The sequence below is a fragment of the Mesorhizobium sp. M0227 genome (assembly GCF_040321855.1).
Classification (GTDB): domain Bacteria; phylum Pseudomonadota; class Alphaproteobacteria; order Rhizobiales; family Rhizobiaceae; genus Mesorhizobium.
This window is the reverse complement of record NZ_JAMYSJ010000002.1, coordinates 224,957-281,613: the sequence shown is the minus strand read 5'-3', so window position 1 is coordinate 281,613 and position 56,657 is coordinate 224,957. Positions and strand designations below refer to the sequence as shown.

The following is a 56,657-nucleotide window of genomic DNA, read 5'->3' as shown; positions in this document are numbered from 1 at the left end:
GCCGCACCGTGCCTTCATCGAGGCGCGTATACGTGAGACGCCGCATCTGACGCTGTACGGTCTGAAGGATGAGTTGGCCGGGCGCGGGGTCAAAGTCTCGCACAATGCGGTGTGGCTGTTCCTGCGCCGCGAGGGCCTGAGCTTCAAAAAAAACGCTGTTCGCCCTTGAGCAGGCGCGCGCTGATATCGCCCGCAGGCGCCAGCGATGGCGATCCTGGCAGACCGGCCTCGATCCGCAGCGCCTGGTCTTCATCGATGAGACCTGGATCAAGACCAACATGGCTCCGCTGCGAGGTTGGGGGCCGAAGGGCAAACGGCTGCGCGGCCTGGCTCCGCACGGCCACTGGCGCACGTTGACCTTCCTTGGCGCGCTGCGCTGGGATCGGCTCGCGGCTCCTTGCGTCTTCGACGGCCCGATCAACGGCCAATGCTTCCGTGCCTATGTCGAGCAGCAGCTCGTCACCGTTCTGAAGCCTGGCGACATCGTCGTCATGGATAATCTGGGAAGTCATAAGTCGGCAGCCATCAGGCAGATGATCAAGGCTGCCGGCGCCAGGCTTTGGTATCTGCCGCCCTACTCTCCAGACCTCAATCCGATCGAGCAGGCCTTCGCCAAGATCAAACACTGGATGCGCCAGGCTCAGAAACGAACCGTCGAGGATACGTGGCGCCACATCGGCCACCTCGTCGAAACAATCGAGGCAGCCGAATGCAAGAACTACTTCGAAAACGCCGGATACGCTTCCGTCAAAACGTGAAAGGCTCTAAGGTGTGTTGAGATTCAGGTCAGGCCGAGCCGAAAACGGTGGCTTTCGAGAACCGGAGCGGAGCGGACATTCGGGTCCGTGAGCACCGGAAGCGCAGAAAGCCATCGTTTGCAGGCCGGCATCACCTGAATATCGACATAGCTTAGCCGCCATTGGCGGCAAGCACGATGGCGGCCTGCAATTCCTGAAGGCCCTCGCCTTTTTCCGAAGACGTCGCCAGCACGAACGGAAACGCCGCCGGCCGCTTCTTGATCTTTGCCAGCGTCTCCTCGATCAGCCGCGGCACGCCGGCAGTCTTGATCTTGTCGGTCTTGGTCAGGACGATCTGGTAGGACACCGCCGCCTTGTCGAGCAGCGACAGCACTTCATCGTCCTTGGCCTTGATGCCGTGGCGGGCGTCGATCAGCACATAGACACGCTTCAGCGTGACGCGGCCCTTGAGATAGTCGAAGACCAGCTTGGTCCACTCGTCGACTTTCTCCTTCGGCGCGGTGGCGTAGCCATAGCCGGGCATGTCGACCAGCGCCAAGGGCGGCAGGTCGGCGCCCTCACCCGAAAATCCGTCCGGCACGAAATAGTTGAGTTCCTGCGTGCGCCCCGGCGTGTTGGAAGTGCGCGCCAGCCCCTTCTGGTTGACAAGTGCGTTGATCAGCGACGACTTGCCGACATTCGAGCGGCCGGCAAAGGCGATTTCCGGCGGCCCTTCCGGCGGCAGGAACTTCATGGCCGGAACGCCGCGAATGAAGATCCATCCTCGCGTAAACAGTTCGGTGCCGATTGTGCTGCTGTTCAGAGCGTTCAAGCTGCTGCCTCCAGAAGAGAAATATTGGCACCCCGGATAGCATCGAGGTTGCGGCTGACCTTGTCCACCGGCCAGTCCCACCACGCCACCGCCAGCAGCCGCCTGATTGTCCGGTCGTCGAAACGCATCTTTACCACCTTGGCCGCGTTGCCGGCGACGATCGCATAGGGCGGCACGTCATGTGTCACCACCGATTTCGCGGCAACGATGGCGCCGTGGCCGATTTCCACCCCGGGCAAGATCACCGCCTCCATGCCGATCCAGACGTCGCTGCCGACAATGGTGTCGCCGCGCACTTCCCTAGACCAGGTCGCCGGGTCAAAACCCTTTTCCCAGCCATGGCCGAAAATATTGAACGGATAGGTCGAAAAGCCGGACATAGCGTGGTTGGCGCCGTTCATGATGAAGCGCGCGCCCTCGGCGATGGCGCAGAACCTGCCGATGATCAGCTTGTCGCCAATGAACGGATAATGGTGCAGGACGCATTTTTCGGCGAATTTGTCCGGACCGTCGGGCTCGTCATAATAGGTGAAGTCGCCGACCTCGATGTTCGGCGCGTTCACCAGCCCCTTGAGGAAGCCGACGCGGGTATGCATCGGGATCGGGTGCTTGATGTCTGGGTTGGGTCCGTCCATGTCGAAATCCGTCAGAGAAATGGCCGCCAGGCGCATCCGAAACTCGAATGCGCCCGTTCAAAATAGCGTGATCCGCCCTATAGCACCAATCGGGCGACGAGCGAGCTTTCCTTGACGGTCTTGCTCATTTGCTGCCGCGGCAGATCACGATCGGATCGGACAGCGCGCTGTCGAAACCGCTGCCCTGATAGACGGTGACGTTCGCCGCGCCGGGCGGCAGCATGAAGCTGCCTTCGACGATTTTCTGGTCGCCGGCCGGTATGTGGAGAGCCCAGCTATAGGTGCAAAACTGAGGCGGCGCCTGGGGTTCGACGTGGCTGCAGTTCAATTGCGCGCCACCCAGCATGGCGGCGCCACCGCAGCTGACGGCGTCCTTTGCGAACGCAATGCCCGGCCATCCCGCGATGGCCGATACGGTCAATATCTTCAGCCACTTCATCGTCTCATCCCTGCGCGGCAACAGCCTGCTACCGGAGCCTTTTTGTGGCGTCGCAGCCCATGCGTCATTTTTTCCAGGCGGGCTTAGTCCGTCTTGCGCACCGCGTCCAGCGGGATTATGTGCATGATGATAATAAGCATGCTCACTAAAAGTCGCGCCGAAAAACTCCAGTGCCTCCCATGCCATCGTCACCCAACATCAGCTTCGTGCTGCACGATGTCGCGCGCCTGCTTCGAAAGCGGTTCGAGCAGAGGTCGCGGGCATCGGGGCTGACCCGCGCCCAGTGGCAGGTGCTGGCCTATCTCTGCCTGCATGAAGGCATCCACCAGAGCAAACTGGCCGATCTTATCGAGATCACGCCGATCACGCTCGCCCGGCTGCTCGACAGGATGGAGGCACGCAGCTTCATCGAGCGCCGGCCCAATCCCGCCGACCGCCTGGCATGGCTGCTTTACCTGAAGCCGCAAGCCCATCCGCTTATCGAAATCATGCGCAGCAATGGGCAGAAGACGCGTGACGAGGCCTTCGTCGGCCTTTCCGCGGATGCGCAACTGCATCTGCTGCAAACCCTATCCCTCATCAAATCCAATCTGCTCGCGGCTTGCGCCCAGCCTGCCGCCGACCGGGAGAAAACACATGGCTGAATCAACCTCACCAAAGAAGCCTGTCGAAGAAGATGGATCCGCCGCCGACCGGGCGCGCGATCAGGTCATCCGACTGGACAGCGAACGCGAGCAAAGGCGAGCCGGCACCCTCATCGACAATGACGAGCTCGAAGCACCGGTCGCCCTGGAGCCGGCGGCGCTCGAGGCTCCGTCCAAGGAGCCACGCCAGGCCGGGGTTGCGGTGGCGCCTCCAGCGACGGTCAAGCCCAGGCGCAGCCTGACGCGGCCGATCCTGTTTGCCCTGCTTCCGGTCGCCCTGGTCGTCGGCGGCTACTACTACGTCATCGGCGGCCAGGTCATGACAACGGACAATGCCTACATCCAGGCGCAATCGCTCGGCGTGTCCACCGATGTCTCCGGCACCGTGCTCGAGATCGACGTGCACGAGAACGAGGCGGTGAAGAAGGACCAGGTGCTTTTCCGGCTGCGGCCGGCCTCTTTCGAAACCGCTCTTGCCGCCGCCCAGGCGCAGCTCGGCACGGTGCGCAACCAGGTGCTGACCCTGCAGGCGAGCTACCAGCAATCGCAGGCGCTGATCGAGCAGGCGCAGGCCGACATCCCTTATTACGAGGCGGCTTTCCAGCGCCAGCAGGATCTGCTCAAGACCTCCACCTCCTCCAAGGCGACCTTCGACAGCGCCCAGCACGACCTCGTTGCCGCTCGCCAGAAAGTGTCCGTCGCCGAGGCGCAGGCACAGGCGACGCTTGCCCAGCTTGGCGGCGACGCCAGCCAGCCTGTCGAGAAGAACCCGTTCTATCTTCAGGCCCAGTCCGCCGTGGACGACGCCCAGCGCAATCTCGCCGATTCCGTCGTCAAGGCGCCGTTCGACGGCATCGTCACCAATGTTGACGCGCTTCAGGTCGGCAAGTACCTGCCGGCTTCGCAGCCGGCGTTCAGCCTGATTTCGGCAACCGATTTGTGGATCGCGGCGGAGCCGAAGGAAACCGAACTGACCTATGTGCGGCCGGGACAGACCGCGACGATCAGCGTCGACAGCTACCCGGGTGCCGTCTGGCACGGTACGGTCGCCTCGATCAGCCCGGCGTCGTCGTCGAGCTTCTCCTTGCTTCCGGCGCAGAACACCACGGGCAACTGGGTCAAGGTCGTACAACGCATTCCGATGCGCGTGACGTTGGACGATCTCCAGGGCAAGCCGCCGTTGCGTGGCGGGATGAGCGTCGTGGTCGGCATCGATACCGGCCATGCGCGCGGCCTGCCGGACTTCGTGACGGACCTCCTCGGCCGGTTCGGACAAAAGTCATGACCGGCGCGTCCGCGACAGGTGGCGTGGTCGCCAATCGCGGCGCCATCACCGCCTGCGTGATCCTGGCCGTGATCATGCAGGCGCTGGACACGACCATCGCCAATGTGGCGCTGCCCTATATCCAGGGCAGCGTTTCGGCGAGCGCCGACCAGATAAACTGGGTGCTGACGTCCTACATCGTGGCGGCCGCCGTCATGACTCCGCCTTCAGGCTACCTTGCCAATCGTTTCGGCCGCAAGCGCATCCTGCTGATATCCATCACCGGCTTCGTCGTCGCGTCGGTGCTGTGCGGCTTCGCGCAGTCGCTGCCGCAGATCGTCGGCTTCCGCCTGCTGCAAGGCCTGTTCGGTGCCGCCCTGGTGCCGCTGGCGCAGAGCATCCTGCTCGACATCTACAGCGTCGAGGAGCGCGGCTCGGCGATGGCGCTGTTCGGCGTTTCGGTGATGGTCGGGCCGGTGCTCGGGCCGGTCATCGGCGGCTGGCTGACCGAGAATGTCAGCTGGCGCTGGGTGTTCTACATCAACGTCCCGATCGGCGCCCTGGCCTTCGCCGGCGTGTCGATGTTCGTCCAGGAAACCAAGACGGACCTCAAGGCGAGGCTGGACTGGCTGGGCTTCGGCATGCTCAGCGTCACCATCGCATCGCTGCAGATGTTTCTCGATCGCGGCGAGCAGCTCAACTGGTTCTCGTCGTCCGAAATCATCGTCGAGGCACTGATCTGCGCGTCGGCCTTCTACATCTTCCTCGTCCACACCTTCACCGCGAAAAACACCTTCGTGAACCCCCGGCTGTTCCTCGACAGGAATTTCGCCGTCGGCATGGTCTTCATCTTCATCATCGGCATTACCTATCTGGCCTCGCTGGCCCTGATGACGCCCTATCTGCAGACGCTGATGGGCTATCCGGTGGTGACGGCCGGCATCGTCATGGGGCCGCGCGGGCTTGGGACCATGGCTTGCATGTTCCTGGTCGGCAGGCTGATCGGCAAGGTGGACACGCGCTGGCTGCTGCTGACCGGCCTGCTGGTCACCGCCTGGGCGATGTACGACATGACCGGCTGGACCCCTGATGTGTCGCAGTGGACGATCATCAGCACCGGCTTCATCCAGGGAGCGGGCCTCGGCTTCCTGTTCGTGCCGCTGACCACCATCACCTTCGCCACGCTGGCGCCGGAGCGGCGCGCGGAAGGCACAGGCCTTTACAATCTGTCGCGAAACATCGGCTCCAGCGTCGGCATATCGGTGGTCACCGCGCTGTTAACGCAGAACGTGCAGATCAACCACGCCAACATCGCCACCTATGTGACGCCCTACAATCAGGCGTTCAGCAATCCGGCGATCTTCCAGGCGATGAACCCTTACAGCGCCGCCGGCAGGGCGGCGCTCGACGGCGTGGTGACGCTGCAGGCGACCATCATCAGCTACATGAACGACTTCAAGCTGATGATGATCCTGTCGCTTGCCGCCATTCCGCTGGTTCTGTTGCTGCGCAAGCCGGCGACTCCGGCCAAGATCGACCACAGCGCCGTGATGGAGTGATGACGGTCGAGGCTCATCTGGCTGGACAAGTAACAGTCAAAAAGAAACCGGGGTCCTGTGAGGGACTACAGGACCCCGGCCGATGCCGATACGACTTCCAGGAAACATGGCACCTCGTCATGAGGCGGGACGGCAGGCCGAGAAAGCCCCAACGAACCTGCCTTGATCCCCTTTGCCGAAAGCCGTTACTTCGGCAACAGCACCTTGTTGACGACATGGATGACGCCGTTCGACTGGTTGACGTCGGCGATCGTCACCCGCGCCTCGCCGCCTGACTCATCCATGATGTAGAGCTTGCCCTTCTTGACTTCGGCGGTCAGCGTGTCACCGGAGACGGTTTTCATCTCGTACTTGCCGCCCATCGCCCTGGCCTTCTTCATCATTTCGGCGCCCGAAATCTTGCCGGCCACGACATGCGCGGTCAGCACCTTGGTGAGCTTGCCCTTGTTCTCCGGCTTCAGCAGCGTGTCGACGGTGCCCTTGGGCAATTTCGCAAACGCTGCATTGGTCGGGGCAAAGACTGTGAACGGGCCAGCGCCCTGCAGCGTGTCGACCAGGCCGGCGGCCTTGACGGCGGCGACCAGCGTCGTGTGGTCCTTCGAATTGACGGCGTTCTCGACGATGTTCTTGGTGGTGTACATCGGTGCGCCGCCGACATTCGGGTTTTTGGCGTAGGCGGGCGCGGCAATCGCCACGCCGGCGATGAGCGCGGAAAGGGCGATGGTCCTGAATGACGGCAAGCGCATGTGGTCTTCCTCCGGGTGAGGGCTGATCGGAATTGATAGCCTTTGGAAACGCACAGGCAGTCACGCCCCCGGCGAGGCGCAAGTTTCGCCGATCACGGGAACGTGATCCCGGAGTTGCTTAAACGGAAAAAGCCCCGCGCGAGCGGGGCTTTGAGGCTGGAGAAAGCGCTGCGCTTCTATTCGGCCGGCGATGGTTTCTTTCGGAACAGCGCGACCAGATTGTCCCACAGCTCGATCTTGGCGCCCTGGCGCTTCATGATGATGCCCTGCTGGAGGATCGACAGCGTGTTGTTCCAGGCCCAGTAGATGACCAGGCCGGCCGGGAAACCCGCCATCATGAAGGTGAAGATGACAGGCATCCAGGTGAAGATCGCCGCCTGCGTCGGGTCCGGCGGCGTCGGGTTCATGCGCATCTGCAGGAACATGGTGACGCCCATGATCAGCGGCCAGACGCCGATCATCAGCATGTGCGGCAGGGTGACCGGGATCAGGCCGAACAGGTTGAACAGCGACGTCGGGTCGGGTGCGGCCAGATCCTGGATCCAGCCGAAGAACGGCGCGTGCCGCATCTCGATGGTGATGTAGAGCACCTTGTAGAGCGAGAAGAAGACCGGGATCTGCAGCGCCACCGGCCAGCAGCCGGCAAGCGGGTTGATCTTCTCGGTCTTGTACAGCTCCATCATCGCCTGCTGCTGCTTCATCTTATCGTCCGCGTATTTCTCGCGGATCTCGAGCATTTTCGGCTGCACCTTCTTCATGTTCGCCATCGACGCGTAGGACTTGTTGGCGAGCGGATAGAAGATGGCCTTGACGATGACGGTGGTGGCGAGGATGGCCAGGCCGAAATTGCCGAAGAATTTGTAGAGCGTGTCGATCAGCCAGAACATCGGCTTGGTGATGAAGTGGAACCAGCCCCAGTCGATCAGGAGATCGAACCGCTTGATATGACGGTCTTCCGCATAGGCGTTGATCTTGCCGACTTCCTTGGCGCCGGCGAAGATTTCGCTCTCCACCGTCGCCGACTGGCCGGCATCGACGGTGATCGGGTCGGTGAGGAAGTCGGACTGGTAGCGATGGCGGCCGTCCTCGAAATAGGCGTAGCGCGGCTGGAACGGCTGCTTCTCCGTCGGCACCAGCGTCACCGCCCAGTATTTGTCGGTGATGCCGAGCCACCCGTCGGTCGACTTGCCCGGCGTGAACTGCTTGTCCTTCTCGATGGACGCGTATTTGTGCTCCTGCAGGCCTTCGGTGCCGGTGAAGCCGATCAGGCCCTCATGCAGCACATAGGTGCTGGCAACGAGCGGCTTGTCGAAGCGGGTGACGCGGCCGTAATTGGACAGCGAGACAGCGGCCGTGCCCGCATTCTGCACCGTATCGGACACCGTGAACATGTAGTTGGTGTCGACGGAAAAGGTGCGCTTGAAGGTCAGGCCCTTGTCGTTCGAATAGGTCAGCGTGACCGGGGTGGTCGGCGTCAGCGTCGCATTGCCGTCGACGGCCCACACAGTCTCGGGACCAGGCACCGCGCCGGTCTTGTCGTTGCCGACGAAGCCGATCTCGGCATAGTAGCCATTGGGCAGTGCCGCCGGGTTGAGCAGGCTGATCTCGGGCGAGTTCTTGTCGACCGTCTCAGTGTAGTGCTTGAGCTTGAGGTCGTCGAGACGGGCGCCGGTCAGGTTGATTGAACCCTCGAGGCTCGGCGTGTCGATCCTGGCGCGGGTGGTCGTGGCGAGTGCCTGTTCGCGGCCGGCCGGCGTGACGGCGTCTGTTCCCGGTGCGTTGGGAATGGCGCCAGGGGCGACGGGCGTTCCGGTGTCGGTACCGGGATTTGTGCCGGCGGCCTTCTTCTGCTCCTCGACGCGCTGCTGTTCGACGCGGGCTGCCTCGCGCTGCGCTTCGCTGCGCGGCAACACGTAAAAATATTGCCATACCGCCAGGATCAGCACCGACAGCGCGATGGTGATGAAGAAGTTCCGGTTGTTTTCCATCGAAAGCCCTTGGCCTATCGTGTTCCGCGCAGTCGGCGGGAGAGTTCGGCCTTCAACTGGCCGAACGGAGTGGTAAGCACGTCTTCGCGCCCGACGATGACATAGTCATTGCCAGGCGCCATGTCACTTGCAGCATGCGTGCGGACGGCTTCTCGCAGCCGCCGCCGGACACGGTTGCGGACAACCGCATTGCCGACCTTCTTGGTGACGGTGTAGCCGACGCGCGGCGACAGGCCGTCGCCGCGGTCGAGAACCTCAACGAGAAAAAGCCGCCCGCGTCGCTTTTCACCACGACGGACGGCCAGGAATTCCGCGCGCTTCAGAAGCCGCTTGGGATTTGGTCCCACTGGCTTGCCGGATGCGGGCAACGATCTCGTCTTCCGTTCAGGCGCTGAGCCGCTTGCGACCGCGGTTGCGGCGAGCTGCGACGACGCCGCGACCACCCTTGGTGGCCATGCGGGCACGGAAGCCGTGCCGACGTTTGCGGACGAGTTTAGACGGTTGGTAGGTACGCTTCATTTGTTTTAATACCGCGGGGTGCGGCCCTTCTTGATTCTGTCACTGTGTAACAGGAGCTTTGCCGGGCCGGCTTTGGCGCGATCGAAACCGCGCCGGGACGAATGGCCCGAGCGTGTGCGGGCTTATAGAAAGAAGGCTTTTGGAAGTCAATCCGGAGTCGTCGGGCGCAATCCGGCTCCGTTCAGGCCGGTTTATGTTTGCGACCAAGGATGAAATTGGCAAGAAAGCCGTAATCGCCTAATCTGCGTTGATCAAGTGATCGTGAAGACATTAGCCGCATGAGCGAAACCATACAGGCACAGGAAGGGATCGGCACGGCGGGGTCCACCGAGGCGCCAGCCACCGTGCGCACGGTTCCGCTGTCGCGCGGCCTGTCGACCAAGCTGCTGCTGCTGACCATCGTCTTCGTGCTGTTGGCCGAAGTGCTGATCTTCCTGCCCTGGATCGCCAGCTACCGGCTGAACTGGCTGAAGGAGCGGCTGAGCACGGCGGCGGCGGTGTCGATCGTGCTGGTGCAAGGCGAATCCACCTCGCTGTCGCGCACGGCCCAGAACGACGTGCTGATGGCGATCGGCGCCAAGGCGATCGCGGTGCGCGACGGCGGCGTCTCGCGGCTGCTGGTGGTGGCCGAAATGCCGCCGAAGGTCGACGAACACATCGATATCGCTTCGATCGGCATGATCAAGGGCATGACCGGCGCGCTCGACACGCTGTTTTTCGGCGGCGACCGGATGCTGCGCGTCTTCGGCCCGGTCGGCGAGTCCGACAAGGAGTTCGAGCTGATCATGCCGGACAACAGCCTGCGCAATGCGATGCTGCGCTATTCGCGCAACGTCGCCTTCGTCTCGCTGCTGATCTCGCTGTTCACCGCCATGCTGGTCTACGCCGCCATCGACCTGATCATGATCGGGCCGATCCGGACCATGACGCGCTCGATGCTGTCCTTCTCCGAAGCGCCCGACGATCCCGGACGGATCATCCATCCGGCTGCCCGCGCCGACGAGATCGGCGTTGCCGAGCGCGAGCTGTCGCAGATGCAGGAGCGGCTGCAAAAAATGCTCTCCGAGCAGAAGCATCTTGCCGACCTCGGCCTCGCGGTCTCCAAGATCAACCATGACATGCGCAACATCCTGGCCTCGGCGCAGCTGATGTCGGACCGCCTGCGCCAGGTCAAGGATCCGACCGTGCAGGCCTTCGCGCCGAAACTGCTGCGCGCACTCGACCGCGCCGTGTCTTATTCCGAAGGCGTGCTTCACTACGGCCGCACGCAGGAGCCGCCGCCCGCGCGGCGCCGGCTCCGGCTCCGGCAGCTGGTCGAGGACGTGCAAGGCTTGCTCGACATCGAGCAAGGCATCGAGTTCGTCAATTCGGTCGAGCCGACCTTCGAGGTCGATGCCGATTCCGACCAGTTGTTCAGGGTGCTGACCAATCTGTGCCGGAATTCCGTGCAGGCGATGGCGGCCGACAGCGAAAACGCCCTGGTGCGCCGCCTGGCGGTGTCGGCCGTGCGCCTGGGCAGCGTCAGCCGCATTGCCGTCAGCGACACCGGCCCCGGCCTGCCGCCGAAGGCGCGGGAAAACCTGTTCGCGGCGTTCCGCGGCTCGGCCCGCAGCGGCGGCACCGGCCTTGGCCTGGCGATCGCGCATGAATTGATCCGCGCCCATGGCGGCACGGTGGAGCTGGTCGAGAGCATCGGCGGACGCACCACATTCGCGGTCACCATTCCCGACCAGCCGGTCCGGCTCGACCAGGCCCGCAACGGCCTGCGCCGCCCGGCATGATGTTTCGGGCGCGTTTTGCTCCGATGCTCGTGCCTCCGGGTCCGGCGCTCCTTTTCTCAGGGATCGGCGCTCTTCCCTTCAAGGATTGAGTTCGGGCTCAACTCCGGAGCCATTTCAAGCGCCGGGATCCGGGCCGTCATCGTCAACAAAGGCACTTGTGACAAAACTTTTGCCGGATCGACTTGCTTTTCGGAAATTCAGTCGCTAGGGAACACGTCTCGTCGCGACCGGTCGTTTACGATCGGATTGCGGGGTCATGGAAAGCATGGCCTGTTGCGCGCCCGTAGCTCAGCTGGATAGAGCACCAGACTACGAATCTGGGGGTCAGGAGTTCGAATCTCTTCGGGCGCGCCATTCCATCCAATTGAAATCTTTGGCATTTTGCCTCAGCCGGCTGCGGCACTGGCTTAATTCCGAAATTCAGCCGATTTGGATGAACGATTCCTTTGAAACATGTCGCAGCCAGCAGACAAGTTGGTCGCCAGGAATTTGGCTCCGCTTCTATGCCTTCCGCTCAACCAGCATGTAGCCGACCCCGCGGACAGTCTGAATGCCGGCTGACGCACTTGGTCCCAGCTTGGCCCGGAGATAGCGAATGTACACCTCCACGATCTTAGTCCCGGGTTCGGAGCTGTATGACCAGACATTGTTGAGGATGCGCTGGCGGCTAACCACTTTTCCCGCATTAAGCATCAGGAAGTGCAGAAGGTCGAATTCACGTCGGGTGAGGCGGATTTCCCGGTCGCCATCCGTTAGACGGCGAGCGCTCGTGTCGAGGTTGAGGCCGCCGATTCGAAGCGACTGCTCCTCCCCTGTTCCCGGACGGCGTCGGCGCAGGGCATCAATCCTGGCCACCAGTTCATCAAAGGCAAACGGTTTGGTCAGGTAATCGTCGGCACCCCCCTTGAGCCCATCCACGCGATCCTGGATTGTCTCTTTGGCCGTCAGCATCAGGATGAGAACCGGCCACTGCTCTGATCGAACGATCCGGCACAGTTCAAGACCATCCAGGTAGGGGAGCAGGCGGTCCAGGATCACCAGATCGAACGGATCCGTGCGAATGGCGGCCAATCCCTCTCGACCGTCCTCCGCGACACTCACGTGAAAGCCTTCTGCCTCCAGCCCTCGGCGGAGGAAATCGGAAACACGCCGGTCGTCTTCAACGATCAGGATTCGAATCATCGGTGTGTTGTACCAGCGGGAGTTTAATTCTGAGGAGGGTTCCCGAAGGCTCAATCCGTTCAAGGCCGATCGTGCCGTCATGCCTGTCTATGATCTTCTTGGCGATCGCAAGGCCAACACCGAGCCCATCGGCAACAGATCTCTCGCCAGCATGTCCGCGATAATAGCGGTCAAACACGAACGGAAGATCACTGGCACCGATGCCTGAACCGCTATCGCGGACGACAATCTCAAGCGCGCCGTCGCGCCCGGTCATCTCAACCGAGATCGTCTGGTGTGGTTTTGAATACTTTATGGCGTTGTCGAAGCCGATCAGCAGCGCCTGCTTGAGGCGCTGGGCGTCCCCTCGAATGAGGCTATGGTCTGCGTTAAGTGAGAGATCAACGGATATTTGCTTGGGGGTAGCGAGTACGGACGCTTCCTGAACGGCCGCCTTCACAACCTCGCCGACATCGATGATTTGCGACGAGAAGCTCATATCTTCCGCTTCAGAGCGGGCGACGGCGAGAAGGTCCTCCAGGTTGCGAGCCATATCCTCGGCGTAGTTGCGGATTCGGTTCAAGGCCTCCCCGTAAGGTCGAACACGCGGTTGGCCGCGAAGGGCAACATCCGCCTCTCCACGGAGAATCGTCAGCGGCGTGCGTAGCTCATGGCTTGCCTCCGCAAAAAATTGGATTCGCCGGCTGTTGAGAGCCCTGAGTTGTTTATTCGCTTCACGAAGCTCGCGCGTGCGCAGCTGAACTTCAGCCTCCAGCCGACCCTGGACCGAAATCAGAGCGGCACGTTCGATCTCAAGTGCCTCGGCCATGCTGTTGAAACTTCGCGACAAGGAAGCGAACTCGTCGCGCCCGGCTGCGGGGATGCGATGGTGAAGCTTACCCGCGGCGATGGCTTTGGCACTTTCATTCAGCTCACGCACAGGTGCGGCGATCGACCGCCGCAGAACGAGGCCGAAGCCCAGGCTGCCCAGCATGAGCAAGGTGGAGGAGCCGCCGGTCATGAGCAGCAGATGCCATTGCGCACCACGAACCCGTTCGAGTTCCGCTCCAACTTCGCTGCGCTCCTCGTGCAAGGCAGCCTCGATCATTCCTTCGAAATCGCTCTCCAGTCGATGCTCTACATCATTTCGGAAGCTTTCCACGATGCCTGCCGGCTCGCCTCTTGATCGCTGGCTGAACAGCCGTTGGGCAGCTCGATCGATAGCTTCAAACAGCGCCTTGATGCGGCCGACGAACTCGAGTTCGCCCTCCTCCTGGCTTCTGTCGCTCCAAAAGCCGAGCGCACCAAGTTCCTCGCGCGTTGCGCCTTCCAACTTATGGAATCCAAAATACAATTCTCTTCGTGCCGCCTCGAAATCCGGCATCTGCTCAGGCCCGAGCAGCAGGACCTCGGCCACTTGCTCGGTGTAGTTGTTGGCCTGGCCATTGAGTTCCGCAAGAGCCTCAAACCGTCCGTGGACGCTGTCTACGCGGCGGACGAATTCTTCCGTCAGGTGCAGTGTGGCGAGTGCCAATCCGGAAATCAGCCCGACGAGGGCGAGGATGAGAATTTGAAAAAGGAGGATGCGACCTCGAACAGTCATGCGGGTGATCCCTGCTGGCGATCGACTAGCGTCTCTCACCAAATTCTAACCGGAGCTCTCCCGCCCGTCTAACCAGAAGCCCCTAAATTCGAACGCTGGGACGTGCGACGACCGTGCGCCTGTCCGATCGCCGGAGCGGCGACAAGCTCGAAGAGGTTCGGTTGGTACAAGTAGAGTTCCAGGCTGAGATCGGCTCCCTTGTCGGGAAAAAGATGACGGCGGTCTGGCCGGTGTGGCGCGCCGCGCTGATCGGAATCGGTGCATGTCTCGTCGTTGTCAGTATCGAATTCGGCCTCCCCGCTCTCCCATCGGACGCTCGGCGAGCGCTCGAGATCCTGCTTGTCGCGATCATAGGCTGGACCTTGACGCCGTTCGACGACACCTTCGTTGCTATCGTCGCCGGACTGGCAATGGCGCTGCTCGTCAATCGTGATCCCGGGGCGCTGTTTCACGCGCTTGGGGATGAGTTGATCTGGCTGTTGCTCGCCTCTTTCATCCTTGCGGCCGCCGTCAAGGCAAGTGGGATCGCGGATCGCATCCTCGGCCTCGTGACAGGGCGCATGCGGTCGGTTCGCGCGGTCGCGTATGCTTTGGCGGCGGTCATGGTCGCCACAGCCTTCATTATTCCGTCAACGTCGGGTCGGGCAGCCTTAATGATCCCGGCTTATCAAGCGGTTGCGGGGCGCTGTGGAAATGCTCGGTTGCGAAGGGCATTCGCGCTGTTGTTTCCCACTGCTATTCTCCTCTCGGCCTTTGCGTCGCCCGTGGGGGCCGGTGCCCATCTCCTGGCGATCGAAATGGTCGACCGCCTCTCAGGGGTGAAGGTGAGCTACCTGGAATGGATCGCCCTCGGTCTGCCGTTTGCGGCCGTGAGCACCTTTGTTTCAGTTGAGTGTCTTCTCCGGCTTTTCCTGTCACCCGCAGAACGGCGGGCAGCGCTTTTGCTGCCGACGGTAAGCAATGATGGGGTCGGGTTGGCACGGCAGCCGATACTCTGGATCGCCGCGGGCGTTGTCATCGCGTGGCTGACCGAATCTTTGCACGGGCTCAATGCCACCGTCATCGCACTCAGCGGCGCTCTCGCCGCATCGCTTCCGGGGCTCGGCGCGGTGAGGTTTGACGATGCCATTAGGAGTACCGAGTGGAAGCTGCTCCTGTTCCTTGCGGCGACCATCTGCCTGGCAGACGGCCTGGTGGCGTCGGGTCTTCATCAATGGTTGATCGAGACGACGGTGAACCCACTGCGGGTCGTCGGCTTGGGGCCGCTGGCCCTCCTCTCGTTGCTCGCTTTGCTGGGCCTTTTCAGCCATCTCCTTATTCACAGTCGCACGGCGCGCGTATCGGTGCTGCTGCCTCCGGTTCTGATGATTGCGTCGACAGCGCGGCTCGACCCCCTCCTTGCGATGCTTGTGCTCGTCTCAGCGACCGGCTTTTGCCAAACGCTCATGATCTGCGCGAAGCCGGTCGCGCTTTTCGGGGGACTCGACGACGAAGGCTACGGCCCGAGGGACTTGGCCCTCCTGAGCGCCGTCCTGCTGCCGGTGCAATTCCTTTTGATCGTCGTGTTCGCGGTGGGCGCGTGGCCAATGATCCAAGGTCTGCTCATCACGCTCGGTCTGCAAGTTTCCGGAGGGTCATAGCATGTCGAAAAAGAAAGAGCCGAAGAAGAGAAAACGGCTTCGAGTGCTGGTCGCACCGTCTGGTTTTAAGGAGAGCCTCGGCGTTCGTGATGTTATCGATGCATTGGCGCGCGGCGTCCGCAATGCGGTTCCGACAGCAAAAGTGTTTAGCCTTCCGATGGTGGATGGAGGCGAGGATTTTACGCGTACGCTTGTTGAGCTGTCCCATGGTGAGTTGCATTCCGTCACCGTCACGGGGCCAGTCGGGCAACCTGTGGAGGCGACCGTCGGTTTTCTCGGCCGAGGAAAGAAGCGGACGGCTGTTCTGGAGATTGCGGCGGCTGCCGGGCTGCGGCTCGTTCCCACGGACATGCGCGACCCGACCCGTACTACAAGTTATGGGGTGGGGGAGTTGATTCATGTGGCACTCGATCTTGGCGCCGAAAGGATTCTGATCGGCTGCGGTGACTCGGGCGTCAACGATGCGGGAATGGGGATGGCCCAAGCTCTAGGCGTGCGCTTGCTCGACGGGGACGGCCACTCTATTTCGGGGAGCGGCTCGGCGCTTTCGTCACTCGCTCGCGTCGATCTTTCCGATCGTGACCGCCGCCTTTCGAATGTTCGTATCGACGTCGCCGTGAACCCCTACAATATGCTGCTCGGCGAGAGAGGCGTCGCTCGGGTATTTGGTCCGCAAAAGGGTGCAACCCCTGACCAGGTGGCGTTGCTCGATCAGGGCATGGAAAATCTCGCTCATATCGTCCGCCGCGACCTCGGCATCGACGTAGCGCCGCTTGTCGGCGGAGGAGCTTCCGGTGGACTTGGCGCCGGGCTTCACGCCTTTGTTGGAGCGCGGCTGCAGCCACGCTTTGATCTTATCCGGCGGTATATTGATCTTGATCGCCGACTGGCAGATGCCGACATGGTCATGACGGCCGAGGGCGGTCTGGACGGACAGACTGGCTTTGGCAAGGTGCCGGCGGAGATTGCACGGCGCGCGAAACGTTACAATCTGCCTGTGATTGCCTTGGCCGGCACGGTCGGACTGGGCGCCGAGGCGACCCACGAAATTGGCATTGATGCGTTCTTTAGCATTCTTCGCCGGCCATGTTCCCTCGAAGATGCGATCCGTGACGCCGACATGCTGCTGGCGAACGCCGCCGAACAGGCGATGCGGCTGATGTGGGCCGCGCGCGCTTTTAAGTTCAGATAATGGGTCTTGTCTCGCCCAAGGCCGCGAGGCGTGCGGCTTCGGCCCGAAATTTCCTGGGCCATGTGAAGGCTCACATCAACAGCGGTTTACGTCGTCGCATTGCTTTCGCGACTTGCCCGGACCTACGCAAGTATACGGCTCAGGGCGAGCCCGCATCGACGAACTCCCGTATCAGCTCTGCAGCCCTGGGCCCCTGCGTCTCCAGAAGGAGATGGCCTGCGTCGAAGATGTGAGCCTCCATCCGAGGAAGGTCGATGAGCCAGGACTGAACCTCCGCAATGTCGAAAAAGACATCGTGGCGACCCCAAAGAAGCATGGCTCGAGGTTGATGCTTCGCCAGATAGTCAGCCACCTCCCCAAACCGGTCGACATATCGGCCGTAGTCGGCCAGCAGCGCCTTCTGCAGATCAAGCCGTCCCGGTAGACACATGACCCGCCAGTCCTCAATCCAACGCTCTGCATCGATCCGCGCCGCGATCTCGGGTGGCAGGCCGGCGACGTACTGGTCGCGGGTTCCCTCAAGGGTCAAATGGGCGGTGGCGGCCTCCTCGTTGCCGGCATTCGGCGCAGCCCAGAAGTCCAATGTGGCTGCCCACTGCGGACCAAAGCCGGAGCGGTGGGCATTGGCATTCTGAATGATGAGGCCTTCGACAAGTTCCGGAGCGCGCATGGCGAGCTGAAAAGCCACCGGAGCGCCGAAATCATGCAAATAGAGTAACCTGCGGCCCACGTTGAGACTCGCAAGCAGCTCTTCAATCGCGTTGGCCAGCATGTCGAACGATGGCTCGGATGGGAGATCGGATGCGCCGAAGCCCGGAAGGTCAGGCGCAACGACATAGACGGTGCCGGAGAGCCTGGCGGTCACGTCGCTGAACATCCGAGAGGAATTGGGGAAGCCGTGCAACAGGACTAGCGCGGGCTTGGAAACATCGCCGGCCGTCCGGACGGCCACCTCGCCGCCAGAGGACAAGGATATTTTCTGGATCTCCGGCACGTCCTTTCCTCCACGCCCACGCGATCGCCAAGCTGCACGCTTCGTTCGGTTCGACTTTCGGATTTTCAGAGAACTCAAAGCGGCGTGGAATGTTGCAAAGCCAAATCCTCGCGGGCTGTTGCCCAAAGCGCGTGGTAAGACCGGGAGCGGAAACCAGCGGAGCCTGATTTGACCATCTCCTCTACCAACACCAAGCGCGCACTTATCACCGGGGCCGGTGCGGCCGACGGGATCGGCTTTGCCATTGCCCGGCAGCTCGGCCGTGGCGGCCATGCGGTCTTCCTCACGGGAGCCAGTACGCGCGTGCTCGATCGCGCCGCCGAGCTTTGCCGCGAAGGCATCGATGCCAAAGCCGTGGTCGCCGATCTCACCATCGCTGCCGATGTCGCGCGGCTGCGGGCCGATGTCGGGGCGGTCGGTATCCTGGTCAACAATGCCGGCATGGGCTCGCTGGCATCGCCCTCGGTCGACAAGGCGTTTCTCGCCATGACCGAGGCCGACTGGGACCAGGGGATCGACGTCAGCCTGAAGACCGCATTCCTCGTCACGAAGGCCTTTCTGCCGGCGATGGTCGAAGCGGGCTACGGGCGCATCGTCAATGTGGCGTCCGTCACCGGACCGCTGGTATCCTTCGAAGGCACATCAGCCTATTCCGCCGCCAAGGCCGGCATGGTCGGCCTGACGCGCACGCTGGCGCTGGAAGTGGCGAAAAGCGGCGTAACAGTCAATGCCGTGGCGCCCGGCTGGATCGAAACGGGTTCGTCGAGCGAGATGGAGCGGCAAGCCGCCCTGCATACGCCGCCGGCGCGGGCCGGGCGGCCGGATGAGGTGGCCGCAGCGGTGGTGTTCCTGGCCTCGGAAGGTGCCAGCTATGTCAATGGCGCCCTGCTGGTGGTCGACGGCGGCAACCGCCTTCAGGAGCGCAAGGGCTAAGCTCAAAGGCGCTTGTCGTCAGGGTCGGTCGGCGGGCAGGCCTCGCCCAAGTTCCTCACCCCTCAAGACGCCTTGGCCAGAAAGTTCCGATAATCCGACTTGGCCTGCAGCAGGCGCAGCACATTGTCGCGCGAGCCCCGCACATGGGCGCGCGCCAGCGTGCCGGCTCTGGCGGCGTCGCCAGCGCAGATGGCATCGACGATTTCGGCATGCTCGTCGCGGGCGATCTTCCATTCGTCCAGCCACAAAAGTTCGGTCCAGACATAGTGCTGGCACTTGTCGAGGATGCCGCACAGCATGCCGTGCAGCATCACATTGCCGCTGATTTCGGCGATGACGCGGTGCAGGTCAATGCCGACCTCAAGCTCCTGGAATTTTTCCCTGTTGGTGCGCTCCGGAATGGCGGCCAGCCGCTCGCATTCGGCCAGCATGGCGCGCAGCCGTGCCTTGTCCTGGTCCGTCGCCGCCGCTGCCGCCAGTTCCGTCGCGTGGCCGTCGAGCAGCTCGCGGATCTCGAAGGCCTCGCGGAACATGTTGATGTCGAACTCGGTGACGACATAGCCCTGGCGCGGCCGGCCGGTGACCAGCCCGTCGCGCTCGAGACGGTTGAAGGCCTCGCGCACCGGGGTGCGGCTGACAGTCAGCTTCGCCGCGATGTCGTTTTCGGTGACGCGCGAGCCCGGCGGAATCTGGCCGGTCACGATCATCGCCTTGAGCGCGGAGTAGACCGAGTCGCGCAACGTATTTTTGGTTTTCTTGGCCAAGCTTCCCTTCCCACTTCTCCGGCCTTTCAGCCGGAACACGCATAGCTGTAGCCGCAGTCGGCATAATTTGCCACGCCCCCGGCGACGCCGTTCCTCGCCACCTTGTCCGGCTCGAAACCCGTGAATTCGATCGAGCCGGCGGTGTTGACAACATCGATCGCTAGGCTACACTCAAAATTGTATACAAAACAGCATGCCAAGTCAAAAACAATGGGAACACCGGTTGGAGAGCCGAAAAAATGAACAGGACCAGAAGCGTTAGTATCGTTGCGATGGCGGGCCTCATGGCTTCGCTCGCGGCCCCCGCCATAGCGGGCGACACCATCACCGTCGCCTCATGGGGCGGCACCTACCAGGAGGCGCAGACCAAGGCGTTTTTCAAGCCTACCGCCGACGCGCTCGGCATCACCATCAAGGAAGACACCACCAACGGCCTCGACGACGTCCGGCTGCAGGTGACCGGCAATGCGGTGAAGTGGGACATCACCGAACTTGGCGCCGACGAATGTGCGCGCGGCTCGAAGGAAGGGCTGTTCGAGAAGCTCGACTACGGCATCATCGACAAGAGCGGCATCAACCCGAAGCTGGTCCACGACGACTGGGTCGGCATTTCCTACACATCCGTCGTGCTGATCTACCGGACCGACGTGTTCGGCGACAAAGGCCCGAAGACCTGGGCCGACTTCTGGAACGCGGAAAAGTTTCCGGGACGGCGCGCGCTGAGCGGCAGCCAGGCGACCGAAACGCTGAGCGTCGCGGCACTGGCCGAAGGCATTCCGATCGACAAGGTCTATCCGGTCAATATCGACGGCGCGTTGAAATCCGTCGACAAGATCCGTGGCCATATCGACGCCTGGTGGACCTCCGGCGCGCAGGCCATGCAGCTGGTGAAGGACGGTGAAGTCGACATGGCGAGCATCTGGAACGGCCGTGCCGGCACCTTGAAGAAGGAAGGCGCGCCGGTCAGCTTCTCCTTCGACCAGGGCGTGCTGACCGCCGACTGCATGGTCATCCCCAAGGGCTCCAAGAACAAGGAAGCCGCGATGAAGGCGCTGGCGATGTTCGTCAGCCCGCAATTGCAGGCCAATCTGCCGCTCTATGTCGACAATGGCCCGGTCAATGAGAAGGCTTTCGAGACCGGCAAGATCCCGCAGGACAGGATCAAGGATATCAATTCGGCGCCCGAAAACGTCAAGAAGCAGGTGTTGCAGGATGCAGAATTCTGGCGCGACAATTTGGTCGAGGCGACGGAAAAGTTCAACAATCTGATCCAGCAATAGGCTGCGGCCGCAATCCAAACCACGGCAGGGCGACGCCTCGCCCTGCTTTCGCCGCCTCAGCCCCTGGGAGAGAAAAATCTTGTCCATTGCGCCATCCGCGTTGCCGATCGGCATGCGCGGGATCGAGAAACGATTTGGCAGCGTGCCTGTGCTGCGCGACCTCAACCTCGACGTCGAGGCTGGTGAATTCCTGACGCTGCTGGGGCCTTCCGGTTCCGGCAAGACGACGCTGCTGATGATCCTGGCCGGTTTCGTGCGGGCCAATGCCGGCTCGATCAGGGTCGGCGGCGACGAGATCATCACCACGCCGCCGCACAAGCGCAACATCGGCATGGTGTTCCAGAACTACGCGCTGTTTCCGCATATGGACGTCTTTCACAACATCGCCTTTCCGCTGAAGCAGCGCGGCGTCGCCGCCGCCGAGACGGCCGAGCGTGTCGAGAAGGCGCTCGATCTGGTGAAATTGCAGGGGCTGGGCGAGCGCCGGGTCGACCAGCTCTCCGGCGGCCAGCGCCAGCGCGTGGCGCTAGCGCGCGCCATCGTCTTCGAGCCGCGCATCGTTTTGATGGACGAGCCCCTGTCGGCGCTCGACAAGGGCCTGCGCGAGCATATGCAGATCGAACTGCGCAGCCTGCACCGGCGGCTTGGCATGACCACGGTCTATGTCACGCACGACCAGCGTGAAGCCATCACCATGTCGGACCGCATCGCGGTGATGAACGCCGGGCGCATCGAACAGCTCGACAAGCCCGAAAGTCTCTACGCCAGGCCGCAAACGCAATTTGTAGCCGGCTTCATCGGCGAATCGAATTTCATTCCGGTCGAGTGCCGCAACGGCTCCGTCTGGTACGAGGAGCGAAGAATCCATACGGCGGCGGCGACGCCGGCGGCAGGCCAGTACCTGATGGTGGTGCGGCCGGAAAAGCTGCGGCTCTTGGCAAACGCCGAACCGACGAGCGGCGTCAACGTGCTCAACGCGACGCTCAGCGACATCATCTATCAGGGCGACAGCTTCGTCTGCTATGCCGTGCTGCGCGACGGCCGGCAGCTGACTTTGCGCGACTATTGCCGCAGCGATGTGCTGGCGAAAATGCCCGCACCCGGCCAGCCAGTCTCGTTCGGTCTCGATGCGCAGGACACGATCCTGGTGGCGGCAGACTGATGAGCGCGCAGACCGCCCTCATGCAGGAGAAAGCCGGCCGCTCGGGCCCGGATCTGAACACGCAGGCGCTGCATATGGACGCTCGGCGCGAGTCGTTGCGGCTGCTGGCGCTGCTGTCGCCGAGCCTGTTGCTGGTCTTCGCCATCATCATCGTGCCCATCGGCTGGCTGTTCTGGCTGTCGCTGTTCGACGAAGCCGGCGCCTTCAGTCCCGCCAATTATGCGCGCTTCTTCGAACAGGCCTCCTACATCAAGACCTTTATCACCACCTTCAAGGTCGCCTTCATCGTCACCGGCGCCTGCGTGCTGCTCGGCTATCCCTTGGCCTACATGCTGTCGCAACTGCCGCGCCGGGCGGCGTCGATCTGCCTGATCTTCGTCATCCTGCCGTTCTGGACATCGGTTCTGGTGCGCACCTATGCCTGGCTGGTGATCCTGCAGCGCAAGGGCCTGATCAACAGCTGGCTGATCGACCTCGGCGTGATCAGCCAGCCGCTGTCGCTCGCCAACAATTTTTCGGGCGTCGTCATCGGCATGACGCATATCCTGCTGCCGTTCCTGGTGCTGCCGCTTTACGCCTCGATGAAGACAATCGACACCGACTGCCTGCGCGCCGGCATGAATCTCGGTGCCGGCCCGGCCGCTACCTTCCGGCAGATCTTCTTTCCGCTGTCGCTGCCCGGCCTCGCCTCGGGCGTGGTCATCGTCTTCGTGCTGTGCCTGGGCTTCTTCGTCACGCCTGCGCTGATGGGCGGCGGCAAGGTGATCATGTGGGCGATGCGCATGGAACAGACCACCAGCCTCTATTCCAACTGGGGTGCGGGGGCGGCGCTTGGCGTGGTGCTGCTGGTGGTCACGCTGGCGCTTCTCGGACTGTTCCAGTGGCTGCTCGGCGCGCGCGCCACAGGTGTGTGGAGTTCACGATGAGCGAAGACGTCGGCCTGCCGATCTCGCACCGGCAACGTCTGTGGCTCTACGGCCACGGCGGCCTCGTGCTGTTGTTCCTGATCGCGCCGTCGATCATCATCGTCATCATGTCGTTTTCGGATTCGACGCTGCTGCAATTCCCGCCGCAGCAATGGTCGCTGCGCTGGTACCAGACCTATTTCGGCTCACTGGAATGGCGCGACGCCACGATCGTCTCGGTCAAGCTGGCTGTTATGACCGTACTCGTGGCGACGCCGCTCGGCACCGCGGCCGCCTATGCGATCAACAGGGGTACGCTGCGCTTCAACGGCACCATCAACGCGCTGCTGACCGCGTCGCTGATTGTCCCGGTGATCCTGATCGGCATCGGCACCTTCTTCCTCTATGCGCGCATCGGGCTCAACAACACGCTGACCGGGCTGGTCATCGCGCATACGGTGCAGGCCTTGCCGCTGGTGGTGCTGACGGTGCTGTCGGGCTTGCGCTCCTACGACATGAACCAGGAGCGCGTGGCGCGCAGCCTTGGCGCCGGCCGCGTCGCCGCCTTCTGGCAGGTGACGATGCCGCAGATCCGCTTCTCGATCGTCTCGGGCGCGCTGTTTGCCTTCATCACCTCCTTCGACGAAGTGGTGGTTTCGCTGTTCATATCGGGCGGCGAGACCACGACATTGACACGCCGCATGTTCAACGCGCTGCGCGACCAGATCGACCCGACGATCGCTGCCATCTCGACCTGCCTGATCGTTCTCTCGGTCGTGCTGTTGTCGGTTGCGCAGATCTTCGGCCGGCGGCATTGATTTCACCAGACCAATTCGCAGACGTGACCAACTTGCAGACGTGACCAACTTGCAGACGTGACCAACTTGCAGACGTGACCAGGGGATATCCAGACAGAATGCGTGATTTCCAGTTTCCCGGCCGCTCGCCGGTTCGTGCCACCGAGGCGGTTGCCGCGACCTCGCATCCGCTTGCAACCCTTGCGGCCATCGACATGCTGCGCTCCGGCGGCAATGCCATGGATGCCGCCGTCTGCGCCGCCGCCGTGCAGGGCGTCGTCGAGCCGCAATCGACGGGCATCGGCGGCGATTGCTTCGTGCTCTATAGCCCGGCGGGACAGGGCAATGTGCTGGCCTTCAATGGTTCGGGTCGGGCGCCAGCCAAAGCGACGGTCGACTGGTACCGCGGAAAAGGCTTCGATCGCATCCCGCTGCAGGGTCCGCATGCGGTCACCGTGCCGGGCGCTGTCGACGCCTGGGGCCGCCTGCTCGAAGACCATGGCCGCAAGGGCCTTGCCGAGGTGATGGCGCCGGCCATCCACTATGCCGAGAACGGCTATGTCGTGCACGACCGCGTCGCCTTCGACTGGGCCGAACCGGAAACCGACCTGTCGGCCGACGAGCATGCCGCGCGCATCTTCCTGCCCGGCGGCAAGGCGCCGAAGGCGGGTGACATCCACAGGCAGCCGGAACTAGCGGCGACGTTGCGCATCATCGCCAAACACGGCCGAGCCGGTTTCTATGAAGGCGCTGTCGCCGACGATATGGTTAGTCGGCTTAACGAATTGGGCGGACTTCATTCGGCCGAGGATTTCGCCTCGACCCGAGGCGATTATGTGACGCCGGTCAGCACCTCTTATGGCGGCCACGAGATCCACCAGATGCCGCCCAACAATCAGGGGCTGACGGCGCTTTTGATGCTGAATTTGCTGTCGGGCTTCAAGCTTGGCGGACTTGACCCCAATGGCGCCGAGCGCCTGCATCTGGAGATCGAGGCCGGGCGCCTGGCCTATCGCGACCGCGACCGCTATGTCGGCGACCAGGATCATGTCCCGGTGCCGGTCAAACAGCTCCTGTCCGGCGCCTATGCCGACCGGCTGCGCGCCGAGATCGACCGCGACCGCGCCATGACGCACCTGCCGCGCGTGGAGCTGCCCGGCAGCGACACGGTCTACATCTCCATCGTCGACCGCGACCGCAACGCTGTCTCCTTCATCAACTCGACGTACTATTCGTTCGGCAGCGGCGTCGTCGGCCCGAAGACCGGTGTCGTGCTGCAGAATCGCGGTTCCAGCTTCCGCCTTGAGCCTGCGCATCCGAACGCGATCGCGCCGGGCAAGCGGCCGATGCACACGATCATGCCGGGCATGGCGACGAAGAACGGCCGCGTCGTGATGCCGTTCGGCGTCATGGGCGGCGGCTACCAGCCGTTCGGCCATGTCCATCTGCTGACCAACATGATCGACTTCGGCATGGACCCGCAGCAGGCGCTGGATGCGCCGAGGGTGTTCTACAATGACGATACGGTGGAGGCCGAGCGTGGCGTTCCCAGCGAAGCGATCGAGGGCCTGCGCCGGCGTGGCCATCGCATAGCCGAGCCGCATCATCCGCTGGGCGGCGGACAGGTGGTGCTGATCGACTGGGAGAAGGGCACGCTGACCGGCGCCTCCGATCCGCGCAAGGATGGTTTGGCGCTTGGATATTGAGGTGATCCGTTGTCCAATGGCGTACCCATGTCGAGGGAAGCCCGTCAGAAGGGCTCCCGCCAATAGTCGTTCGAAATCCAGCCGGTGATCATGACCCAAACTGAAACCCACGCAGATCTCTCCCGCCGTCTCGCCGCCGGCGTCGACGATGCGCCCGCCATTCTGGCACCCGACAGGGCGACGCTCAGCCATGGCGGATTGCGCAGCCTGATCGCCGACACCGCAAAACAGCTGCATGCGCGCGGCATTGGCCGGGGCGACAGGGTGGCCATCGTGCTGCCGAACGGGCCCGAGATGGCCACTGCCTTCGTCGCCGTAGCGGCCGCCGCTTCGACGGCACCGCTCAACCCCGCCTACCGGGCCGACGAGCTCGATTTCTACCTCACCGACATCGGCGCCAAGGCGATCCTCGTTGCGGAGGGCGAGACCGGACCGGCGGTGACGGTGGCCGAACGCCTCGGCATCGGCGTGCTGCGGCTTGTCGTGCAGCCCGGCACACCCGCCGGCAGCTTCACGATCGAGGGCGCAGCGATCGGACCGCAGGCCGCGCCCGACATGGCGCAGGACGGTGACATCGCGCTGTTGCTGCACACTTCGGGCACGACGTCGCGGCCAAAACTGGTGCCGCTCAGCCATGCCAACATCGCGGCCTCATCAGCCCACATCGGCGCGACGCTTGGCCTGACGGCCGATGACCGCTGCCTCAACATCATGCCGCTGTTCCACATTCACGGCCTGATCGCGGCCGTGCTATCGTCGCTGGCATCGGGCGGCAGCATCTACTGCACGCCCGGCTTCAACGCGCTGCGCTTCTTCCAGTGGCTGAGCGAGGCACAACCAAGCTGGTACACGGCGGTGCCGACCATGCATCAGGCGATCCTGCCGCGCGCGGCGCGCAACACCGAGGCCCTGGCGGCTGCGCGGCTGCGCTTCATTCGCTCGTCCTCGGCGTCGCTGCCGGCACAAGTGATGGCTGAGCTCGAGGCGACCTTCGGCTGCCCGGTGATCGAATCCTACGGGATGACCGAGGCCGCGCACCAGATGGCGTCGAACCGGCTGCCGCCGGGCCAGCGCAAGCCCGGCAGCGTCGGTGCCTCCGGCGGTCCGGACGTGGCTGTGATGGCACCCGACGGTCGGCTGCTCGAACCCGGAGAGACCGGCGAGATCGTCATTCGCGGACCCAATGTGACCGCGGGTTACGAGAAGAACCCGGACGCCAACGCCACGGCTTTCGCGCATGGCTGGTTCCACACCGGCGACCAGGGCGTGCTCGACGAGGACTTCTATCTCAGGGTCACCGGACGGCTCAAGGAGATCATCAACCGCGGCGGCGAAAAGATCTCGCCGCTCGAGGTCGACGATGTGCTGATGGACCATCCGGCTGTGGCGCAGGTCGTCACCTTCGCCATGCCGCATGACAAACTTGGCGAGGAGGTGGCTGCGGCGGTTGTGCTACGCGAAGGCATCAGCGCCACCGAGGGCGACATTCGCACCTATGCCGCGACGCGGCTTGCCGACTTCAAAGTGCCGCGCAAGATCCTGATCCTGGACGAGATCCCCAAGGGCGCGACCGGCAAATTGCAGCGCATCGGCCTTGCGGCCAAACTCGGGCTTTGACGATGAAGATCACCATCTTCGGCGCCGGCGCGATCGGCGGCTATCTCGCGGCCAAGCTCGCCATCACTGGGCGGACCGATCTTTCGATCGTCGCGCGCGGGGCGCATCTGGAAGCGATCAAGGCAAATGGCCTGCGCCTGATCGAGGACGGCCAGGAGACGTCCGTCCCCGTCCGGGCCGCCGCGAAAGCCGAGGAACTTGGCGTCCAGGATTATGTGGTTCTGGCGCTAAAAGCCCATTCCCTCACCTCGGCCCTTGACCAGATCGCCCCGCTACTCGGGCAAGACACCGCCGTCGTCACCATGCAGAACGGCGTGCCCTGGTGGTATTTCCACGGCGTCGGCGGTCCGCTCGAAGGCACCAGGCTGAACGCGGTCGATCCGGGCGGCGCGATCTGGCAGCGGATCGGACCGCAGCGCATCATCGGCTCGGTTGTCTATCCCGCGGTCGAGGTCGATGCGCCGGGCCTCATCCGCCATGTCGAGGGCAAGCGTTTCTCGCTCGGCGAGCCCTCGGGCGAGCGCAGCGAACGGGTCACGCTTCTGGCCGAGGAGATGGTCAAGGCCGGGCTGCAGGTGCCGGTGCGCGACGACATACGCAGCGAGATCTGGGTGAAGCTGTGGGGCAATCTCTCCTTCAATCCGATCTCGGCGCTGACCGGCAGCACGCTGGCGGCGATCGTCGCCGACGAAGGCACCCGCACGCTCGCCCGCACCATGATGCTGGAGGCGCAGGCGATCGGCGAAAGCCTCGGCGTGCGTTTTCCCATAGCGGTCGACCGGCGCATCAAGGGCGCCGGCGATGTCGGCGAACACAAGACCTCGATGCTGCAGGACCTGGAGCGCGGCCGGCCGATGGAAATCGACGCGCTGGTGAGCGCGGTGCAGGAACTTGGCCGGCTAACGGACAAGCCGACCCCGACCATCGATGCCGTGCTGGCGCTGGTGCGGCGGCTGGCGGTGGAACGCGGGTGTTATGGGTGAGGTGGAAGGACAGGGCAAATCGGAGCCGTGGCGCGCGACGATCCAGGCCTTGAAGCACCTTGGCCTCATATCCCAGCTTGACCAAGGTTAGCAGCATGCTGAACGCCATTCACCACGTCGCGCTCATCTGCACCGACTATGACCGGTCGCGACGGTTCTACGTCGAACTCCTCGGCCTCGATCTGATCCGGGAGGTTTATCGGGAGGAGCGGCAGTCATGGAAGGCAGATCTGCGGATCGGGTCGGCCCAACTGGAATTGTTCTCCTTCCCTGCACCGGCGATGCGGCCGTCCCACCCAGAGGCTACAGGCCTGAGACATCTGGCATTTGCTGTGGCTAATCTTGAGCCCGTAATTATCCACCTGGAAGCCGCAGGCGTTGCCGTCGAGCCAATCCGGATCGACCCATACACAGACCAACGGTTTACCTTTTTCAGAGACCCGGATGGATTGCCGCTGGAACTCTACGAAGCCCCATAAGGAACGCTTCGCTTTCACGACGGGCGCTGTGTACTGACGGTCTCGGTATCGGCGGACCGCGAATCTGTGCTAAGCGCCGCCCAACCAACCAAAGGACGACACCAATGAGCGAACTGACCGTGGCCGAGGCGACCGAGAGCATCTATGCCTCGCTCCGGGCGGACAATGCCGACATCGACACACATATCGCGGCGCTTAAGGCGGCGCTGACGCGAGAGGGGATCAAACAGGCGGTGTTCGATCCGACCAAGCTGGCGCAGAACAACCGCTCGGGCCGCAAGTTGATGCAGGCTTATTTTCGGCAGCGCGGCGTGAGCGTGAAGTTCTCAGACTAGAGCCGCGCGCGGGCGATCTCAACCGCGCCGTTGGGGAGTTCTCGGTCGGGACATGCGCCACCTGGATGCCGGGTCGCGCCGCATGCCAGACGTTGAAGACGGCGGTAGACATTCTCAGCAGCCGGCGTTCGTTCAGCTTTACCAGGAGGGAGATGTGACATGGTGGATTTTGACCGGATCGACAAGTTGATCGCAGCGGTGCCCCCCGCCTTGGCGCTTCGCGCCGGATTGGACCTTGGCATCTTCACCCGGCTCAGTGAAAGCGCGGTGACTGCCGACAGCCTCGCGGCCACCCTCAAAGTCGAACCCGATCGTCTGTCACGGCTCCTCTACGCGCTCGCCAGCATCGGCCTCCTTGAAGTCAAGGATGGTCAATTTCGCAACGGAGCCGAAGCGTCGGAGTTCCTCGACGCGTCCAAGCCGACCTATCGCGGCGGCGATCATGCGCTGCTGCGCGAGCTCTGGGGAGCCGACCTTTTGACCGCAGAGTCGCTGCGACAGAACCGGCCGGCCGCGCTGCACGACTTTTCCGAGGCGGGACCTGAGTCCGCGGCGGCCTTCAGCCGCATGCTCGCACCGGGTGGGGTGATTTTCGGCCGACATCTGGCCCAGGAGATGGACCTCTCGGCGGTCGGTTCGGTGATCGACATCGGCGGGGGTGCCGGGACCATACTGGTCGGGCTTCGCGAGCGGTGGCCGCACATTGCGGCGACGCTGATGGAACTGCCGACGGTCTCAGCGGTCGCGCCAGCCATCCTGTCGGAATACGGTGCCGACGACGTGGTTGTCGAAGAGGGGGACATAACCGTCGCGCCATCGGTCGGTCGGCAACGATCTGGCGATCCTGAAGGCCGTCGTCCAGGTGCTTCCGCCGGACCAGGCGCGCAGTTCGATCCTGAACGCGGCGCGTTGCCTTACACATGGCGGCGAGATCGCAATTGCGGGGTGGGGTGTCGTCGATGACGACCGCCTCGGCCCGCCTGAGGGTGTCTTTCTCAATCTCACCTTTCTGAACCTCTATCGCCACGGCGAATCGTACACTGAAGGTCAGTATCGCGCGTGGATGACCGAGGCTGGATTCCGCGATATCTCCAGGTCGCGCCTGACGGACGGCTGCACGTTGTTTCGTGCGCGACTCTCGGGCTGACTCAATAACAGCGATCTGCCGCCGCAAGTGCTTCGACGCGGTGAGCTTCGTCCAGTGCGCCAATCCGCCGGACCGATGCATAGAACCTGACATAGTCGCCCGAACACAAGTCGAACAGGCGGAGAAACGCGGTCACCCGATCGCTATAGACGGAAGTCGCGGCGAGCTTTGCATTGTTGATCGGGGACGCGAACCAGGCATCGTATCCTCGGTATCGGCCCCAGCGCGTGTCGCGCATGTGTCGGTAGCGCATCCGCAGCCGTTCAATCGCGGCCGTCTTCGCGGCCAGTTTTTGCTCCGAGGTGCCGGAGTTGGAATAGACTTGCGCCAACTCGTCCCGGGTCCGCGACACCAGCGAAAGAAATTCAGCCTTGCGTCCCCGGGCGGCTTCGTAACGGCGCAATGCGGCGGTATCGCCAGTCGCGCGCAGCCATTTTTTCACGCCGGTTGTTTCGACGGCGACAGCGAACGCCTCGTTGAAAGCGGAATCGTCGTGCACATAGACGCGCTGGTGGGCCAGTTCATGGAAAATCAGCCCTGCAAGATAGGTTTTATCCTCGCCGAACATCGTGCTTAGCAGCGGGTCACTCGACCAGCCAAGCGTGGAATATGCAGTGATGCCCGTCACATAGACGTCCATGCCCTGTTCTTGAAGTTCGACAGCGGTTTCAGTCGCGGACTTCCTGGAGAAATATCCCCGGTAGGGAACGCAGCCGAAAACAGGAAAACACCATGTTCGCGGCGTCAGCGAAAATGCCGGCGCGGCGAAGACAGCCCATGTCACCGAGTCCCGACCAATGTCGACATAGCTGCGGTAGCTGTTGTTGTCGGGCAACGCCAGTTCATCTGTCGCAAACTGTCGTATGGCGCTCGCCGATGCCATTCGGGCGCGCAACGCCTTCGGCGTCGAAGGATCCTCGATCAGTTTTCCGACATCCTGGCGTGCGGTCATGATCTGCAGATGACCCTTCATGGATTGCGCGTAGTAGGAAATGCTGGTGCAGCCGGTCACGCCGGACACCACGGTCATAACCGCAACCAATCGAAAGAATGCGCGCATCACGATTTGTCCACAGCAGTGCTCACCCGTTCCGATGGGGTCGCGATTGCCCCAGGTCGCAAGCAGTCGCCTCGATTGATCGAGGTCTATAGTTTTCTGAAGAATCCGGACAGGTGCTCATTGTGGTGACGCATGTCACCACGCGCAAACCGCGTCCCACCAACCTGCAGCTGATCAGTCCTTTCCCGCCCGCCCGAAAATCCGCGCGTAAAATTCGCCGACGATGCCGCGCCGGAAGATCAGCACGCACACCATGAAGATCAGGCCGGTGGCGATGGTCACCGGAAAGCCGGAAGTGGCAAGCGTGTTTTCCAGGCCGATGACAAGGCTGGCGCCGATGATCGGCCCGACCATCGTACCGATGCCGCCGAGAAGCGTCATCAGGATCACCTCGCCCGACATCTGCCAGGTGACGTCGGTGAGCGTGGCGAACTGGAAGACGATCGCCTTGAGCGAGCCGGCCAGCCCGGCCAGCGCCGCCGACATGACGAAGGCGCCCAGCTTGTAGTTGGCGACGGAATAGCCCAGCGAAATGGCGCGGTTCTCGTTCTCGCGGATCGAGCGCAGGATCATGCCGAACGGCGAATTGACGATGCGCCAGATGGCGAAGACGCCGATCAGGAACACCGCCAGCACGAAATAATACATGTTCAGCGAGACGTTCAGGTCGAGGACGCCTAGCAGCATGCCGCGCGGTATGCCCTGAATGCCGTCCTCGCCTTGCGTGAACGGCGCCTGCACGCAGAAGAAGAAGAACATCTGCGACAGCGCCAGCGTGATCATGGCGAAATAGATGCCTTGCCGGCGAATGGCGAAGAAGCCCATGACGAGGCCGAGCAGGGCCGCACCCGCCATGCCGAGCAGAATGCCGGCTTCCGGCGGCCAGCCCCAGACCTTGACGGCATGCGCGGTGAAATAGGCGGCGCCGCCAAAGAAGGTTGCGTGGCCGAATGACAGCAGCCCGGTGTAACCAAGCAGAAGATTGAACGCGCAGGCAAACAGCGCGAAGCACAGCATCTTCATCAGGAAGATCGGATAGACCAGGAAGGGTGCGACCAGCAGCGCCAGGATGCCGAGCCCGACCAGCGTCCATTCAAGCCGTGCCGAGGTTTTGGCCGATGTCTCGCGAAGCGTCAGTTCCGACATGTCAGGCGTCCCTTCCGAACAGGCCGGCCGGCCGGACCAGAAGCACAATCGCCATGATGACGAAGACCACGAGGTTGGAGGCCTCGGGATAGAAGACCTTGGTCAGGCCTTCGGCAAGGCCAAGCATGTAGCCGGTGACGATGGCGCCAAGGATCGATCCCATGCCGCCGACCACGACGACGGCGAAGACGACGATGATGAGATCCGACCCCATAAGCGGGCTCACCTGATAGATCGGCGCTGCCAGAATCCCGGCAAGCCCGGCCAGCGCGGAGCCGAGGCCGTAGGTCAGGGTCAGCAGCAACGGCACGTTGACGCCGAAAGCCTGGACGAGGCGGGGATTCTCCGTCGCGGCGCGCAGGTAGGAACCGAGCCTGGTCTTCTCGATCAGCGCCCAGGTTCCGAAGCAGACGATCAGCGAGGCGACGACGACCCAGCCGCGATAGTTGGGCAGGAACATGAAGCCGAGATTGGTGCCTCCCGAAAGCAGCGGCGGTACGGCGTAGGGGTTTCCCGAGACGCCGTAATAGTAGCGGAAGATGCCTTCGAGCACGAGCGCGAGGCCGAAGGTGAAGAGCAGCCCGTAGAGCGGGTCGAGGTCGTACAGCCGCGACAGCGCCAGGCGCTCGACCACGATGCCGAAGACACCGACGATCAGCGGTGCAAGGATCAGCGCCGGCCAGTAGCCGATGCCGAGATGGGTGAGCAGCAGATAACCGACGAAGGCGCCGAGCATATATTGGGCGCCATGGGCGAAATTGATGACTCGCAGCAGGCCGAATATGACAGCCAGGCCCAGGCTCAGCATGGCGTAGAACGAGCCGTTGATCAGGCCGACCAGCAACTGGCCGAGGAAAGCCTGAACGGGGATGCCGAAGATCATCGTCATGGCGCCATCATACACCCAGGACTTCGTGGAGCAGCGTCATGCGGTCCGGCAGTTCGCCGACCGGAAACCCCGCCACCACCTTGCCGTGCTCCATCAGATAGAAACGGTCGGCGACACGACTGGCGAAGCGGAAGTTCTGCTCGACCAGCAGGATCGTCATGCCGCGCTTTTTCAACGTCGCCAGCAACGCGCCAATGCGCTGCACGATGACGGGGGCCAAACCCTCCGTCGGCTCGTCGAGAAGCAGCATTTTCACACCGGTTCTCAACATGCGCGCGATCGCCAGCATCTGCTGTTCGCCGCCCGACAGCCTCGTGCCTGGACTGTTGCGCCGCTCCTTCAGATTGGGGAACAGATCGAAAATCTCCTCGACGCTCATGCCGCCCTGCGCGACGACCGGCGGCAGAACCAGGTTCTCGTCGACGGTCAGCGTCGCGAAGATACCGCGCTCCTCCGGCACGAAGCCGATGCCTTGATGCGCGGTCCGGTGCAGCGGCAGCCGCATCAGATCCTGGCCGTCGAAAGCGATCCGGCCGGTTCGCTTGCGGATCAGCCCCATGATGGCGCGCAGCGTCGTCGTCTTGCCGACGCCGTTGCGGCCGAGCAGCGTGACCGTCTCGCCGGCAAACACCTCCAGATCGACGCCGTGCAACGCATGGCCCTCGCCATACCAGGCGTTGAGGCCGCTGACTGCAAGCAGAGGTGCGGCACTAGTCATCGGCGGTGCCCATATAGGCGATCTTGACGCGCTCGTCGCGGCTGACGCTGGCGTAGTCGCCGGCGGCCAACACCTCGCCGCGCTGCATGACCGTTATCCAGTCGCAAAGGTCGGCCACCACAGTCAAATTGTGCTCGACCATCAGAACGGCGCGATCCCTGGCCACCGAACGGATGAGGTTGGAAACGGTGGCCACGTCCTCATGCCCCATGCCGGCCATCGGCTCGTCCAGCAGCAGCACTTTCGGGTCGAGCGCCAGGGTCGTGGCGATCTCGAGCACGCGTTTCCTGCCATAGGAAAGGTCGCCGGCGAGCCTGTTCCTGGCGTCGTCGAGACCGACCGAGCGCAGCAATTCCTCGGCGCGCGGCGTCAGCCGGTCGAGCGCCGCCAGCGAGCGCCAGAACTGAACGCTGAGCCCGCCCGGCCGCTGCAGGGCGACGCGGACATTGTCGAGCACGCTGAGGTGCGGAAAAATCGCCGATATCTGGAACGAGCGCACCAGACCCATCCGCGCAACCCTGGCCGGCGAGGTGCGGGTGATGTCGTGGCCAAGCAGCTCGATCCTGCCGCTGGTCGGCGCCAGGAACTTGGTGAGCAGGTTGAAGACGGTCGTCTTGCCGGCGCCGTTGGGTCCGATCAGGGCATGGATCTTGCCATGGCGAACATCCAGATCGACGTTTTTGACGGCGATGAAGCCGGCAAAGTCACGCCGCAACCCGCGGGCGGAAAGCACCACAGGCGGCTCGTTCGCGCTCAGGTCAGTCGGCGCCATCGGCCGCGCCGATCACTGGCCGGCCGTCGGACAGCCGCTTTCCTTTTCGCTAAGGAAGGCCTCGTTGCCAGGAATGGTGGCGAGATATTTGTAGTAGTCCCACTCCTTGGTGCTCTCGGCTGGCGACTTGACCTGATAGAGGTACATGTCATGGACCATGTTGCCGTCCGCCTGCACTTTGCCGTTGGTTATCGCGGCGTCGTCCACGGGCATCGAATGCAGTTGCTTGGCGACCGCTTCGGTCTCGTCCGTGCCGGCCTTGTCGATCGCTTTCAGGTACTGCGTCACCGCCGAATAGGTCGAGGCCTGGATCATGTTCGGCATGCGGTTGGTGCGCTTGAAAAAGCGCTGCCCGAATTCGCGGCTCTTGTCGTCGCGATCCCAATAATAGCCTTCGGTCAGCACAACGCCCTGCGCCGCTTGAAGGCCAAGCCCATGCACCTCGGCCAGCGTGAACAGGAGTGCGGCAAGACGCTGACCGCCCTGCACGATGCCGAATTCGGCCGCCTGCTTGATCGAGTTGGAGGTATCGAGGCCGGCATTGGCCAAGCCGATGACCTTGGCGCCCGACGATTGCGCCTGCAGCAGGAAGGACGAATAATCGGTCGATCCCAGGGGATAACGCACCTCGCCCAGCACCTTGCCGCCATGGCTCTCGACGAACTTGGTGGTCTGATCCTTCAGCGAATAGCCGAATGCATAGTCGACGGTGACGAAGAACCAGCTGTCGCCGCCCTGCTGCACGAGAGAGCCGCCGGTGCCCACCGCTTGCGAATGTGTGTCATAGGCCCAGTGGAAGCCATAGGGCGAGCATTGTTTGCCGGTCAGCTCCGTGGTCGCCGCGCCGGTGACGATGTCGATCTTCTTCTTTTCCTTGGAAATCCCCTGGACGGCGAGCGCCACCGAAGAGGTCGTCAGTTCCATGATGGCATCGACCTGTTCGGTGTCATACCACTGCCGCGCGATGTTGGAGGCGATATCCGGTTTGTTCTGGTGGTCGGCGCTGATGATTTCTATCGGCGCTCCCTGCACCTTGCCGCCGAAATCCTCGACCGCCATCTTGGCCGCCTCGACCGACCACTTGCCGCCGAAATCGGCATAGACGCCCGACTGGTCGTTGAGGATGCCGATCTTGACCTTGCCGTCGGAAATTTCGGCGGCCGAGGCGGGGATCGCGGATGCGGCGAGAAGCGCTGCGGAAACGAAAAGGCTTACCTTCATGGTTGACTTCCTCCCATAGCGATGAATCCGACCGACCCTCCTACGATCGATCATCGCAATGGTATTGAACATGAGGAAGATAGGGACAGAGGGCAAGAGGCCGTCCCGGATTTCGTGTTCGAAGCGATGCGCTTTGGGGACAGAATGCCGGCGTTGAGCCCGAGATAGAAACACAAACACGTGAACCGCGACCCGCGGCGGTACTTGCCTCAGCCCTCGGCGGCGACGAGGTGGCCGTTGCCGACATCCCTCAGCGCCAGTTTCAACGGCGCCTCGCCGATCCTGCGGGTGGCGCTCGGGATCTCCTGGTCGAGGCGGGCGAAGCGGCTTCTTCGCTTGGCTGGATCGGGCACCGGAACGGCTTCGATGAGGCGTCTGGTGTAGGGGTGGCGCGGGTTGGAAAAGACCTGGTCGCGCGTGCCCATCTCGACGATCTGGCCGAGATACATGACGGCGACGCGGTCGGAGATGTTCTCGACCACAGCCATGTCATGCGAGATGAAGAGATAGGCGACGCCGAATTCGCGCTGCAATTCCTTCAACAGATCGAGCACGCGCGCCTGCACCGAGACGTCGAGCGCCGAGACGCTTTCATCGGCGATGATCAGCTTCGGCCGCAGCGCAAGAGCGCGCGCGATACAGACGCGCTGGCGCTGGCCGCCGGAGAATTCATGCGGATAGAGCTCCATCTGGTCGGCCGACAGGCCGACGCGTTCGAACAGTGCAGCCACGCGGGCGTGGCGCTCTTCCTTCGAGGCGATACCGTGGATGACCAGCGGCTCGGCGACGAGGTCGCCGACGCGCATGCGCGGGTCGAGCGAGGCATAAGGATCCTGGAAAATCATCTGCACGTCGCGGCGCACCGCCTTGCGCTCGTCGCGGCCGAGGCCGGACAGATTGCGTCCGCTAATGACGATGTCGCCGGTGTACGGCACCAGTCCGGCCAGCGCCTTGGCAGTGGTCGACTTGCCGCAACCGGATTCGCCGACCAGCGCCAGCGTCTCGTTGGGCGCGATCGAAAAGCTGACGCCTTCGACGGCGTGAACACGACGATTGACCCGACCGAAGAAACCGCCATGCAGGTCGAAGCGGACATGCAGGTCCTTGACTTCGGCGACATTGGCCGGCGTCGCCGCCTCGGCATCCCTGGATTTCTGGCGGCCGACGCCGCTGCCGATGCGCGGCACGGCGGCAAGCAGCTCGCGTGTGTAGTCGGCCTGCGGCCGGGCGAAGATGTCGGCGGTTTTCCCCTCTTCGACCATGCGGCCATGCCGCATGATGATGACGCGGTCGGCCATTTCAGCGACGACGCCCATGTCGTGGGTGATCAGGATGACACTGGTGCCATGCTGGCGCTGCAGGTCGCGCAACAGCTCCAGCACCTCGCCTTGCACGGTGACGTCGAGCGCTGTCGTCGGCTCGTCGGCGATCAGCACGTCGGGCTCGAGCGCCAGCGCCATGGCGATCATCACCCGCTGACGCATGCCGCCGGACAGTTCGTGCGGAAATTGCTTTAGCCGGCTTTCGGCTTCCGAAATGCGCACCGCTTTCAGAGCCTCGATGGCGCGCCGGCGGACTTCGCCCTGCGACAGGCTGGTGTGTGCCTCAATGGATTCGGTGAGCTGCCGGCCGATCGACAGCACGGGGTTGAGCGAGGTCATCGGCTCCTGGAAGATCATGGCGATGCGGTCGCCGCGGATGCGCCGCATCCGGCGCTCGTCCAGAGTTGTCAGATCTGTATCGCCGAGATGGATTTTCCCAGACGATATGCGTGCCGAGGGCTGCGGCAGCAATTGCATGATGGCCAGTGCGGTCATCGATTTGCCGGAGCCGGATTCACCGGCAATGCAGAGCGTCTCGCCACGCGCCAAAGTCAGCGACAGGTCGGAGACGACCTCGCGCTCGCCATCTTCGCCGCGCACGCTGACGCAGAGGTTGGCGATGTGGAGGATGGGTTTGCTGGCGGCGATCATTGCGCGTGTGACCCGGAGGGGGATTTACTCCGGCACACCCCCCTCTGTCCTGCCGGACATCTCCCCCGCAAGGGGGGAGATTGGCGGCTTTGCCGCGGCGTCCATTCGTCACCGTTGAAAAGTGGCGAAGCCCGTCGTGACATCCGATCTCCCCCCTTGCGGGGGAGATGTCCGGCAGGACAGAGGGGGGTGCAGCGCCGGCCCAACCTCATTCAAACACGCAGCGCGGGAAGTAGAACGACACCACCCAGTTCGGCATGTCGACGATCTCGCTGATGCGGAGATCGCCGCAGACCGAGGCCAGCATGTAGGCCTCGACGGGGTCTATTCTGTAGCGGGTGGAAAGCAGGTCGACCATCTGGGCAACCGCCTCCTTTGCACCCGTCATCAGGTCCGGCCCAACTCCCGTCGTCACCTCATAGCCCTTGGCGTCGAGATGGCGCGTCACCGGGCCTGGCGTGGTGAAGCGCGGCGTCTTCAGCCTGGCGTCCTTAACCAGGTCGAGCTTGAACACGACGTCCATCGGGCTTTCGATCGCCGTGCCGCAGACCTCGCCGTCGCCTTGCGCGGCATGGGTATCGCCGACCGAAAACAGCGCGCCCGCCACTTCCACCGGCAGATAAAGCGTGGTGCCGGCGGCGAGATCGCGGATGTCGAGATTGCCGCCGACGCGCCGTGGCGGCACCACCGAGTGGTGGCCCTTTTCCGCCAGCGCGTTGCCGATGGTGCCGGCGAAGGGTTTCAGCGGCACCCGCGCATTTTTGCCGAACAGCGCCGGCTCGAGCGAGGCAGCGTCGTATTTCCAGATGTTCAGCGCCGGCTCCTTGAAGTCGTCGGCGAGCAGCCCGAAACCGGGAATGTTGGCCGTCCAGCCGAAGCCGGACGGTTTGAACATCTCGATCGTCACCTTCAGCGCGTCACCCGGCTCGGCGCCCTCGACGAAGATCGGCCCGGTCACCGGATTGACGGTGGCGAAGTCGAGCCTGGCGACGTCGGCGACCGTGCTGTCGGCCTGCAACTGGCCGCCGGAGGAATCCAGGCACTGGAACTCGATGGTCGAGCCAGGCGCCACCCGCTCGGCCGGGGCAAACGAATTGTCCCAGCCGAAATGATGTTGGCGCCCGTGGATGGTGTAGTCGCAGTTATTGCACATCTTTTACGTACACATTGTCGTAGTTGATCGGGATATGGACCGGGTCGACATAGAGGTTGTCGGCGCCGCCCATGCGCGCCGATTTCATGGTGAAGCGCTGCTCGTTGAAGACCGGCGCCCAAGGCGCGTCCTCCATCACCTTGTCGTAGATGGCGCTCCACATCTTGTCGCGTTCGCCAGCCTTGGCGGGATCGACCACCGAGTCGGCCTCGGCCGCCTTGGAGTCGAGATCCTTGTTGCAATACCACGACCAGTTCCAGCCGCCCGGCACCGCACCGGCGCAGCCGAGGATCGGGCCGTAGAAGTTCGACGGATCCGGGAAATCCGCGATCCAGGCCATGCCGCCGGACCAGATCATCGGTGCGCCGGCCTTGTCGCCGCCGGCGGCAATGACATTGGCCTGGGCGAGCGACTGGATGCTGGCCTTGATGCCGATGGCCGCCAGATCCTGCTGGATCGCCTGGGCGATGCGCGGGTTGGGGTCGGTGTTCATGGCGAACAATTGCGTGTCGAAACCATCGGGATGGCCGGCTTCGGCAAGCAGCGCCTTGGCCTTGGCGACGTCATAGGGGTAGCCCTTGTACTCCTTGTCGTAGCCCGGCATCGACGGCGGCAGCGGCTGGTTAGCCGGCACGGCGCGGCCGTTGATGATCTGGATGACGCGCGCCTTGTTGATCGCCATGTTGACCGCCTGGCGCACCTTCACATTGTCGAACGGCGCCATGGTGGTGTTCATGGTGACGTAGCCGGTGTGCAGCTGGCCGCCTTCGACGACGCGCGCCTTCTGCTCGGGATCGGCCATCACCTCCTGGAATTTTGCCGGCGGAATGCCGTCGCCGGGCACGTCGATCTCGCCCTTCTGCAGGCGCAACAGCGCCACGATCGGCTCCTGGCCGATCTCGAAGGTGATCTTGTCCAGATGCGGCAGGCCCTTGTGCCAATAGTCCGCATTGCGCTCGAAGACGATGCGCTGGCCGAGTGTCCACTCGGCGAGCTTGAAGGCGCCGGTGCCGACCGGATGCTTGCCGAAATCGGCGCCGTATTTCTCGACCTCTTCCTTCGGCACGACATGCGAGAAGTTGATGGCCATGACATGCAGGAAGGTGGCGTCGGGGCGGGTCAGTTCGAACTTGACCGTGTAGGGGTCGACGACGGTGACGCCGGAGAGGCTCTCGGCCTTGCCGGCGGCGACATCGTCATAGCCCTTGATCGAGCCGAAAAAGCCGGCGCCGGGGCTCTGGGTCTTTGGATTGGTGACGCGGTCGAGCGAATATTTCACGTCGTCGGCGGTCATTTCGCGGCCATTGTGAAATTTCACGCCATGGCGCAGCTTGAAGGTGAAGGTCTTCCCGTCGGGCGCTATCTCGTAGCTCTCGGCAAGGTCGGGCTTCAAATTGGTGGTGCCAGGTTCGTAATCCATCAGCCCGTCGAACAGGCTCTTGATCATCGACCAGTTCTGCCAGTCATACCCGATCGCCGGATCGAGCGTGGCGACATCGTCCTTGTAGGTGATGGTGATGGCGCCGCCCTGCTTGGCGTTCGGATCGACGGTGTCCTCGGCGCGAACACTTGTCATGCCGAGCATCAGCGCCAGCGCCGATGCCGCTACCGTGGATGCGAGAAACTTTTTCATTTTTATGTTCCCTTTCTCTGTCTGGTTTTCATTTTCATCTGAGCTTGATGCGGGGGTCGATGAAGGGCGCGATGACGTCGGCCAGCAGATTGCCGAGCACGATGGCGAAGGCCGAGACCAGGGTGACGCCCATGATGATCGGGATGTCCACGCGCTGGATGGCCTGCCACGCCAGTTGGCCAATGCCAGGCCAGCCGAACACGCTCTCGACGACGACAATGCCACCCATGAAGATGCCGATGTCGATGCCGATCATGGCGATGACCGGCAGGATGGCGTTGGGCAGAGCATGGCGGAAGAGGATGGCGCGGCGCGCCAGACCCTTGGCGCGGGCGGTGCGGACATAATCCTGGCGCAGAACATCGATCATCGACGAGCGCATCATGCGGGCGTACCAGCCGGCGCCGAGTATGCCCATGGTCAGCGACGGCAGCACGAGATGACGCCAGGTGCCATAGCCGCCGATCGGGAACCAGCTGAGCCGCACGGCAAAGACGTAGAGCAGCAGCAGGCCGACGACGAATTGCGGCGCCGAAACGCCGACGAAGGAGGCGACCATCAGCGTCTGGTCGGTGGCGGTACCGCGCTTGACGGCAGCGATCAGGCCCATGCTCAGGCCGAGCAGCAGCTCGCACAGGATGGCGCCGACCATCAGCAACAAGCTGGCCGGCAGCCGTGAGACGATCAGCTCGGTGACTTCGGAGCGCTGGATGTAGGAGCGGCCGAGATCGCCGCTGATGAGCTTCGTGAGATAGCGCCAGTACTGGACGATGAAGGGTTGGTCGAGGCCGAGCTGCTGGCGGATGTTCTCGACCGTCTGCGGCGTGGCGCTGCGACCGGCGATCTGGCGCACCGGATCGGCGGGCAGGAGATAGAGCAGCGCGAAGGTGATCAGCGAGACGCCGAGCAGGATCAGCAGCGACTGGATGAGGCGGCGGCCGAGATAGGCGATCATGCCCGGCCCCTTTGCGTCGGATCGAGGATGTCGCGAAGCGCATCGCCGATCAGGTTGAAGGCGAGCGCCAGCGCCAGGATCGCAGCACCGGGGAAGAACACCAGCCAGGGTGCGGCCTGGAAATAGGTCTGGTTCTCGAAGATGATGTTACCCCAGGACGCAGTCGGCGGCTGCACGCCGATGCCGAGGAAGGAGAGTGTCGCCTCGAGCAGCACCGTGGTCGAGATGCCGAGCGTGCCCCAGACGATGATGGTCGGCAGCAGATGCGGCAGGATGTGGCGAAACAGGATGCGCGGTGCACTCGCCCCAATGGTGCGTTCGGCGTCGATGAATTCGCGCTCGGCCAGCGAAGAGGTTTCGGTGTAGATGACGCGGGCGGTCTGCACCCAGTTGACCAGCGCGATGACCATGGCGACGATCCACAGGCTGGGCTCGAACACCGCCGCCAGGCAAATGGCGAGCAGCAGTGCCGGAAACGCCATCATCAAATCGGTGAAGCGCATCAGCGCGCTGCCGATCCAGCCACGGAAATAGCCGGCGACAACACCGACCAGCGTGCCGATGAACAGCGCCACGCCATTGGCGACGATGCCGATGATCAGCGAGGTGCGGGCGCCGTAGAGGATGCGGGTCAACAGGTCACGGCCGAGCAGGTCGGTGCCCAGCCAGAATTTTGCATCCGGCGGCAAGGGCGAGCCCTCGATGGTCAGGCCGTCGAACATCTGCTCGTTGGGATCATAGCCAGTCAGCCATGGCGCCAGCACGGCGCCGGCAACGACAATGGCGACGATCATCAGCCCAAGCAGTGCGAGACGGCGCCTGACCAGCCGGCGCCAGACGCCGGCGCGTGGTTTGACCGGCATGCGCCCTGGCGCGGTGAGATCAGGCGCGATGGGACTGGTCATCGCCGCCTTCTTCCCCTGTTGCTTCTTCACTTGTCATTGCCACGATCCGCCGCGCGGCATCCTCGACGCTGATCTGCCAGCTCATAGCCAGCGAGCGAAGCTGCGCATAGGCGCGGCCGTCATCGGTGCCTTTCGCCAGTGCGGTGACCGCGCGCACGATGGTCTGGCGCTCGGCGACGCGCTGGCGAAGCGAGGCAATCTCACTGGCCAGGTGTTTTCGCGCCTCGAAACTCTGGCGCGCGATCAGCAGCGCGCTGTAGACGCCGGCATTGCCGACCGGCTTCAGGAGCTGGGCATCGGCCTTGTGCGACAGCGCCCATTCGATGCGGCCCGGCGCCTCGGAGCCGATCAGCGCCACCAGCGGCATCGGCGCCTCGCCCGGCTTCCAGGGGAACTGCTCGTCGAAACCGAGATCGGCGTCGAAGAACACGAAATCGGCCGCCAGCGCCTCGGGCGGCAGTTCCGGCCAGCAGTCCAGCGTGATCAGGCCGATGGCCGACAATTGCCTGGTGATCGCCTGCACCGTCGGATGCGGGCGATGCAGGATAAACGCCTTGGCGCCGCCGAGATTGGGGATGCGTGGGGCTCTCGTCACGACACCACCCTCAGGCGTGGGCGGCCGAATGTTTTTGCCGGGTCGTAGCGCGACAGATAGGGATCCGGCGCGACTTCGTCTTCGCGGCTGACGACCTCGAAGAAGCCGTCCGCGATCCGCCCGATGATCACCGGCAATGTGGCGTGCTGCGAGTGCGCGTCGATGGCGATCGGCCCGAGCCGGGTGGAGAAGCGGCGTTCTGCGAAGGCTCTGGAAAATTCCGCCGGACCGGCTTCGGGATTGCTGGAGAGCACGTCGGCCATCACCTGCACGGAGGCATAGGCGGAGGCCTCGAAAGACGAGGCGAAGGCGGCCGGCCGCGGCGCGAAGTACGGCCCGACCGATAGATGTCCCTTGCCGGATTCACCGATCGCCGGCAGCTCACCTTCGGTGAGGTTGCAGGAGATGACGGGACAAGTCTCGGGACTGAAGGCGGCATCCTCGTGACCTAGGTCGCGATAGGCCGCGAGGAAGGCGTAGGACGAGGTGCCGATCAGGTTGTTGAGGATGAAGTTCGGCCGCGTGGCGCGGATTTCCGCGATCAGACGCGACACGTCGGTCTCGCCGATGCGCAGATAGCGTTCGCCCAGAACCTTGCCGCCGGCATCGGCGATCAGGTCGCGGGCGACGCGGTTCATCTCCCAGCCCCAGATATAGTTCGAGCCAAGCAGGAAACCGTTGGCGCCGAAACGCGGCACGACATGCGCCATCAACGGCACCAGATGCTGGTTGGGGCAGGCGTGCATGTAGACGACGTGCTCGTTGGCCTCGAAGCCCTCATAGGGGCAGGCGTACCACAGCATGCCGCCCGCCTTCTCGAGCACCGGAATGGTTTCCTTGCGGCTCCACGAGGTGACGCACCCGACGACATGGCGCGCGCTGCTGGTCCTGAAAATATCCTCGCACAGCGTTGCGTAGCGGTCGGCATTGCTTTGCGGATCGCGCTCGACCGGCACCAGTTCGATACCTGAGCTGCGATCGGCGTTGATGTCGGCGATGGCGCGCATGGCGCCGATGCGGCACGCATCGGAGACGAGCTGATAGCTTCCCGAGCGGGAATATAGGATGCCGATCTCGATACGCCGTTTCAAACAGATCCCCAAAATGACAATGCCTCGCAGCCAGCGCCGGGAGGGCGAGGCATACGAGGCATTCTTGCCGCCCGGCGATCAGAGCCGGTATTTTGCGCTAGCGTATTCTGTCCGGCGGGTCAGTCAAGCCCTCAACGATATTTGCGTGACCGTCATCGCCGTTTCGCTGCCACTGGCCTCTGACCGTGTTGACGCGCATAGGTCACGCAGGCGTCCACCGTGCTGACACAAAGCGCGTCGCGCCTGTTCGGCATATTGTTGTCGCCGGCGTAGGCAACTTCGGCGACGCGACCGTCGACCATGCGAATTTGCGTATCGCAATAACCGCCGGGAGCGACATTGACGGAGCCACCGACCGCCGGGATCGCGCCCAATGCCATGGTTGGGACGACGATGCTGAGATTGCCGCGCTGAACGACGCGCTTATAGGACCAGATCTGGCCCGATCGGCCGGCGTCCGCGGTGGCGGTCGGAAACCCCGCGCACATGCGGACGTCGGCTTCGCTGAGGCCGACCATCTCCTTGCGAGCCGCCGCCGCGGTGGGGTCAACCTTGGCCACGCGCGACGTATCGTCGGGAACGACGCAGGAAGACTGGATGCCAACGAAGAGAATAGGAAGGGCAAGCTTTTGAATGCAGGAAAATATCATGCCGACCGTCAGATTGGTCCGATGTCAGATTTGCGTGGCACCCGCCGCTCCTTTCTACCTAGGCAGGCAGGCGAAGGGATCAACCCGTTCAGCTTCACGAAAAAGTGGCTGTGGCTGCAACATCGAGGATTGCGCGTCACGGGGTCTGCATTTCACGCAGGATCAATGGCCCTGCAAGTGCTTCCGGCGCCAGGCGGCGGGCGCTTCGCCGACTCGCGCGCGAAAGAACCGTGAAAAATACGCCGGGTCGTCGAAGCCGATCTCGTAGGCGATGTCCTCCACCGTGCGTACGGTGAACAGCAGCAGGCGCTTGGCCTCCAGCAGCCGCCTTTCGCTGACGACCCGCTTGACGCCGGCGCCCAGAACCGCATGGGCAGCCTTGTCGAGAAGATGCGGCGTGGTGGCCAGCGCCTCGACGTAGCGATCGACCGGCCAGTTGTCGCGGAAATGCGTGTCGGCGAGCCGACGCAGGCCCCGCGCCAGCGAAGCATCGGAAGAGGCGGCGGAGGCGGTCACGCCGGGGCTGAGGCGCGCAATGTGGGAGAGTGCGACGGCGATCAGCGCCGGCAGGACCCTGTCATTGCCGGCTTGCGCCTCGGCATATTCGGCGGCGATCATCTCCAGCACCGCCGCCAGTCTCGCCCACGCTGCGTGTCGTGGCAGACCGTCGGCAAAGACCGGCCTGTCCAGCGGCAGCAGGCTGTGAGCGGCGATGGCCGCGAGCGCGCCGTCGGCGACCGAGACGACGATGGCATCGGTGCCGGGTCCGATCGAGAAGCCATGCACGACAGCGCTCGGCACGAAGCTGACGGCAGGCGCCGAAAAGTCCCAGGATCGGTCTTCGATACGGTAGGTGCCGGAGCCGCTGGTCCAGTAGGTGATCTGGCCCATCTGCGGATGCTTGTGCGCCGCAACCTGACCAAGATGGATATTGCTGCGCGCAAGCACCGTCTCGACATGCAGGAACCCGACATCGAGCGGCCGCACAGGCTCGCCATAGACGAAGAAGTCGGGGATGGAATTCTGGCTCATGGCGCCTGAAAAAGTCCAATCGGTTTTGCCGTTCCGTCCATAACCGATGCATGCCCAAGGCGCTAGTGTTGCGACTCAAGAGGAGGACCATCATGCGATCAGAAGACTTCCGCGCCGACAAGGCACGGCCGTTCACCGGGGCCGAGTATCTGGAGAGCCTGCGCGACGGCCGCGAGGTCTATATCAATGGCGAACGCATTGCCGATGTCACCACGCACCCGTCGATGCGCAATTCGGCGCGGTCGCTGGCGCGCCTCTACGATGCGCTGCATGATCCCCTGCGACGGGACACGCTGACTTCGCCGACCGACACCGGCTCGGGCGGCTACACCCACAAATATTTCCGCGTCGCCAAATCCTCTGGCGAACTCGCCGCCCAGCAGACGGCGATCGCCGAGTGGTCACGCATGTCCTATGGCTGGATGGGGCGCACGCCCGACTATAAGGCGGCGCTGATGAATACGCTCGGCGCCAATGCAGACTGGTACGGGCCGTTCAGGGACAATGCCCTGTCCTGGCACAGGCGTGCCCAGGAAGCCGTGCTGTTCATGAACCATGCCATCGTCAACCCGCCGATTGACCGCCACAAGCCGGCCGAACAGGTGAAGGACGTCTTCGTCCACATCACCAAGGAGACGGATGCCGGCATCTACGTCTCCGGCGCCAAGGTGGTGGCGACGTCCTCGGCGCTGACGCACTATAACTTCCTGGCGCAGGGATCGGCGACGGTCACCGAGGATCCGTCGCTGTCGGTGATGTTCATCGTGCCGATGAATGCGCCGGGCATAAAGATGTTCTGCCGCGTCTCCTACGAGCAGACGGCCAACACGGTGGCGGCGCCGTTCGACTATCCGCTGTCGTCACGCTTCGACGAGAACGACGCGATCCTGGTGCTCGACAATGTCTTCATCCCCTGGGAGGACGTGCTGGTGCTGCGCGATGCGCAGAAGATCCTGTCCTTCCACCCGGCGTCCGGCTTCATGCATGGCTACTGCTTCCAGGGCTGCACGCGTTTCGCCGTCAAGCTCGATTTCCTCGCCGGCCTGCTGGCCAAGGCGCTGCGCGCCACGGGCGGCGATGCTTTCCGCGGCAACCAGGCGGCACTGGGCGAGGTCATTGCACTGCGGCACATGTTCTGGAGCTTTTCCAACGCCATGGCCTACAACCCGATCCCGTGGGCGAATGGTGCGGTGCTGCCCAATCTGGAAGCCGCGCTCGCCTACCGCACCTTCATGTCGGAAGCCTATCCGCGCGTCATCGACACCGTGCGCCGGGTGATCGCGTCCGGGCTGATCTACCTGCCGTCGTCGGTGCGCGACTTCAACAACCCCGAGATCGACAAGTATCTGGCGCAATATGTGCGCGGCTCCAACGACATGGGCCACATCGAGCGCATCAAGATCATGAAGCTTTTGTGGGACGCGACCGGCACCGAGTTCGGCGGCCGTCACGCGCTCTACGAGCTCAACTATGCCGGCGCGCCGGAAGAGGTGCGGCTGCAGGTGCTGAAAGGAGCTGAACGCGGCGGGCGGCTGAAGGCGATGGAAGAGCTCGTCGACACCTGCATGGCCGACTATGACGAGAATGGCTGGACGGGCGATACCTGGTTCAATCCGCTTGTCTCAACGGCCGAGTGAAACCAGATGGCCACGCAGATTTCGAAAACCGATTTCCGCGACGCCATGGCGAGGGTCTGCGCGCCGGTCAACATCGTCACCACCGATGGCCCGGCAGGGCGCGGCGGCTTCACCGCCACCGCCATGTGCAGCGTCTCCGACGAGCCGCCGACGCTGCTGGTGTGCATGAACGGGCGCTCGACGCAGGCCGCCATGTTCCTGTCCAACCAGCGCTTCTGCGTCAACGTGCTGACGCATGACCACATGCATCTGGCGGGAAAGTTCGCCGGCGCGACCAGGGACATGGAAGCGCGCTACTCCGCCGCACGCTGGCAGACGCTGACCTCCGGTACGCCGGCGCTGTCGGATGCGATCGTCAATTTCGATTGCGAGATCGAGACTGTGCATATCGTCGGCACGCACAATGTCATGATCGGCCGCGTCATCGATGTCCGGCACGGCAGCGGCGGCTCGGCCCTGCTCTATGTCGACCGCAGCTATACGCAGCCGACGCGGCTGGGCAGCTTTGGCGGGTGAAGCCGGGCGTCAGACGGTTTGGTGGCGGGAAGGCCTCCGCCTATCCCGTCCCCGGCCGTGCCATCAGCCAGTCTTTCACCCCCGCCGATCCAGCCTCGCCACCAGCCGGTCCCCCGCCCACTGGATGCCGCAGACCAGGATGATCAGCACGATGACCACGGCGATCATGATGGACGTCTCAAATCGTTGATAGCCGTAGCGGATGGCGAGGTCGCCGAGGCCGCCGGCACCGATGGCGCCGGCCATGGCCGAGGCACCGATCAGCGTCACCAGCGTCACCGTGAAGCCGGCGACAATGCCGGGCAGGGCTTCCGGCACCAGCACCTCGCGGATGATCGTCCAGCGGTTGCCGCCCATGGCGCGCGCCGCCTCGATCAGCCCGCGATCGACTTCGCGCAGCGACACTTCGGCGATGCGCGCATAGTAGGGCGTGGCGGCGATCGACAGCGGCACGATGGCCGCCCATGTGCCGATCGAGGTGCCGACGATCAGCCGCGTCACCGGGATGAGCGCGACCAGAAGAATGATGAAGGGCACCGAACGGAAGCCGTTGATGACGGCGCCAAGCGACCGGTTCACCCACAGGCTTTCGGCAATCCCGCCGCGTTCGGTGGCGATCAAGGCCAGGCCGAGCGGCAGGCCGAAGACCAGCGAGATGAGGCCGGAGGCGGCCGTCATCAGCACCGTCTCCCAGATCGAACGCAGCAGAAGTTCAAACAGGATCGGCGACATGGCCAAGCACCTCCACCCGCGCCTGGCGGGCCTTCAGGAATGTGATGATGTCAGCGAGATGATTTGCATCGCTGCCGGGAACCGAAAGGAACAGCGTGCCGACCGGCTGCTGCTGGATATGGTCGATGCCGCCATGGACGAGGCGGAAGGTGCCTGGAACAGCCGTGGCAAGGTCGGACAGCAATGGCCCGCTTGCCGCTTCGCCGGCCACATCCACGCGCAGGATCGTCTCCGCGCCGGCCCCCGGCAGCAGCCGGGCCGCCAGTTCGGCTGGCAGCTGCGGCCGGATGGCGCCGAGCAGGCTTCTGGTGATGTCCGAGCGCGGGTCGGCGAACACCGACCAGACCGGGCCTTCCTCGACGATGCGCCCGGCATCGATCACCGCCACGCGGTCGGCGATCGAGCGGATCACCTCCATCTCATGGGTGATCAGCAGGATGGTCAGGCCGAGCTGCCGGTTGATATCCCTGAGCAGCGCAAGGATCGAGCGCGTCGTCTCCGGATCGAGCGCCGAAGTGGCTTCATCCGACAAAAGCAGCGCCGGCCGTGCTGCCAGCGCCCTGGCGATGCCGACGCGCTGCTTCTGGCCACCCGACAGCGACGCCGGATAGGCTTTTGCTTTCTCCGACAGGCCGACGAGATCGAGCAGTTCGGCGGCGCGCTTCAGCCTCTCGGCTTTCGGGCGGCCCTCGATCTTCAGCGGCAGCGCCACATTGTCCTCGACGGTCTTGGCCGACAGCAGGTTGAAATGCTGGAAGATCATGCCGATGCGTCGCCGCAACGGCTGCAGGTCGCGCTCGCCTAGCCGGCTGATCTCGCGGCCCTCGATGAACACTTCGCCGGAGTCAGGCCTTTCCAGCCCGTTCAGGCAGCGGATCAGCGTCGACTTGCCGGCGCCGCTGCGACCGATAATACCGAGGATCTCGCCCTTGCGCACGGTCAGCGAAATGCCGTCGAGCGCCGCCGTCACACCGAAGCGGCGATTCAGGTCGACGAGGCGCACGACATCCTGAGATGCGTCGGGCCGGGCGCGGGTCGGATCGGTGGTGTCCCCGGATGCTGTGATATGCTGGTTCATGAATGTTCCTGTTCTCCGAAAACGCAATCGCGGCCCGCGCCTGAGCGCGGACCGCTGTTGCTCTCGAACCGGGCGTCCGGTCGACGATCGGATCAATAGGCGCTGAGGCCGGTGCCCTTGTAGACCTTGTCGAACTCGGCCTTCACCGCCTCGTTCTGATAGGAGGCCACCAGCGTCTTCACCCAGGCCTCGTTCTCGTTGCCGGCCTTCACCGCGATGAAATTGCGGTAGGGATTGTCGGCGATGGGCTCCTGCGCGATGCGGTTTTCCGGCGTCAGGCCGCTTTTCAGCGCCCAGTCGGTGTTGACCACGGCCGCGTCGAGATCCTCGACCGAGCGGCCGACGATGCCGGCGTCGAGTTCCTTGATCACCACCTTCTTGGCATTCTCTGCGATGTCGGCGGTGGTGGCCAGAATGCCGGTGCCGTCTTTCAGCTTGATCACGCCCTCGTTCTGCAGCACGCGCAGCGCCCGGCCTTCGTTGGATGGGTCGTTCGGCACGCCGACGACCGCGCCCTCGGGCAGGTCGGCGACTGCTTTGTACTTCTTCGAGTAGAGGCCGATCGGCCAGACGCCGGTATAGCCGACACGCACGATGTGATAGCCCTGTGTCTTGATCTGGTTGTCGAGATAGGGCTGGTGCTGGAAGGCGTTGGCGTCGATTTCGCCGCGCTCCAGCGCCTCGTTGGGCTGGGTGTAGTCGTTGAACACCACGGTCTCGATGGCGAGGCCCTTTTCGGCGGCTTGCGCGACGACGACGCGCCAGACATCCTCGTCCTCGCCGCTGATGATGCCGACCTTGATCGCCTTCTTGTCCTCGGCGAACGATGCATGCGGTGCCATCAGGCTACCGATCGCTACGGCCGATGCGAACAGCAGAGCCAAGCCGCTGCGCCGGTTGATGGTTGACCCTAAGGAAGATGGCAAAGTGTTTTTGAAGTCGGACATGATTGATCTCTGCGGTTGTGAAGTCATGCGGCCAAGCGGACTGCCTAGCCTTGATCACATCGTCAGGAATTCTATTGATTTAATCAAAGAACGCGTTTCGCCGTTCTCGCCAAAGCCAGGAATATTCTCTCAAAAATTCCAACGAAGAGAGAACAAGATGGCGCTCGGCCGACCGCCGCCGGATCTAAGGCGATCCTGGGCATCTCCGTGGGAAGGTCAGATTCGGAGGCAGGCCAGCGCCACGGTTGGTCTCAAAGCGCGATCCACGCGGTCTTGAGTTCCAGATATTTCTCCAGCGCGTGCAGCGACTTGTCGCGGCCGAAGCCCGACTGCTTGACGCCGCCGAGCGGCACGGTGATGTCGGCGCCGCCATAGGTGTTGACGTGGACGACGCCGGCATTGATGGCGCGCACCATGCGATGCGCGGTGGAGAGGTTGGCGGTCCACACCGCGGAGGCAAGCCCGTAGACGGTCGAATTGGCAAGCCGAACCGCCTCCTCCTCGGTTTCGAAGCGCATGACGCCGAGTACGGGCCCGAACACCTCCTCACGCGCAAGCTGCATGTCTTGCGTGACGTTCTCGAAGATCGTCGGCGCCATGTAGCTGCCGCCGGTCTCGGTCAGGATCCGTTCGCCGCCGGTGACGAGACGGGCACCTTCTTCCGTGGCCCTGGCGACGAAACCGAGGTTCTTGTCCAGCTGTTCGGCGCTCGACACCGCACCGATGTCGCTGGAGAGATCGAGCGGGTCGCCGACTTTCAGCCGGGTCGTTGCCAAGAGAAGCTCGTCCATGAAACGGTCATAGACCGACGCCTGGACGAGCAGGCGCGAGCCGGCGACGCAGACCTGGCCGGAATTGCGAAAAATGCCGTTGGCCGAGACGCCCGCCGCCTGTTTTAGGTCGGGAGCATCGGCAAAGACGATGTTGGGCGACTTGCCGCCGAGTTCGAGGAAGACGCGTTTCAGGTTGGAGCGAGCGGAATATTCGAGCAGCCGCCGGCCGACCGGGCCGGAACCGGTGAAGGCGATGGCGTCGACATCCATATGCAGGCCGAGCGCCTCGCCGGTAACCGAACCACGGCCGGTGACGACATTGAGCACACCGGCGGGAAGTCCGGCCTCGCTTGCCAGTTCGGCCAGCCGCAGCAGCGTGAGCGAAGCGATTTCCGGCGGCTTGACCACCACGCAATTGCCGGCGGCCAGCGCCGGCGCGATTTTCCAGGCGCCGATCATCAGCGGAAAGTTCCACGGCACGATAACGCCGACGACGCCGAGCGGCTCCTTGTGGATCAGTCCCAGCACATTGTCGGCGGTCGGCGCGATCTCGCCATAGACCTTGTCGATCGCCTCGGCATAGTAGCGGAGGGTGCCTGCCGCCGAGAGCGGTTCGGCCTTGTAGGCCATGCCGATCTCGGTGCCATTGTCGCGCACGCCGAGCACGGCGAGCTCGTCGGCATGCTTTTCGACCAGCTCGGCGAATTTCGTCAGCACCTTCTTGCGAAAGGCCGGCGCTGATCGCGACCACGAGCCCTTCTCGAACGCCTTGCGCGCCGACTTCACGGCGCGGTCGATATCGGCGGCGTTGCCGTCGGCGATGCTGGCGAAAGATCGGCCGTCGATCGGCGACGTCACCGGCAGGCTTGCGCCGCTTGTTGCCTCGATCTGCACGCCATCGATGAACAGGCCCCGCGCGCCGATCTCCGTCCTGCGCAGCGTGTCGATGGCACTCTGACTGATCATGGGTGACGGACTCCAAGGGAAACATGCAATGTGGTTGGCGCGCGGAATTCCCAGCCGCGAAACACCGGTTCCTTGCCCTGCACAAGGCTGAGATCGGGGAACCGCTGGAGCAGCAGTCTTACCGCAAGGCACATCTGCTCACGCGCGAAGAACCGGCCCGAGCAGAAATGATGGCCGAAGCCGAAGGCGGCATGATTGCCTTCGTCGCGGTTGATGTCGAAGCGGTCGGGATCGGCAAAGCGGCTCTCGTCGCGGCTTGCTGAGGAGACGAGTGCGGCGACGGCGGCACCGGCTGGAATCGTCACGCCGCCAAGCTCGACCGCCCGTGTCGTCTGCCGCGTCTGCGTGCCGATCGGCGCCACCCAGCGCAAGCCTTCATCGACCGCCTTTGGCACGAAGGTCTCGGGATCGTCGAGCACCTGCCGCAATTGTTCAGGATGCGAAAGCAGGCCGGCGAGGATCGAGCCGGCGCCATGTCCGGGCTCCTGCATGCCGCCGAGCAGGATGACCTTGATGCTCGGCATCAGGAAGTCGATCGGCCGTGTCGTGCCGTCCGGCATGCCGTCATGCAGCATATGCGACAGCGCGGAGTCGTCAGGCGCACGCGCAAGCCTCTCCAGCGTCGGCAGGATGGCGTCGCCGACCTCGGCGCTGATCGCGTCGGCTATTTGCTGCCGCTTCGCGTCGTTCTCGAAATTGATGGCGCCCTGGGCAAGGCCGTAGAACCAGCGGCGCAGCGTCGGCATGTCGATGTCGGCAAGGCCGAGCGAGCGCGCCAGGCTGAGCGTCGACACCGGCTCGAAATAGTCGGCCATCAGCTCGGCCGAGCCGCGCTCCGCAATTTGGTCGAGAAAAGGTTCGGCGATCGACCGCACGAGGTCGCCGGCATAGGAAGCGACGGTGCGCGGCCGGTATTTCGGGTCTACGCCCTGGCGCAGTTGCTTGTGCGTCTCGCCATCGGTGGTCAGGATGGTCGGCTTGCCGAAGGAGCGCTCGACCGGCGATGAGCCGACGACGGCGGAGAAGATGTCGGGAGACTTGGCGACGCTCTCGACATCCTTCCAGCGGGTGACGAACCACAGATTGACCGCCGGCACGAAGGTGACCGGCGCACTGCGCCTGAGCTCTGCATAGATCGGGTAGGGATCTGCTTCCAATGCCTCGACGGTGATATTTTCGGCAAAGCTCAAATCCGCCACTCCCTTTGTGGTGTAAGGGGCGGCGTGGCACGCCGCCCCTTTGCTTTCCTCAATCTTTCAGCGGCTGGCCGAGGTTTTTGAACGCGACCGGATCGCGGCTCTTCAGCGCGCTGGCCAGCAGCAGGCCGACGATCGCGGCGATCAGCACCAGCCCCGGCAGGAACACGCCAAGGAAACCGCCGGCCCCGGACAGGCTGCCGAAATTGATGACGATCAGGTAGATGATGATGACGAAGGCGATGAAGGTCAGCCCGGGCAGGATGGTGGTCTTCATCGCGTTCTCCTGCGTCGATGGATTGGCGCGGAAGAACATCACCACGGCAAGCGAGGCCACCGCCATCATGACGATGACGCCGAGCGTCGCGACATTGGTCAGCCACGAAAACAGCGCCAGCACCGGATCGAGGCCGAGCACGGCGAAGAGGCCGACGACGACCGCGGCGAGCACGCTCTGGATGACCGAGGCGACATGCGGGCTCTGGTGCACCGCATGCGTCACGCCGATCGTCTGCGGCAACAGTTTTTCGCGGCCCGAGACATAGATATAGCGCGCAACCGCATTGTGGAACGCCAGCACGCCGGCAAACAGGCTCGACACGAACAGGATGCTCATCGCCTGCGACAGCATCGTGCCGGCGTAACGATCCGACAGGCCGAACAGGAAGGTCGTCGGATCCTGCAGCCCCTGCAGCGTCGGCAGCAGCTTGTCGACACCGGCGCCGACCGCCATCAGCCATGCCGTGAGCATGTAGAAGACACCGATCAGCACGACCGAAAAATAGGTGGCGCGCGGAATGGTGATCTTTGGATCGCGTGCCTCCTCGGCATAGATCGTCGTCGCCTCGAAACCGATGAAGGCGGCAAAGCAGAACAGGATGGCGATGGCCGGCGAGCCGCTGACGATCTGGCTCCAGCTGAATGGCGCCGCCGACAGGCCGCTGTCGCCGCCGGTCTTGAGGATGGCGATGTCGAGGACCAGCACCACAAGATATTCGCACAGCACCAGCACCGTCAGGATCTTGGCGGAGAGGTCGACCTGTCGGTAGCCGAGCACGGCCACCAGCGCGATGGCGATGAAGCTCCACACCCACCAGGGCAAATTGATGCCCCAGCCGGCGAACAGGCCTGATGTCGCGGCACCGAGCAGGCCCATGACCCCGATCTGCATGGCATTGTAGGACAGGATGGCGATCAGCGCCGTGGCGCCGCCGGCCATGCTGCCGAGGCCGCGCGCGGCATAGGCATAGAAGGCGCCGGCATTGCCGACATGGCGTGACATGGCGACATAGCCAACCGCGAACAAAAGCAGCAGCACCGTCACGATCAGATAGGTGCCGGCAAAGCCGGCGCCATTGCCCATCAGCATGCCGAGCGGCGTGCCGCCGGCGACGGCCGTGAGCGGGGCGGCCGCCGAAATCACCATGAAGGTGATGGCGCCGACGCCAAGACTGTTCTTGCGCAGCCTGTTGGCCGGCGCCTGTTCTGCAACTGCCGTCATTGATCCCTCCTGTTTGCAAACCCTCAGGCTCGCCGGCCGAATGGCCTGTCCCATGCACTCTGGTGGTCGGTTCATTATTCGAACCGTTATTTTGAATATAGACTTGCAAACAATGCCGATGCCTGTCAAGTTAATTCACACGTTAAATGATTGTCCCGAACCGGGAGGCAAATTTGAGTACGGTCGGAAAAGCGATCTCGCTTCTGGAGCTGTTCAGCGTCGACGAGCCCGAGCTCGGCCTGTCCGATCTGGCGCGCCGCTCGGGCTTCGACAAGGCGACGACAAGGCGGCTGCTGGTTGCGCTGGCCGGCCATGGTTTTGTCGAGCAGGATGCGGGCACGCGGCACTATCGCCTCGGCGCCGGCCTGTCGCGGCTGGCTCGCATCCGCGAGGCGCGCTTTCCCTTCCTGCAGACAGCTGTTCCGCTGGTGCGGGATCTGGCGGCATCGACGGCCGAGACCGTGCATTTGTCGGAATTCGGCGTCGACAGGCTGGTCACCGTCCATGTCGAGCATCCGGCATGGGCGAACCGGGTCAACATCGACATCGGTCAGTTGCTGCCCCTGCATTCGACCGCGTCGGGCATCGCCTATCTGGCCTTTGCACGCGACGAGACCGTCAAGGCGTGCCTGACGGGTTCGCTCGACGCTTTCACGGCCCATACGCTGATCGAGCCGGCCGCAATCTCAAGATCCATGAGCGAGGCGCGCGAGCGCGGCTATTCGATCTGCGACCAGGGCTATGAGGAAGGTGTGATCAGCGTCGCGGCGGCAATCCGCGGGCCGGATGGCTTTGCGCTCGGCACCATCGCGGTGGCGGCGCCAAAGGCCAGAACGACGGCAGCCGCGATCGCCGAACGGGGACTTGCCGTGAGGGAGGCGGCACGGGAGATTTCCATGCGCCTCAACGGCGAAAACCTGCAAATCTTGAGGAGGCAGGCCTGATGCCCTCGGAGACAGCGCCCCGCATCCTGGTCATCGGCACCGGCGACACAAAGGCCGAAGAGCTGCTGTTCATGAAACAGTGCATCGAGGCGTCGGGCGGCAGCGCCGTGATGATGGATGTCAGCGTGCTGGGCGACCCGCCCTACAGCCCGGACCACGACAAGCACGCCGTGGCCCGGGCTGTAGATGTGACGATCGCCGAGATCGTTTCGAGCGGTGATGAGAACACCGCCATGACGCTGATGGCCGGCGGCGCCGTGCAGCTGGTGCGCAAGCTCCATCAAAGTGGCGAGATCGACGCCTTCGTTGCCATAGGCGGCTCCATGGGAACCGATCTGGCGCTCGACGTGGCGCTTTGCCTGCCGCTCGGCGTGCCGAAATTCGTCGTCTCGACCATCGCCTATTCGCATCTCATCCCGCCCGAGCGCGTCGCCCCCGACCTGATGATGATCCTCTGGGCGGGCGGACTGTACGGCCTCAACTCGATCTGCAGGCTGGTCCTGTCGCAGGCCTGCGGTGCGGTCGTCGGCGCGGCTAAAATCGTACTGGCGTCTCGCGCGTCGGCGCAGGCACCGGGGCCGACCATCGGCATGACCTCGCTCGGCAGCAGCTGCCTGCGCTACATGAAGACGCTGAAGCCGGCCCTGGAACGGCGCGGCTATGACGTTGCCGTCTTCCACACCACCGGAATGGGCGGCCGCGCCTTCGAATCGATCGCCGGCCAAGATCATT

General features: G+C 63.5%; 54 protein-coding genes and 1 tRNA gene (2 of these 55 running past the window's edge). 23 read left to right on the top strand and 32 right to left on the bottom strand.

The features are described 5' to 3' along the window. A protein-coding gene (locus NKJ00_RS04915; RefSeq protein WP_352629000.1) for an IS630 family transposase occupies positions 1 to 758 on the top strand; the annotation gives its coding sequence in 2 pieces (ribosomal slippage) (positions 1 to 145 and positions 147 to 758; 948 coding nt in all) (it extends 191 nt beyond the left edge of the window). A 151-nt stretch (positions 759 to 909) separates the two neighbouring features. Here the strand turns inward: NKJ00_RS04915 and yihA are convergent. From yihA to NKJ00_RS04900, 3 genes are all read right to left on the bottom strand, one after another. Then, a complete protein-coding gene (gene yihA, locus NKJ00_RS04910) occupies positions 910 to 1,569 on the bottom strand; it encodes a ribosome biogenesis GTP-binding protein YihA/YsxC (RefSeq protein WP_127294604.1) in 660 nt (219 codons plus the stop codon). Beyond that, on the bottom strand, positions 1,566 to 2,204 hold the full coding sequence (locus tag NKJ00_RS04905) for a CatB-related O-acetyltransferase (protein WP_352628998.1): 639 nt from the start codon (positions 2,202 to 2,204) through the stop codon (positions 1,566 to 1,568). Before NKJ00_RS04905 ends, yihA begins: the two co-directional genes overlap by 4 nt. 124 nt (positions 2,205 to 2,328) lie before the next feature. Continuing rightward, complete coding sequence (locus NKJ00_RS04900) at positions 2,329 to 2,643, bottom strand: hypothetical protein (protein ID WP_352628996.1); 315 nt, start codon at positions 2,641 to 2,643, stop codon at positions 2,329 to 2,331. Positions 2,644 to 2,822: 179 nt separating this feature from the next. On the opposite strand from NKJ00_RS04900, the gene NKJ00_RS04895 reads away from it, so the two are divergent. From NKJ00_RS04895 to NKJ00_RS04885, 3 genes are read left to right on the top strand one after another with little or no spacing between them, the layout of a single operon-like run. Further along, on the top strand, positions 2,823 to 3,287 hold the full coding sequence (locus NKJ00_RS04895; protein ID WP_352628994.1) for a MarR family winged helix-turn-helix transcriptional regulator: 465 nt from the start codon (positions 2,823 to 2,825) through the stop codon (positions 3,285 to 3,287). Further along, positions 3,280 to 4,572 carry an HlyD family secretion protein gene (locus NKJ00_RS04890; protein WP_352628992.1) on the top strand — a complete coding sequence of 431 codons (1,293 nt, stop codon included), beginning with the start codon at positions 3,280 to 3,282 and terminating at the stop codon, positions 4,570 to 4,572. Before NKJ00_RS04895 ends, NKJ00_RS04890 begins: the two co-directional genes overlap by 8 nt. Next, positions 4,569 to 6,110: a DHA2 family efflux MFS transporter permease subunit gene (locus tag NKJ00_RS04885; protein WP_352628990.1), complete on the top strand. Its 1,542-nt coding sequence runs from the start codon at positions 4,569 to 4,571 to the stop codon at positions 6,108 to 6,110. Before NKJ00_RS04890 ends, NKJ00_RS04885 begins: the two co-directional genes overlap by 4 nt. Positions 6,111 to 6,295: 185 nt before the next feature. Here the strand turns inward: NKJ00_RS04885 and NKJ00_RS04880 are convergent, their stop codons facing one another. The 4 genes from NKJ00_RS04880 to rpmH all read right to left on the bottom strand — a co-directional run bounded on the left by NKJ00_RS04880 (position 6,296) and on the right by rpmH (position 9,363). Beyond that, on the bottom strand, positions 6,296 to 6,856 hold the full coding sequence (locus tag NKJ00_RS04880; RefSeq protein WP_352628988.1) for a fasciclin domain-containing protein: 561 nt from the start codon (positions 6,854 to 6,856) through the stop codon (positions 6,296 to 6,298). A gap of 176 nt (positions 6,857 to 7,032) precedes the next feature. Next, positions 7,033 to 8,844 (bottom strand): membrane protein insertase YidC, encoded by a 1,812-nt coding sequence (gene yidC, locus NKJ00_RS04875; protein ID WP_352440595.1) that lies wholly within the window; start codon positions 8,842 to 8,844, stop codon positions 7,033 to 7,035. A gap of 14 nt (positions 8,845 to 8,858) precedes the next feature. After that, entirely contained in the window at positions 8,859 to 9,212 is a 354-nt protein-coding gene (gene rnpA / locus NKJ00_RS04870; protein ID WP_013528505.1) for a ribonuclease P protein component, read from the bottom strand. Positions 9,213 to 9,228: 16 nt separating this feature from the next. Beyond that, entirely contained in the window at positions 9,229 to 9,363 is a 135-nt protein-coding gene (gene rpmH, locus NKJ00_RS04865) for a 50S ribosomal protein L34 (RefSeq protein ID WP_008833937.1), read from the bottom strand. Between the two features lie 278 nt (positions 9,364 to 9,641). Between rpmH and NKJ00_RS04860 the strand changes: the two genes are divergently transcribed. Further along, on the top strand, positions 9,642 to 11,144 hold the full coding sequence (locus tag NKJ00_RS04860) for an ATP-binding protein (RefSeq protein ID WP_352440594.1): 1,503 nt from the start codon (positions 9,642 to 9,644) through the stop codon (positions 11,142 to 11,144). Positions 11,145 to 11,421: 277 nt separating this feature from the next. Next, positions 11,422 to 11,498, top strand: a tRNA-Arg gene (locus NKJ00_RS04855). Between the two features lie 147 nt (positions 11,499 to 11,645). Here NKJ00_RS04855 and NKJ00_RS04850 read toward each other — a convergent pair. Continuing rightward, positions 11,646 to 12,326: a response regulator transcription factor gene (locus tag NKJ00_RS04850; protein WP_352440593.1), complete on the bottom strand. Its 681-nt coding sequence runs from the start codon at positions 12,324 to 12,326 to the stop codon at positions 11,646 to 11,648. After that, positions 12,304 to 13,908, bottom strand: coding sequence for a sensor histidine kinase (locus tag NKJ00_RS04845; RefSeq protein WP_352611490.1), 1,605 nt, complete (start codon positions 13,906 to 13,908; stop codon positions 12,304 to 12,306). The genes NKJ00_RS04850 and NKJ00_RS04845 overlap by 23 nt, the downstream gene beginning before the upstream one ends. Before the next feature lie 113 nt (positions 13,909 to 14,021). On the opposite strand from NKJ00_RS04845, the gene NKJ00_RS04840 reads away from it, so the two are divergent. Together NKJ00_RS04840 and NKJ00_RS04835 are read left to right on the top strand one after the other, a co-directional pair. Next, the gene (locus NKJ00_RS04840; RefSeq protein WP_352628986.1) at positions 14,022 to 15,548 is read left to right on the top strand and encodes an SLC13 family permease; all 1,527 of its coding nucleotides are present in this window, start codon (positions 14,022 to 14,024) and stop codon (positions 15,546 to 15,548) included. A 1-nt stretch (position 15,549) separates the two neighbouring features. Continuing rightward, complete coding sequence (locus tag NKJ00_RS04835; RefSeq protein WP_352440615.1) at positions 15,550 to 16,740, top strand: glycerate kinase family protein; 1,191 nt, start codon at positions 15,550 to 15,552, stop codon at positions 16,738 to 16,740. A gap of 139 nt (positions 16,741 to 16,879) precedes the next feature. Here NKJ00_RS04835 and NKJ00_RS04830 read toward each other — a convergent pair whose 3' ends face one another. Next, positions 16,880 to 17,734: an alpha/beta fold hydrolase gene (locus NKJ00_RS04830; protein WP_352611492.1), complete on the bottom strand. Its 855-nt coding sequence runs from the start codon at positions 17,732 to 17,734 to the stop codon at positions 16,880 to 16,882. A 168-nt stretch (positions 17,735 to 17,902) separates the two neighbouring features. On the opposite strand from NKJ00_RS04830, the gene NKJ00_RS04825 reads away from it, so the two are divergent. Then, positions 17,903 to 18,667 (top strand): SDR family NAD(P)-dependent oxidoreductase, encoded by a 765-nt coding sequence (locus NKJ00_RS04825; protein WP_352611493.1) that lies wholly within the window; start codon positions 17,903 to 17,905, stop codon positions 18,665 to 18,667. Positions 18,668 to 18,729: 62 nt separating this feature from the next. Here the strand turns inward: NKJ00_RS04825 and NKJ00_RS04820 are convergent, their stop codons facing one another. After that, a complete protein-coding gene (locus NKJ00_RS04820; RefSeq protein ID WP_352440618.1) occupies positions 18,730 to 19,431 on the bottom strand; it encodes a GntR family transcriptional regulator in 702 nt (233 codons plus the stop codon). A 239-nt stretch (positions 19,432 to 19,670) separates the two neighbouring features. Between NKJ00_RS04820 and NKJ00_RS04815 the strand changes: the two genes are divergently transcribed. The 10 genes from NKJ00_RS04815 to NKJ00_RS04770 all read left to right on the top strand — a co-directional run bounded on the left by NKJ00_RS04815 (position 19,671) and on the right by NKJ00_RS04770 (position 29,658). Further along, positions 19,671 to 20,711, top strand: coding sequence for an ABC transporter substrate-binding protein (locus tag NKJ00_RS04815; protein WP_352440619.1), 1,041 nt, complete (start codon positions 19,671 to 19,673; stop codon positions 20,709 to 20,711). Positions 20,712 to 20,790: 79 nt separating this feature from the next. Next, positions 20,791 to 21,873 (top strand): ABC transporter ATP-binding protein, encoded by a 1,083-nt coding sequence (locus tag NKJ00_RS04810; RefSeq protein ID WP_352628983.1) that lies wholly within the window; start codon positions 20,791 to 20,793, stop codon positions 21,871 to 21,873. Then, the gene (locus NKJ00_RS04805; protein ID WP_128304158.1) at positions 21,873 to 22,799 is read left to right on the top strand and encodes an ABC transporter permease; all 927 of its coding nucleotides are present in this window, start codon (positions 21,873 to 21,875) and stop codon (positions 22,797 to 22,799) included. Before NKJ00_RS04810 ends, NKJ00_RS04805 begins: the two co-directional genes overlap by 1 nt. Next, positions 22,796 to 23,596 (top strand): ABC transporter permease, encoded by an 801-nt coding sequence (locus tag NKJ00_RS04800; RefSeq protein WP_352628981.1) that lies wholly within the window; start codon positions 22,796 to 22,798, stop codon positions 23,594 to 23,596. Before NKJ00_RS04805 ends, NKJ00_RS04800 begins: the two co-directional genes overlap by 4 nt. A gap of 98 nt (positions 23,597 to 23,694) precedes the next feature. Next, complete coding sequence (gene ggt, locus NKJ00_RS04795; RefSeq protein ID WP_352628979.1) at positions 23,695 to 25,281, top strand: gamma-glutamyltransferase; 1,587 nt, start codon at positions 23,695 to 23,697, stop codon at positions 25,279 to 25,281. Positions 25,282 to 25,371: 90 nt separating this feature from the next. Then, positions 25,372 to 26,898 carry an acyl--CoA ligase gene (locus NKJ00_RS04790; RefSeq protein WP_352628977.1) on the top strand — a complete coding sequence of 509 codons (1,527 nt, stop codon included), beginning with the start codon at positions 25,372 to 25,374 and terminating at the stop codon, positions 26,896 to 26,898. 2 nt (positions 26,899 to 26,900) lie between these two features. Beyond that, on the top strand, positions 26,901 to 27,881 hold the full coding sequence (locus NKJ00_RS04785; protein ID WP_352628975.1) for a 2-dehydropantoate 2-reductase: 981 nt from the start codon (positions 26,901 to 26,903) through the stop codon (positions 27,879 to 27,881). A gap of 95 nt (positions 27,882 to 27,976) precedes the next feature. Beyond that, a complete protein-coding gene (gloA2, locus tag NKJ00_RS04780) occupies positions 27,977 to 28,360 on the top strand; it encodes an SMU1112c/YaeR family gloxylase I-like metalloprotein (protein ID WP_352628973.1) in 384 nt (127 codons plus the stop codon). 104 nt (positions 28,361 to 28,464) lie between these two features. Next, on the top strand, positions 28,465 to 28,695 hold the full coding sequence (locus NKJ00_RS04775) for a hypothetical protein (RefSeq protein ID WP_127294637.1): 231 nt from the start codon (positions 28,465 to 28,467) through the stop codon (positions 28,693 to 28,695). Between the two features lie 159 nt (positions 28,696 to 28,854). Next, on the top strand, positions 28,855 to 29,658 hold the full coding sequence (locus tag NKJ00_RS04770) for a methyltransferase (protein WP_352628971.1): 804 nt from the start codon (positions 28,855 to 28,857) through the stop codon (positions 29,656 to 29,658). Positions 29,659 to 29,843: 185 nt separating this feature from the next. On the opposite strand, the gene NKJ00_RS04765 is transcribed toward NKJ00_RS04770, so the two are convergent. The 15 genes from NKJ00_RS04765 to NKJ00_RS04695 all read right to left on the bottom strand — a co-directional run bounded on the left by NKJ00_RS04765 (position 29,844) and on the right by NKJ00_RS04695 (position 45,635). Beyond that, positions 29,844 to 30,902, bottom strand: coding sequence for an aminopeptidase (locus NKJ00_RS04765; protein ID WP_352628969.1), 1,059 nt, complete (start codon positions 30,900 to 30,902; stop codon positions 29,844 to 29,846). 174 nt (positions 30,903 to 31,076) lie between these two features. After that, on the bottom strand, positions 31,077 to 32,048 hold the full coding sequence (locus NKJ00_RS04760; RefSeq protein ID WP_352553209.1) for a branched-chain amino acid ABC transporter permease: 972 nt from the start codon (positions 32,046 to 32,048) through the stop codon (positions 31,077 to 31,079). Position 32,049: 1 nt separating this feature from the next. Then, entirely contained in the window at positions 32,050 to 32,937 is an 888-nt protein-coding gene (locus tag NKJ00_RS04755; protein ID WP_127294643.1) for a branched-chain amino acid ABC transporter permease, read from the bottom strand. A 7-nt stretch (positions 32,938 to 32,944) separates the two neighbouring features. Next, positions 32,945 to 33,655, bottom strand: coding sequence for an ABC transporter ATP-binding protein (locus NKJ00_RS04750; RefSeq protein ID WP_352628967.1), 711 nt, complete (start codon positions 33,653 to 33,655; stop codon positions 32,945 to 32,947). Then, positions 33,648 to 34,427: an ABC transporter ATP-binding protein gene (locus NKJ00_RS04745; protein WP_352628965.1), complete on the bottom strand. Its 780-nt coding sequence runs from the start codon at positions 34,425 to 34,427 to the stop codon at positions 33,648 to 33,650. Before NKJ00_RS04745 ends, NKJ00_RS04750 begins: the two co-directional genes overlap by 8 nt. Before the next feature lie 12 nt (positions 34,428 to 34,439). Beyond that, positions 34,440 to 35,648, bottom strand: a complete 1,209-nt coding sequence (locus NKJ00_RS04740) for an ABC transporter substrate-binding protein (protein WP_027040146.1) — start codon at positions 35,646 to 35,648, stop codon at positions 34,440 to 34,442. 209 nt (positions 35,649 to 35,857) lie between these two features. After that, positions 35,858 to 37,621, bottom strand: coding sequence for an ABC transporter ATP-binding protein (locus tag NKJ00_RS04735; RefSeq protein WP_352628963.1), 1,764 nt, complete (start codon positions 37,619 to 37,621; stop codon positions 35,858 to 35,860). 208 nt (positions 37,622 to 37,829) lie between these two features. Beyond that, complete coding sequence (locus tag NKJ00_RS04730; RefSeq protein WP_352628961.1) at positions 37,830 to 38,774, bottom strand: acetamidase/formamidase family protein; 945 nt, start codon at positions 38,772 to 38,774, stop codon at positions 37,830 to 37,832. Further along, positions 38,764 to 40,359, bottom strand: coding sequence for an ABC transporter substrate-binding protein (locus tag NKJ00_RS04725; RefSeq protein ID WP_502895855.1), 1,596 nt, complete (start codon positions 40,357 to 40,359; stop codon positions 38,764 to 38,766). The genes NKJ00_RS04730 and NKJ00_RS04725 overlap by 11 nt, the downstream gene beginning before the upstream one ends. An 82-nt stretch (positions 40,360 to 40,441) precedes the next feature. Continuing rightward, positions 40,442 to 41,362 (bottom strand): ABC transporter permease, encoded by a 921-nt coding sequence (locus tag NKJ00_RS04720; protein ID WP_127808395.1) that lies wholly within the window; start codon positions 41,360 to 41,362, stop codon positions 40,442 to 40,444. Then, positions 41,359 to 42,225: an ABC transporter permease gene (locus tag NKJ00_RS04715; RefSeq protein WP_196815320.1), complete on the bottom strand. Its 867-nt coding sequence runs from the start codon at positions 42,223 to 42,225 to the stop codon at positions 41,359 to 41,361. Before NKJ00_RS04715 ends, NKJ00_RS04720 begins: the two co-directional genes overlap by 4 nt. Positions 42,226 to 42,244: 19 nt before the next feature. Then, positions 42,245 to 42,862, bottom strand: a complete 618-nt coding sequence (locus NKJ00_RS04710) for an ANTAR domain-containing response regulator (protein WP_023810823.1) — start codon at positions 42,860 to 42,862, stop codon at positions 42,245 to 42,247. Beyond that, positions 42,859 to 43,953 carry a transporter substrate-binding protein gene (locus tag NKJ00_RS04705; protein WP_023810824.1) on the bottom strand — a complete coding sequence of 365 codons (1,095 nt, stop codon included), beginning with the start codon at positions 43,951 to 43,953 and terminating at the stop codon, positions 42,859 to 42,861. Before NKJ00_RS04705 ends, NKJ00_RS04710 begins: the two co-directional genes overlap by 4 nt. 152 nt (positions 43,954 to 44,105) lie before the next feature. Next, a complete protein-coding gene (locus NKJ00_RS04700; protein WP_245273201.1) occupies positions 44,106 to 44,513 on the bottom strand; it encodes a hypothetical protein in 408 nt (135 codons plus the stop codon). Between the two features lie 252 nt (positions 44,514 to 44,765). Further along, positions 44,766 to 45,635: a helix-turn-helix domain-containing protein gene (locus NKJ00_RS04695; protein ID WP_023810826.1), complete on the bottom strand. Its 870-nt coding sequence runs from the start codon at positions 45,633 to 45,635 to the stop codon at positions 44,766 to 44,768. 92 nt (positions 45,636 to 45,727) lie between these two features. On the opposite strand from NKJ00_RS04695, the gene NKJ00_RS04690 reads away from it, so the two are divergent. Together NKJ00_RS04690 and NKJ00_RS04685 are read left to right on the top strand one after the other, a co-directional pair. Further along, a complete protein-coding gene (locus NKJ00_RS04690; RefSeq protein WP_023810827.1) occupies positions 45,728 to 47,272 on the top strand; it encodes a 4-hydroxyphenylacetate 3-hydroxylase N-terminal domain-containing protein in 1,545 nt (514 codons plus the stop codon). 6 nt (positions 47,273 to 47,278) lie between these two features. Further along, positions 47,279 to 47,788 carry a flavin reductase gene (locus NKJ00_RS04685; protein ID WP_023810828.1) on the top strand — a complete coding sequence of 170 codons (510 nt, stop codon included), beginning with the start codon at positions 47,279 to 47,281 and terminating at the stop codon, positions 47,786 to 47,788. 75 nt (positions 47,789 to 47,863) lie between these two features. Here the strand turns inward: NKJ00_RS04685 and NKJ00_RS04680 are convergent, their stop codons facing one another. The 6 genes from NKJ00_RS04680 to NKJ00_RS04655 form a co-directional block, all read right to left on the bottom strand. Continuing rightward, the gene (locus NKJ00_RS04680) at positions 47,864 to 48,520 is read right to left on the bottom strand and encodes a methionine ABC transporter permease (protein ID WP_023810829.1); all 657 of its coding nucleotides are present in this window, start codon (positions 48,518 to 48,520) and stop codon (positions 47,864 to 47,866) included. Beyond that, entirely contained in the window at positions 48,501 to 49,598 is a 1,098-nt protein-coding gene (locus NKJ00_RS04675; protein ID WP_023810830.1) for a methionine ABC transporter ATP-binding protein, read from the bottom strand. Before NKJ00_RS04675 ends, NKJ00_RS04680 begins: the two co-directional genes overlap by 20 nt. 92 nt (positions 49,599 to 49,690) lie before the next feature. After that, entirely contained in the window at positions 49,691 to 50,545 is an 855-nt protein-coding gene (locus NKJ00_RS04670) for a MetQ/NlpA family lipoprotein (RefSeq protein WP_023810831.1), read from the bottom strand. 251 nt (positions 50,546 to 50,796) lie between these two features. Further along, the gene (locus tag NKJ00_RS04665; protein WP_352628957.1) at positions 50,797 to 52,284 is read right to left on the bottom strand and encodes an aldehyde dehydrogenase; all 1,488 of its coding nucleotides are present in this window, start codon (positions 52,282 to 52,284) and stop codon (positions 50,797 to 50,799) included. After that, on the bottom strand, positions 52,281 to 53,474 hold the full coding sequence (locus NKJ00_RS04660; protein ID WP_352628955.1) for a cytochrome P450: 1,194 nt from the start codon (positions 53,472 to 53,474) through the stop codon (positions 52,281 to 52,283). The genes NKJ00_RS04665 and NKJ00_RS04660 overlap by 4 nt, the downstream gene beginning before the upstream one ends. Positions 53,475 to 53,532: 58 nt before the next feature. Continuing rightward, complete coding sequence (locus tag NKJ00_RS04655) at positions 53,533 to 54,981, bottom strand: APC family permease (protein ID WP_352628953.1); 1,449 nt, start codon at positions 54,979 to 54,981, stop codon at positions 53,533 to 53,535. A 173-nt stretch (positions 54,982 to 55,154) separates the two neighbouring features. Between NKJ00_RS04655 and NKJ00_RS04650 the strand changes: the two genes are divergently transcribed. Then, positions 55,155 to 55,925, top strand: a complete 771-nt coding sequence (locus NKJ00_RS04650; protein WP_352628951.1) for an IclR family transcriptional regulator — start codon at positions 55,155 to 55,157, stop codon at positions 55,923 to 55,925. Then, positions 55,925 to 56,657, top strand: the 5' portion of a protein-coding gene (locus NKJ00_RS04645; protein WP_352628949.1) for a Tm-1-like ATP-binding domain-containing protein. It continues 548 nt past the right edge of the window; only the first 733 of its 1,281 coding nucleotides appear in the window; its start codon is at positions 55,925 to 55,927; the stop codon falls past the right edge of the window. Before NKJ00_RS04650 ends, NKJ00_RS04645 begins: the two co-directional genes overlap by 1 nt.

Coding starts and splice junctions, on each gene's coding strand:
- NKJ00_RS04905 (WP_352628998.1), bottom strand. CDS start 2,204: ATGGACGGACCCAACCCAGACATCAAGCACCCGATCCCGATGCATACC.
- NKJ00_RS04900 (WP_352628996.1), bottom strand. CDS start 2,643: ATGAAGTGGCTGAAGATATTGACCGTATCGGCCATCGCGGGATGGCCG.
- NKJ00_RS04895 (WP_352628994.1), top strand. CDS start 2,823: ATGCCATCGTCACCCAACATCAGCTTCGTGCTGCACGATGTCGCGCGC.
- NKJ00_RS04890 (WP_352628992.1), top strand. CDS start 3,280: ATGGCTGAATCAACCTCACCAAAGAAGCCTGTCGAAGAAGATGGATCC.
- NKJ00_RS04885 (WP_352628990.1), top strand. CDS start 4,569: ATGACCGGCGCGTCCGCGACAGGTGGCGTGGTCGCCAATCGCGGCGCC.
- NKJ00_RS04880 (WP_352628988.1), bottom strand. CDS start 6,856: ATGCGCTTGCCGTCATTCAGGACCATCGCCCTTTCCGCGCTCATCGCC.
- yidC (WP_352440595.1), bottom strand. CDS start 8,844: ATGGAAAACAACCGGAACTTCTTCATCACCATCGCGCTGTCGGTGCTG.
- rpmH (WP_008833937.1), bottom strand. CDS start 9,363: ATGAAGCGTACCTACCAACCGTCTAAACTCGTCCGCAAACGTCGGCAC.
- NKJ00_RS04860 (WP_352440594.1), top strand. CDS start 9,642: ATGAGCGAAACCATACAGGCACAGGAAGGGATCGGCACGGCGGGGTCC.
- NKJ00_RS04850 (WP_352440593.1), bottom strand. CDS start 12,326: ATGATTCGAATCCTGATCGTTGAAGACGACCGGCGTGTTTCCGATTTC.
- NKJ00_RS04845 (WP_352611490.1), bottom strand. CDS start 13,908: ATGACTGTTCGAGGTCGCATCCTCCTTTTTCAAATTCTCATCCTCGCC.
- NKJ00_RS04835 (WP_352440615.1), top strand. CDS start 15,550: ATGTCGAAAAAGAAAGAGCCGAAGAAGAGAAAACGGCTTCGAGTGCTG.
- NKJ00_RS04815 (WP_352440619.1), top strand. CDS start 19,671: ATGAACAGGACCAGAAGCGTTAGTATCGTTGCGATGGCGGGCCTCATG.
- NKJ00_RS04805 (WP_128304158.1), top strand. CDS start 21,873: ATGAGCGCGCAGACCGCCCTCATGCAGGAGAAAGCCGGCCGCTCGGGC.
- NKJ00_RS04800 (WP_352628981.1), top strand. CDS start 22,796: ATGAGCGAAGACGTCGGCCTGCCGATCTCGCACCGGCAACGTCTGTGG.
- ggt (WP_352628979.1), top strand. CDS start 23,695: ATGCGTGATTTCCAGTTTCCCGGCCGCTCGCCGGTTCGTGCCACCGAG.
- NKJ00_RS04790 (WP_352628977.1), top strand. CDS start 25,372: ATGACCCAAACTGAAACCCACGCAGATCTCTCCCGCCGTCTCGCCGCC.
- NKJ00_RS04785 (WP_352628975.1), top strand. CDS start 26,901: ATGAAGATCACCATCTTCGGCGCCGGCGCGATCGGCGGCTATCTCGCG.
- gloA2 (WP_352628973.1), top strand. CDS start 27,977: ATGCTGAACGCCATTCACCACGTCGCGCTCATCTGCACCGACTATGAC.
- NKJ00_RS04775 (WP_127294637.1), top strand. CDS start 28,465: ATGAGCGAACTGACCGTGGCCGAGGCGACCGAGAGCATCTATGCCTCG.
- NKJ00_RS04770 (WP_352628971.1), top strand. CDS start 28,855: ATGGTGGATTTTGACCGGATCGACAAGTTGATCGCAGCGGTGCCCCCC.
- NKJ00_RS04765 (WP_352628969.1), bottom strand. CDS start 30,902: ATGCGCGCATTCTTTCGATTGGTTGCGGTTATGACCGTGGTGTCCGGC.
- NKJ00_RS04760 (WP_352553209.1), bottom strand. CDS start 32,048: ATGTCGGAACTGACGCTTCGCGAGACATCGGCCAAAACCTCGGCACGG.
- NKJ00_RS04755 (WP_127294643.1), bottom strand. CDS start 32,937: ATGACGATGATCTTCGGCATCCCCGTTCAGGCTTTCCTCGGCCAGTTG.
- NKJ00_RS04750 (WP_352628967.1), bottom strand. CDS start 33,655: ATGACTAGTGCCGCACCTCTGCTTGCAGTCAGCGGCCTCAACGCCTGG.
- NKJ00_RS04745 (WP_352628965.1), bottom strand. CDS start 34,427: ATGGCGCCGACTGACCTGAGCGCGAACGAGCCGCCTGTGGTGCTTTCC.
- NKJ00_RS04740 (WP_027040146.1), bottom strand. CDS start 35,648: ATGAAGGTAAGCCTTTTCGTTTCCGCAGCGCTTCTCGCCGCATCCGCG.
- NKJ00_RS04735 (WP_352628963.1), bottom strand. CDS start 37,621: ATGATCGCCGCCAGCAAACCCATCCTCCACATCGCCAACCTCTGCGTC.
- NKJ00_RS04730 (WP_352628961.1), bottom strand. CDS start 38,774: ATGTGCAATAACTGCGACTACACCATCCACGGGCGCCAACATCATTTC.
- NKJ00_RS04725 (WP_502895855.1), bottom strand. CDS start 40,359: ATGCTCGGCATGACAAGTGTTCGCGCCGAGGACACCGTCGATCCGAAC.
- NKJ00_RS04720 (WP_127808395.1), bottom strand. CDS start 41,362: ATGATCGCCTATCTCGGCCGCCGCCTCATCCAGTCGCTGCTGATCCTG.
- NKJ00_RS04715 (WP_196815320.1), bottom strand. CDS start 42,225: ATGCCGGTCAAACCACGCGCCGGCGTCTGGCGCCGGCTGGTCAGGCGC.
- NKJ00_RS04695 (WP_023810826.1), bottom strand. CDS start 45,635: ATGAGCCAGAATTCCATCCCCGACTTCTTCGTCTATGGCGAGCCTGTG.
- NKJ00_RS04690 (WP_023810827.1), top strand. CDS start 45,728: ATGCGATCAGAAGACTTCCGCGCCGACAAGGCACGGCCGTTCACCGGG.
- NKJ00_RS04685 (WP_023810828.1), top strand. CDS start 47,279: ATGGCCACGCAGATTTCGAAAACCGATTTCCGCGACGCCATGGCGAGG.
- NKJ00_RS04680 (WP_023810829.1), bottom strand. CDS start 48,520: ATGTCGCCGATCCTGTTTGAACTTCTGCTGCGTTCGATCTGGGAGACG.
- NKJ00_RS04675 (WP_023810830.1), bottom strand. CDS start 49,598: ATGAACCAGCATATCACAGCATCCGGGGACACCACCGATCCGACCCGC.
- NKJ00_RS04670 (WP_023810831.1), bottom strand. CDS start 50,545: ATGTCCGACTTCAAAAACACTTTGCCATCTTCCTTAGGGTCAACCATC.
- NKJ00_RS04665 (WP_352628957.1), bottom strand. CDS start 52,284: ATGATCAGTCAGAGTGCCATCGACACGCTGCGCAGGACGGAGATCGGC.
- NKJ00_RS04655 (WP_352628953.1), bottom strand. CDS start 54,981: ATGACGGCAGTTGCAGAACAGGCGCCGGCCAACAGGCTGCGCAAGAAC.